The 57,671-nt window shown below is 58.3% G+C and carries 43 protein-coding genes (1 of these 43 cut by a window edge); 30 read left to right on the top strand and 13 right to left on the bottom strand.

What is annotated here, in order from left to right; all coding sequences use genetic code 11:
* The 4 genes from M0D68_RS20050 to M0D68_RS20035 all read right to left on the bottom strand — a co-directional run bounded on the left by M0D68_RS20050 (nucleotide 1) and on the right by M0D68_RS20035 (nucleotide 5,800).
* A complete protein-coding gene (locus tag M0D68_RS20050) occupies nucleotides 1–288 on the bottom strand; it encodes a PAAR domain-containing protein (RefSeq protein ID WP_128576483.1) in 288 nt (95 codons plus the stop codon).
* A gap of 67 nt (nucleotides 289–355) precedes the next feature.
* A complete protein-coding gene (locus M0D68_RS20045; protein ID WP_266225112.1) occupies nucleotides 356–1,453 on the bottom strand; it encodes an Imm72 family immunity protein in 1,098 nt (365 codons plus the stop codon).
* 17 nt (nucleotides 1,454–1,470) lie between these two features.
* The gene (locus M0D68_RS20040; protein WP_266225111.1) at nucleotides 1,471–3,018 is read right to left on the bottom strand and encodes a hypothetical protein; all 1,548 of its coding nucleotides are present in this window, start codon (nucleotides 3,016–3,018) and stop codon (nucleotides 1,471–1,473) included.
* Between the two features lies 1 nt (nucleotide 3,019).
* A complete protein-coding gene (locus M0D68_RS20035; protein ID WP_266225109.1) occupies nucleotides 3,020–5,800 on the bottom strand; it encodes a type VI secretion system Vgr family protein in 2,781 nt (926 codons plus the stop codon).
* Nucleotides 5,801–6,158: 358 nt separating this feature from the next.
* On the opposite strand from M0D68_RS20035, the gene M0D68_RS20030 reads away from it, so the two are divergent.
* From M0D68_RS20030 to M0D68_RS19985, 10 genes are all read left to right on the top strand, one after another.
* Entirely contained in the window at nucleotides 6,159–9,110 is a 2,952-nt protein-coding gene (locus M0D68_RS20030) for a type VI secretion system Vgr family protein (RefSeq protein WP_266225107.1), read from the top strand.
* A complete protein-coding gene (locus M0D68_RS20025; protein WP_266225105.1) occupies nucleotides 9,110–11,575 on the top strand; it encodes a phospholipase D-like domain-containing protein in 2,466 nt (821 codons plus the stop codon). The genes M0D68_RS20030 and M0D68_RS20025 overlap by 1 nt, the downstream gene beginning before the upstream one ends.
* On the top strand, nucleotides 11,572–12,615 hold the full coding sequence (locus M0D68_RS20020; protein WP_266225103.1) for a T6SS immunity protein Tli4 family protein: 1,044 nt from the start codon (nucleotides 11,572–11,574) through the stop codon (nucleotides 12,613–12,615). Before M0D68_RS20025 ends, M0D68_RS20020 begins: the two co-directional genes overlap by 4 nt.
* Nucleotides 12,616–12,761: 146 nt before the next feature.
* Nucleotides 12,762–13,796, top strand: a complete 1,035-nt coding sequence (locus M0D68_RS20015; RefSeq protein WP_266225102.1) for a T6SS immunity protein Tli4 family protein — start codon at nucleotides 12,762–12,764, stop codon at nucleotides 13,794–13,796.
* 342 nt (nucleotides 13,797–14,138) lie between these two features.
* Entirely contained in the window at nucleotides 14,139–14,732 is a 594-nt protein-coding gene (locus M0D68_RS20010; protein ID WP_266225101.1) for a T6SS immunity protein Tli4 family protein, read from the top strand.
* Between the two features lie 39 nt (nucleotides 14,733–14,771).
* Nucleotides 14,772–16,217 (top strand): IS1182 family transposase, encoded by a 1,446-nt coding sequence (locus M0D68_RS20005; protein WP_266225100.1) that lies wholly within the window; start codon nucleotides 14,772–14,774, stop codon nucleotides 16,215–16,217.
* 710 nt (nucleotides 16,218–16,927) lie between these two features.
* Nucleotides 16,928–17,284 carry a nucleotide pyrophosphohydrolase gene (locus M0D68_RS20000; RefSeq protein ID WP_266225164.1) on the top strand — a complete coding sequence of 119 codons (357 nt, stop codon included), beginning with the start codon at nucleotides 16,928–16,930 and terminating at the stop codon, nucleotides 17,282–17,284.
* Nucleotides 17,285–17,362: 78 nt separating this feature from the next.
* Nucleotides 17,363–18,820 (top strand): DUF2075 domain-containing protein, encoded by a 1,458-nt coding sequence (locus M0D68_RS19995; RefSeq protein WP_266225098.1) that lies wholly within the window; start codon nucleotides 17,363–17,365, stop codon nucleotides 18,818–18,820.
* A gap of 469 nt (nucleotides 18,821–19,289) precedes the next feature.
* Entirely contained in the window at nucleotides 19,290–19,532 is a 243-nt protein-coding gene (locus M0D68_RS19990; protein WP_266225097.1) for a SymE family type I addiction module toxin, read from the top strand.
* A gap of 445 nt (nucleotides 19,533–19,977) precedes the next feature.
* A complete protein-coding gene (locus M0D68_RS19985; RefSeq protein ID WP_266225095.1) occupies nucleotides 19,978–21,432 on the top strand; it encodes a hypothetical protein in 1,455 nt (484 codons plus the stop codon).
* A 220-nt stretch (nucleotides 21,433–21,652) separates the two neighbouring features.
* Here M0D68_RS19985 and M0D68_RS19980 read toward each other — a convergent pair whose 3' ends face one another.
* Nucleotides 21,653–22,765: a restriction endonuclease, SacI family gene (locus tag M0D68_RS19980; RefSeq protein WP_266225163.1), complete on the bottom strand. Its 1,113-nt coding sequence runs from the start codon at nucleotides 22,763–22,765 to the stop codon at nucleotides 21,653–21,655.
* Complete coding sequence (locus M0D68_RS36630) at nucleotides 22,725–22,949, bottom strand: helix-turn-helix domain-containing protein (RefSeq protein ID WP_367619319.1); 225 nt, start codon at nucleotides 22,947–22,949, stop codon at nucleotides 22,725–22,727. Before M0D68_RS36630 ends, M0D68_RS19980 begins: the two co-directional genes overlap by 41 nt.
* A 131-nt stretch (nucleotides 22,950–23,080) precedes the next feature.
* On the opposite strand from M0D68_RS36630, the gene M0D68_RS19975 reads away from it, so the two are divergent.
* From M0D68_RS19975 to M0D68_RS19960, 4 genes are all read left to right on the top strand, one after another.
* On the top strand, nucleotides 23,081–24,328 hold the full coding sequence (locus M0D68_RS19975) for a DNA cytosine methyltransferase (protein WP_266225093.1): 1,248 nt from the start codon (nucleotides 23,081–23,083) through the stop codon (nucleotides 24,326–24,328).
* 1,054 nt (nucleotides 24,329–25,382) lie between these two features.
* The gene (locus M0D68_RS19970; protein ID WP_266225091.1) at nucleotides 25,383–26,168 is read left to right on the top strand and encodes a hypothetical protein; all 786 of its coding nucleotides are present in this window, start codon (nucleotides 25,383–25,385) and stop codon (nucleotides 26,166–26,168) included.
* Nucleotides 26,169–26,178: 10 nt separating this feature from the next.
* Complete coding sequence (locus M0D68_RS19965; RefSeq protein WP_266225090.1) at nucleotides 26,179–27,267, top strand: AAA family ATPase; 1,089 nt, start codon at nucleotides 26,179–26,181, stop codon at nucleotides 27,265–27,267.
* Nucleotides 27,268–27,287: 20 nt separating this feature from the next.
* Nucleotides 27,288–29,525, top strand: coding sequence for an alpha-ketoglutarate-dependent dioxygenase AlkB (locus M0D68_RS19960; protein ID WP_266225089.1), 2,238 nt, complete (start codon nucleotides 27,288–27,290; stop codon nucleotides 29,523–29,525).
* A 677-nt stretch (nucleotides 29,526–30,202) separates the two neighbouring features.
* Here the strand turns inward: M0D68_RS19960 and gyrB are convergent.
* The 3 genes from gyrB to dnaA all read right to left on the bottom strand — a co-directional run bounded on the left by gyrB (nucleotide 30,203) and on the right by dnaA (nucleotide 35,749).
* Nucleotides 30,203–32,674, bottom strand: a complete 2,472-nt coding sequence (gyrB, locus tag M0D68_RS19955) for a DNA topoisomerase (ATP-hydrolyzing) subunit B (protein ID WP_266225087.1) — start codon at nucleotides 32,672–32,674, stop codon at nucleotides 30,203–30,205.
* Between the two features lie 114 nt (nucleotides 32,675–32,788).
* Nucleotides 32,789–33,892, bottom strand: coding sequence for a DNA polymerase III subunit beta (dnaN, locus tag M0D68_RS19950; RefSeq protein WP_054037057.1), 1,104 nt, complete (start codon nucleotides 33,890–33,892; stop codon nucleotides 32,789–32,791).
* A 219-nt stretch (nucleotides 33,893–34,111) separates the two neighbouring features.
* Nucleotides 34,112–35,749, bottom strand: a complete 1,638-nt coding sequence (dnaA, locus tag M0D68_RS19945; RefSeq protein WP_266225086.1) for a chromosomal replication initiator protein DnaA — start codon at nucleotides 35,747–35,749, stop codon at nucleotides 34,112–34,114.
* Nucleotides 35,750–36,151: 402 nt separating this feature from the next.
* On the opposite strand from dnaA, the gene rpmH reads away from it, so the two are divergent.
* The 4 genes from rpmH to yidC all read left to right on the top strand — a co-directional run bounded on the left by rpmH (nucleotide 36,152) and on the right by yidC (nucleotide 38,839).
* The gene (rpmH, locus tag M0D68_RS19940; RefSeq protein WP_004198824.1) at nucleotides 36,152–36,286 is read left to right on the top strand and encodes a 50S ribosomal protein L34; all 135 of its coding nucleotides are present in this window, start codon (nucleotides 36,152–36,154) and stop codon (nucleotides 36,284–36,286) included.
* 14 nt (nucleotides 36,287–36,300) lie between these two features.
* Nucleotides 36,301–36,801: a ribonuclease P protein component gene (gene rnpA / locus M0D68_RS19935; protein ID WP_154558787.1), complete on the top strand. Its 501-nt coding sequence runs from the start codon at nucleotides 36,301–36,303 to the stop codon at nucleotides 36,799–36,801.
* 115 nt (nucleotides 36,802–36,916) lie between these two features.
* Complete coding sequence (gene yidD, locus M0D68_RS19930) at nucleotides 36,917–37,147, top strand: membrane protein insertion efficiency factor YidD (RefSeq protein ID WP_007180115.1); 231 nt, start codon at nucleotides 36,917–36,919, stop codon at nucleotides 37,145–37,147.
* Nucleotides 37,148–37,177: 30 nt separating this feature from the next.
* Entirely contained in the window at nucleotides 37,178–38,839 is a 1,662-nt protein-coding gene (gene yidC, locus M0D68_RS19925) for a membrane protein insertase YidC (RefSeq protein ID WP_093634554.1), read from the top strand.
* Nucleotides 38,840–38,940: 101 nt separating this feature from the next.
* Here yidC and M0D68_RS19920 read toward each other — a convergent pair whose 3' ends face one another.
* Entirely contained in the window at nucleotides 38,941–39,423 is a 483-nt protein-coding gene (locus tag M0D68_RS19920; protein WP_266225084.1) for an XRE family transcriptional regulator, read from the bottom strand.
* A 349-nt stretch (nucleotides 39,424–39,772) separates the two neighbouring features.
* Between M0D68_RS19920 and mnmE the strand changes: the two genes are divergently transcribed.
* The 3 genes from mnmE (at nucleotide 39,773) to M0D68_RS19905 (ending at nucleotide 42,997) form a co-directional block, all read left to right on the top strand.
* Complete coding sequence (gene mnmE, locus M0D68_RS19915; RefSeq protein WP_266225083.1) at nucleotides 39,773–41,167, top strand: tRNA uridine-5-carboxymethylaminomethyl(34) synthesis GTPase MnmE; 1,395 nt, start codon at nucleotides 39,773–39,775, stop codon at nucleotides 41,165–41,167.
* A 165-nt stretch (nucleotides 41,168–41,332) separates the two neighbouring features.
* Nucleotides 41,333–42,544 (top strand): tyrosine-type recombinase/integrase, encoded by a 1,212-nt coding sequence (locus M0D68_RS19910; protein ID WP_266225081.1) that lies wholly within the window; start codon nucleotides 41,333–41,335, stop codon nucleotides 42,542–42,544.
* Nucleotides 42,545–42,835: 291 nt separating this feature from the next.
* Nucleotides 42,836–42,997 carry a hypothetical protein gene (locus M0D68_RS19905; protein ID WP_167378375.1) on the top strand — a complete coding sequence of 54 codons (162 nt, stop codon included), beginning with the start codon at nucleotides 42,836–42,838 and terminating at the stop codon, nucleotides 42,995–42,997.
* A 99-nt stretch (nucleotides 42,998–43,096) separates the two neighbouring features.
* Here the strand turns inward: M0D68_RS19905 and M0D68_RS19900 are convergent, their stop codons facing one another.
* A complete protein-coding gene (locus M0D68_RS19900) occupies nucleotides 43,097–43,438 on the bottom strand; it encodes a hypothetical protein (RefSeq protein ID WP_054037047.1) in 342 nt (113 codons plus the stop codon).
* A 269-nt stretch (nucleotides 43,439–43,707) separates the two neighbouring features.
* Between M0D68_RS19900 and M0D68_RS19895 the strand changes: the two genes are divergently transcribed.
* The 7 genes from M0D68_RS19895 to M0D68_RS19865 all read left to right on the top strand — a co-directional run bounded on the left by M0D68_RS19895 (nucleotide 43,708) and on the right by M0D68_RS19865 (nucleotide 52,754).
* A complete protein-coding gene (locus M0D68_RS19895) occupies nucleotides 43,708–45,333 on the top strand; it encodes a methyl-accepting chemotaxis protein (protein WP_054037179.1) in 1,626 nt (541 codons plus the stop codon).
* A gap of 77 nt (nucleotides 45,334–45,410) precedes the next feature.
* On the top strand, nucleotides 45,411–45,875 hold the full coding sequence (locus tag M0D68_RS19890; RefSeq protein WP_200575693.1) for a chemotaxis protein CheW: 465 nt from the start codon (nucleotides 45,411–45,413) through the stop codon (nucleotides 45,873–45,875).
* Nucleotides 45,872–47,398 (top strand): protein-glutamate O-methyltransferase CheR, encoded by a 1,527-nt coding sequence (locus tag M0D68_RS19885; RefSeq protein WP_266225080.1) that lies wholly within the window; start codon nucleotides 45,872–45,874, stop codon nucleotides 47,396–47,398. The genes M0D68_RS19890 and M0D68_RS19885 overlap by 4 nt, the downstream gene beginning before the upstream one ends.
* Nucleotides 47,391–48,074, top strand: a complete 684-nt coding sequence (locus M0D68_RS19880) for a chemotaxis protein CheW (protein WP_211706317.1) — start codon at nucleotides 47,391–47,393, stop codon at nucleotides 48,072–48,074. Before M0D68_RS19885 ends, M0D68_RS19880 begins: the two co-directional genes overlap by 8 nt.
* Complete coding sequence (locus M0D68_RS19875; RefSeq protein ID WP_266225078.1) at nucleotides 48,071–50,539, top strand: hybrid sensor histidine kinase/response regulator; 2,469 nt, start codon at nucleotides 48,071–48,073, stop codon at nucleotides 50,537–50,539. Before M0D68_RS19880 ends, M0D68_RS19875 begins: the two co-directional genes overlap by 4 nt.
* A gap of 17 nt (nucleotides 50,540–50,556) precedes the next feature.
* Nucleotides 50,557–51,573 carry a chemotaxis response regulator protein-glutamate methylesterase gene (locus tag M0D68_RS19870; protein ID WP_266225077.1) on the top strand — a complete coding sequence of 339 codons (1,017 nt, stop codon included), beginning with the start codon at nucleotides 50,557–50,559 and terminating at the stop codon, nucleotides 51,571–51,573.
* 71 nt (nucleotides 51,574–51,644) lie between these two features.
* Nucleotides 51,645–52,754, top strand: coding sequence for a diguanylate cyclase (locus M0D68_RS19865; RefSeq protein WP_280531454.1), 1,110 nt, complete (start codon nucleotides 51,645–51,647; stop codon nucleotides 52,752–52,754).
* Here M0D68_RS19865 and mdeB read toward each other — a convergent pair whose 3' ends face one another.
* Nucleotides 52,755–55,505, bottom strand: a complete 2,751-nt coding sequence (mdeB, locus tag M0D68_RS19860; RefSeq protein ID WP_266225075.1) for an alpha-ketoglutarate dehydrogenase — start codon at nucleotides 55,503–55,505, stop codon at nucleotides 52,755–52,757.
* A 152-nt stretch (nucleotides 55,506–55,657) separates the two neighbouring features.
* Between mdeB and M0D68_RS19855 the strand changes: the two genes are divergently transcribed.
* On the top strand, nucleotides 55,658–56,185 hold the full coding sequence (locus M0D68_RS19855; RefSeq protein WP_054037036.1) for an Lrp/AsnC family transcriptional regulator: 528 nt from the start codon (nucleotides 55,658–55,660) through the stop codon (nucleotides 56,183–56,185).
* 30 nt (nucleotides 56,186–56,215) lie between these two features.
* On the opposite strand, the gene M0D68_RS19850 is transcribed toward M0D68_RS19855, so the two are convergent.
* Complete coding sequence (locus M0D68_RS19850; protein ID WP_266225073.1) at nucleotides 56,216–57,016, bottom strand: SDR family oxidoreductase; 801 nt, start codon at nucleotides 57,014–57,016, stop codon at nucleotides 56,216–56,218.
* Nucleotides 57,017–57,191: 175 nt separating this feature from the next.
* Here M0D68_RS19850 and M0D68_RS19845 point away from each other — a divergent pair, with 175 nt between their 5' ends.
* On the top strand, nucleotides 57,192–57,671 hold the 5' portion of the coding sequence (locus tag M0D68_RS19845; RefSeq protein WP_266225072.1) for a GlxA family transcriptional regulator. The gene runs 456 nt beyond the window's last position; only the first 480 of its 936 coding nucleotides appear in the window; its start codon is at nucleotides 57,192–57,194; its stop codon lies beyond the right edge, outside the window.

Below are 57,671 nucleotides of genomic sequence, written 5' to 3'. Positions count from 1 at the left end.
TTACGCTTCCGTGGACATCATCTGTTGTGAAGCCACCAACCGGGGCGGCGGATGACAACCGCAGATACATAAATCTTCACTCAACGCCGCATGCCTTCCGTCTGGCGCAGTCATGATCTGGCGCGGTCCGTCACACTGGATTTTTCCGGTTGTATTGCAAGCTGGGCACGCGACCGGATCTCCTTCGTGGGCGACATCTCTGTCACTCAATTGAATGGAGGTCGGCACGGCCTGAACGACGCCATTGGCTGTCGTCTTGTCGCCGTTCAAAATTAGAAATCGTTTCATAGTGTCTCTGAAGCTTAAGGTTTCTCACGCATTCAATCCTGTTGACGGGGGCACGACACCCTCCATTTCAGCGCCCCTCTTCGGCTCGGCGAACAAGAGTCCACTCCACGTAGTGCACCTTGCCCGCGCCTGACCAGTCCTTTATTACCAGGTCTGGCATGACTTCACCTTTGACGATATGCACCTGCTGTTCGGGATGCCCCGTCGCCTGCCAATGCCCAGAGGCCGGGCAGACGTCGCCTGTTCTCACCGTAGGGAGAGTCGGCTTTGGTTCGATGTAGGGCTTCGTCCCCGGCACAGTCAGGAAGTATTCGGACTCGTCAGGGATCAAACCATCCGCGTAGCGCTCATCCTTCCATAGGAGGCGCCAGCTCACATCGATGTCGTCGGCGTAGCCACGACTCTCGTTGAAAGGTCCTGTCATGCGAGGCGCGCGCGTGCTTTGAACAAGGTAGTTAAAGCAGCCCGCATTCTCGCTGCTGGTGGCGCCTACCGGGATAAGACCAAGCACTTTCCCGCGGGTGATCGTGACCGGTTCCCATATGCCATCGACGGGTACGGTGTCGCCCGTGCGGATCACGACGCCGGTCGGCTGCGGCACGGACGGCAATACCTCGGGGAAAACAGGAAAGCTCAGTTGATAGAAGCGAAAGATGTACGCATCAGGATTGAGCAGCGCACCGGCAGCTGTGAATTGGGCGGTCGCATCATCACCCGCAGGCACCTCGCAGGCAGCGTGCTCACCCACATATTCGCTTACGCGCATGAGCACATTCAACGCTTCAACCTTGGGCGGATAGGCCGCCTCCTGGACGCCTCGCTCCCAATAGTCCCCATCGGGATACAGGTAGGTTGCGGCCACCTGATAGTCCGTCAGCGCCTGGTCGAATGCCTCCCCATGGCGCCAGACGAAACGGTAGCCTCGCCGCAGTTCGTCCAGGCCTTTGTTGTACGCGCTGAGGATGCTGTAGATGCGCGGCAGGTTATCCGCCGACATCTGTTCGTGCTGACTCGCAGGCCAAGTCTTGACCGCATTTTCATACGCCCGCGTGAAAATTTCCCAGTCGTCGCGCTTCTTTGCCCATAGGCTGTAGCTTGTCAATCTCTTCAGGAGCCAGAAAACCTGACGGCGCGTCGTTTCATCGCGCATGCTGAACAACTTCATTGTGGTCCCGTCGTCCGTTACCGGTTGTCTGAATTGGCGGCACGCGCCACCGCAGTTGCACTGCTATTGCTCACCTTGGTCTGGATTTCTTCCGTCCCAAGGCGACGCGTCTGTGCAGCGCCGCGCACGTTTTCGTCGAACTTGCTGTAGCCATAGACGTCTTCGATGTTCGTCCAGTTCGTCGCCCGAAGCTCGACGGTCACGCCATTCTTCGAAATTTTGGGTGGCAGCTCGCCTCGCTTGAGCATCTCGCCCGCCGCGGTAATTTCGTCGGCAAGTTCCCCGAGATCGACGACGAGCTGCTGGGCGCCACCTTCGAGATATTGCGTGGGAACCTTCTCACCGTACTGCTCGGCAATCTGCCCAGACCAGGCTTTCAGATCCATATGGGCGGGCAGGTCCGCAGGCAGATGCACGATCGCGAGAAAGCCGTTGCCGTTCCACTCGTCGAGCACGGCCGAGCGTGTCCGCCATTCCTCCGCACTTTTGGGCACCTCACCCACACCCCAGAACGCGGGCTGCCGTCCTCCCGCCTTGCTACCACCAGGGTAAGGCGCATGCTTGGAGGGGTTGCCAAAGGCTCGATACAGCTTCTTGCCAGCCAGTTCCTCGGAACCTATCGCAGAAATCTCCCCAGAGAATGTTGCGACCTTCGTGAAAACCGGTTTCTTCCCGTAGCTGGCAATCTCGCCGCGGTCTTTCAGGATATCAGGCCAGCCTGCTTTGATCTTGGGTTCGTACTTGCTGGTCAGCATCGCTTCAACTTCGCCTTTGTCAGCACGGCACTCCGAAGAAGGGAATTTGCCACGCCGGATTTCCCGCGCGAGCCGTCGTTCTTCAAGATACGCCTCTGCTTCTCTGCGCACCTTCGGCATGCCGCCCGTAGCAATTTCGTGAATTTCTCCGCGATAGACCATGTTCTGCAGCGTTTTGAGCTTCGCCTCGAATTCCCGTAACGCCTTGGGGACCATGCGATCCGCCATTTCCTGCAGCGCGGCGAACCCCGCGCTCACCTGGTCGATTTTGCTGCGCCAGACTTCGGGCAACAGTTTTCCAACACGCGCCTCAAGAGACTTGCGAATGGCGAGCTGGACGGTCGCGCAAAAGTCCTTCAGCTTGGTGAGGACCTGAGATTCGTACTGCGCGATGTTCAGCGCTTTCAACCACTTCGGCGCGTCACCGTGGCCCATGCGGTTCAGGAATTGAATGACTTCGGCAAGGAGCGCATGGTCTTTGGCGACGATACCTTCAACGCGCAATGCCAACCGGCCTACGCCCTTGATTACGCCACCAACCACCGGTATCAACGCGAACACGAGGATGACGAGCAGCACCCACTCCATGATCTCCTCGCGCTTCTTCGGGTCCGTGCTCAAGTGAATCGTGACGGAGAGAAGGTCGCGGGCGGCCGTCACATCGCCCACCAGCGGAATCATTCCGATGGCGGCATCTGTGATGACCTGACTGATGGTCTGCTTTTCATTGAATGCGCCTTGCAGTGTTCCCCAGCACCACTGCCCCACGTCCAGAGACGTCTTTTTGAAATCTTCCAGGCTCCAACTCACCTTACGCTCCCCCGTGCTTGGCCAGAAGCGAATCGATGTCGCTTTCAGAAAGCTGTTCACCCTTGAAGTCAGGATTCTTCGTCAGGTCCTTGCGAGCAAATTGACGTGAGTCTGGCCCAAGCTGAACTTGAACTGGGCCGACCGGCACATTTTCCAGATGCATTTTGCCCTGCGCGTCTAATACGCCTTCTCGCGTGCTGTTATCTGATAGCGTTGCGATGTACTTGGCGCCCTGAACCGGCTCATTGTCGTGATACAGATACTGCATGGCGGCGTCATATTTGGACGTGGGAAGCGGCGGCAGTGGATAGTCCGTCTGGGCAGGGCCATTGAATGAGTGCTGACTGCCCTTGACGTCGACCTTACCGGGTGCGTGAATTTCGATATTGCCGTCCTTGAGGCGGATATACGCACCGCCCGACGTCAAGAGAATTTCCTGGCCGGCCGCAGCTTCGATTGTTTCCGTCGCAGACAGGATTTTCACGGTCTTCTGCGCTGTGAATTCGACGCCGTCGGAGTGAGCCTGAATCTCAACCTTGCCCTTTGCGGCAAAGAGCTTCATCCCGGCGTTCTGCACAAACAGACTGATCTTCTCCGACACACTCGCAGCCAGCGATTTGCCGGTCGCGATATGCGTGTTCTGGCCGCTCACCAGATTGACGGTCTGATCCGCCGCTATGTGCGCGGACTTCTGCGTTGATATCGCGATGCCCGCCGGCGTCGCGAACAGCATGATCGGCTCCTTGAAAGCGTTCGCGCTGCCGGTGCCACCGCCTGCTGTGTTGCCGCCGCTGCTCGCAGCGCCCGAGATACTGTTTTGCGTAGCGTCGGTGAAAGACTTCAACGAGTCATAGCCGTCTTTCAGGCTTTCCGCCTGGTGCGTTTCGCTTGACTGCGAAAGCGCTTCGATCACGCTTTCCGAGTTCACCAGCTGGCTATTGGCCTCACGAACCTCAAGCGGCTGGCTCGATGAGCCTGTTGTCGGATGCGTCGACACGTACATGCCTTGTGCGGCCCTGACTGCGCCATATGCATCCGACTTCAGATCGAAGCCACTCCCAAGATATGCGCCTCGCGAGTTACTCGTCTGTGAAATCAGATAACCAAGATGCAGTTGCGCATTCGTGCTCGTGCTGTATAGCTGCACGCGGTTCTGGCCGGTCGCATCGTCCATCACCATCTGGTTATAACCACCGCCCTGATACTCCTTCGACTTGTATCCCGACAGGATTCCATTCGAATGCCAGTCGGGCGTCTTCGCGCCGTTGTAGGCGCGTCCGGTGACGATCGGTTTGTCGCAGTCGCCATCAAGGAACGAGACGATCACCTCTTCACCGATACGGGGCACATGCACCGCGCCATAGCTACCACCCGTATCTGAGTGGGCGACACGCATCCAACACGACGCGTTCTCATTTCCGTCATTGAGACGATCCCAATGCATATGGACCTTGACGCGATTCAGCTCGTCCGTAAAGACTTCTGCATTCGCTGGGCCAACCACAATGGCCGTCTGCATATGCATCTTCGGCTTGCAGTGCTCGAAAGGGGTGCGGAACGGGACCGTTTTGCGCTGCGCTTCGACAGTGGCCACGAAGAAGCCTTCACTGCCATCGCTAGCCTTGACCACCAGCGACGGGTTTGTGCCATGTGCGGCGCGAGCGGCAGCAATGGCTCCGTTCAGGCTGTGCGGGAAGTCTGTCGTGCCGCTCGATACCGGCAGGTTATTCTCGATCGCCCACTCGACGGCGATGATGGCAAACTGCCGCTCCTGCTGCTTACCCGCACTATGGTCGGGATGGTCGGCCAGCTCAAACCAACGCCCCGTGTCGATGCGCCGTACCGCGCCCACACCGTGGAAACGCTTCGCGCGCGATTCCCACTCTTCCATACGCACCTTCGACAACTGATCGCCACGGTCCTGCTGTCCATAAGTGTAAGCACCCGTGTACTCGTACACTTCCGCCTGTTGCGGCAGATTGCCTTGTGTGGTCAACGTGGGGACCGTCGTGCCTTTCGGATTCGCACCCGTTGACGGCGATTTGTAGTCGAACGTCCGCGTAGTGAGTGTCGTGCTCTGCAGCGTGCGCGTGCCGCTCCACTGTACCAGGGCATCGGTTTCGCTGTTGGTGCCGGAGCGGTAAAAATTCACCGTTTGGGGTGATAGCGGCTGCAGGCTGCCGATATCGTCGGTGACGATTAGCGTGTGCGATTTACCGTCCGGTGCTTGCTCGAAATAGCCGAACAATCCTTCCGTTTCCATCAACCGCTGACAGAAATTCCAGTCGTCTTCGAATTGCACGCAGAACGAGCGCTGTTGCAGGGGCTTTCGCAATGCAAAGCGGAAAGCCCCCTGTGCCTGCGGATGCATATTGAAGACATCAGTCAGTATTTCGTCGACGGGTTTATCCTGCCAAATACGTGCATCTTTTCTGAAGCGCAGAAAATGCATCCATGAGACGAACCCGAGTTGATAGCTCGTAATCGCGCTGTCCGAACCCAAGCGCCGGGCGGTGTGGACATAACCGTGATGCGGGGCGTAGGACCGGTCAGTTTGCTGGATCCACAACGTAACGGGCTGGGCGATCAGCGTTTTCAGATCGATATTGTCGTTAGTTGAAACGGCGTCCAGAGTGAATTCATAGTCGCGACCGAGGCGTGAATGCCCCAGCAGTCTTTGCGGTAAAAGAACATTCGCGCCCACTGGCGTATCCAGTTTCAGCAGGCGATCGCTTTGCGCAAGGCCCCCTTTTATCGCCGCAATAATGTCCTGCGCGCCCATACCGCCTCTCTTTTATGCAAATTGCGCCCCCGCGCTATCGCGCGATAGTACAAAACATTACAGGCCTATCGCAATCGCATATTCAAAAACAAATGTTAAATCGGAACAAATTTCTGAATCTTGAGCGGATGACTCAACATCGGTATGAATGACGTATATCGGCCAAGAATTATGCGCGTGCGGCTGCGCGAGGCGCCCACAACGGCGCTGCACTACTGCTATGCCAAACGCATATTCAGAATGTAGGAGTGAAATCGTTTTTATCCTTGCTTGATATAAGTTAGCTGGTTGATTTTTCTGAATTTTTGTAGAATCCCGCAGAGCGCGGCGGCGCAATTGACAACAAAGACGAGGCGGTATGGGAGCTCAGGACATAATTGGGGCAATGACTGGCGGGCTCGTTCAGAGCGACCGCCTGCTGAAGCTGGATAGTCCGCTAGGCAACAACGTCCTGCTTCCGCAACGCGTTGTCGGTTATTCACGGATTGGCCGCCATTACGAATTTACGGCCGACGTTGTTTCCACTTCGGATACGATCGAGCTCAAAATCCTGATTGCCCAGCCCGTTACGTTATGGATCCAACAAAGCGATAAGTCTTATCTGCCTCACCAAGGCTACGTGCACACGGTACGACGTCTAGGATCAGATAGCGGACTCACGAGTTATCAGATTGTTTTTGCGTCATGGATGCATTTCCTGCGCTTTCGGAAAGATGCGCGAATCTGGCAGGATAAGTCCGCCGACGAAATACTGACCGACGTCTTCAATATGCACCCGCAGGCACAAGGGGCATTTCGCTTTGCATTGAGCAAACCCCTCCCCTCGCGATCGTTCTGCGTTCAATACGAAGATGACTGGAATTTTGCCCATCGGCTGATGGAAAACGAAGGGCTCTTCGGCTACTTCGAGCAAGCCAGCGACGGCAAGTCGCATACGCTTGTTGTGACAGACACTCTCGATACACTCCAGCCACTTTCACCGCAGACTGTCGACTTCTATCGAGCGGGCACCAACAGTGAAACCAATGCGCTGCTGCAGTGGTCAGGCACGCGCACATTGCAAAGTACGACGCTCACCACCCGCACCTTCGATTACAAAGCCCCGGCTTCATCGGCCAATCCGAAGGGTACGAACATACCGACGTTGACTACGCAGGGGAATTTGCCGCAGCAAACAGAAGTATATGAATACACCGGCGCCTACACCTACGGCGACCAGGATCGGGGCGATCAACTGTCGAAGATCCGCATGGAAGAATGGGAGTCGCGAGCAAAGCGCTTCTCCGGTTCCGGCGGTGTGAGACAAGCGGACGCCGGTCGCTGGTTCGAGCTAGACAATCACCCTGCCCATGCTACGGATAGCACCCAGAACCGGCAATTTGCCATTATTGAGGCTGCATGGTTCATTGAAAACAATCTGCCGGTGTCCAGCCAGTCTGCCGATTTCCCGCACAGCCTGAAAAGTGAATTGGCTCAAGTCCGCGCAAATCATGCGCCTCCGACCAACGCGCTGACGATCACTCACCCCGACGGCAGCGAAGGCTTCTTCCTCGTTGAAATCGAAGCGCAACGCAAGATCGTGCCGTTTCGCAGCCCGCTTGAACATCACAAACCAACGATGTATCTGCAGTCGGCCATTGTCGTTGGTCCGGCCAACGAAGAGGTGTACACCGACCAGCTCAACCGTATCAAGGTGCACTTTCACTGGGATCGTCTTAACGATGGCGACGAAAAAGCGTCGTGCTGGGTGCGGGTCGCCATGTCTGATACGGGTGGTGGATATGGCGGTGTCCATGTGCCAAGAATCGGTGAAGAGGTTCTGATCGATTGGGCGGGTGGCGATTGCGACAAGCCGCTGGTAACAGGTCGCATATATAACGGCGCGACGCAACCGAATTGGCATTCCAACGGCATCCTGTCAGGATACAAGTCGAAGGAATATCAAGGCAGCGGCTACAACCAGATGGTGATGGATGATGCGACGGGCCAGAACCGTATGCAGTTGTACAGCAGCAGCACGAATGCGCATCTGCACCTGGGCTACCTCATCGCACAGACTGACAACACGCGCGGGGCATATCTGGGCAGCGGCTTCGACCTGAAGTCCGATGCGTACGGCGCAGTGCGTGCCGGCCAGGGCCTGTATGTCACGACCCACCCGGCAAGCAACCAGCCACTGGATGCGCGTGAAGCGAGTGGACAACTTGTCAATTCGGAAAGCGTGATGGAAGCGCTTTCCGATGCCAGCACCACGCACCAAGCAGAAGGCCTCAAGGACGGTTACGACTCACTGAAGTCATACACCGACGCGACGAAGAACAGCGTTGCAGGTTCCGCGTCGGGTGGCAACACTGCGGGCGGCGGCACGGGTAATGCGAACGCGTTCAAGGAGCCCGTCATGTTGTTTGCGAGTCCTTCCGGCGTTGCCCTGTCCACACAAAAATCCATTCACATCGCTAGCGATGCACAGACAAACTTCGTGAGTGGCCAGAACACGCATATTGCAACGGGTAAATCACTGATCGCCGGTATTACGGAAAAACTTAGCCTGTTCGTTCAGAACGCAGGAATGAAGCTCTTTGCGGCCAAGGGCAAGGTCGAGATGCAAGCGCACGCTGACAATATTGAGCTGACGGCGCAGAAGACGATAAAGCTGCTGTCTGCAACGGAAAAAATTGAAGCGGCTGCGAAGCAGGAAATCCTGCTGACTTCCGGCGGAGCATACATCCGCATGAAAGGCGGCGACATTGAGATTCACGCGCCGGGAATGGTCGATATCAAAGGCAGTCAGCATTCGTTTAACGGGCCCGTCCGCAAAAACTATCCGTTGCCGAATTGGCCGCAACCAGAAACACAAGGGCCAGTGAAATTCAACATGCTTCTGGCAGACACGCCAGGCCCGGATGGCTACCCCCATATCAACACAGCATGGCGCATGGTCTCGGCACCGACGGCGGACGACGCGCTCATGTCCTCCGACATGATTCTGACCGGTCAGAGCGATGCTAGCGGCAAACTTACCCTTTCGGACGCCGACGAGAAAACGTTGCACGAGGCATATAACAAATCGCCGGGGCAAATGTGGCTCGTCTACGCGGGACAAGTACGCTCATTGTCACTGAACCGAGAATCGGATAGCTGGACTGAGAGCGACAAGTTTTACGAAGCAATCGACGCCATGGGCTATAGCGACCAAACGTTTTCCGCTCAACAAACTGACGTTGACCAGTCCTTTGCTCAATGGGCGCGGCAAGAGTTACAGGCACATAGTGGAGACGCTGTGCTGGGCAAATTGAAAGGAGATGCTTGATGGCCGACGTTGTCGCTCGCGAAAACCCCACAGGCAAGCTCTTTGATGACGATATCCTGTCGCTCAAACAGATTGTTGATCATGCGGGAACTCCGTACAAAGCATTTGCGACAGAAAACGTGTGGGTGGGCGTGGGACAGCCGTTTTCCCAGCCGCGAACAGGGAATGCGCTAAAAGCATTTACCACGGGAAAGGCCTACTTCAGCGACCTTGCCGCCGCCATTCAGGCCGCCGCTAACGTGATCTACATTGCCGGCTGGCAGGTGAATTGGGACGCTGAACTGGAACAAGGCGTGCGTCTTTTCGATGTTCTGCTGAAGGCCGTAAAGGCCAATGCGCAGCTCAAGGTTTATGTCATGCCGTGGATGCATTCGCCGCCCATGCAAACCTATGACAATCAAACAAAATCTGTCCTTGAAGCTATCAATGAGATTGCTGGGCGCACGTGTGTGTGGGTCACGCTTGCAGCGTCTCTGGCGGACGACGACCGTAGTTTCTTCAGCCACCATCAGAAACTCATCGTGATCGATGAAAAGACGGCCTACATTGGCGGCATGGACCTAGCTTATGGACGTTTTGATGGCGCGACCTATGATCTGAAGGCGGACGCTGAAAACCGGCAGGCGATGAATCGCTACAACGGCTGCATTCCTCATCTGGGACATGTCCCGAAGGACAATCTCGTCGATCCTGACCTGCTGACCGGTATGGTGGATAACCGTCCGACACTGTGGGGGCTTGTGCCGTCCAATCATAGCGACACGCTGAAGAAGATTGAAGGGGGCTGTTATCAGATTGCATACGGGGATGAAACACCCTATGTATCCGCTACGATCCACCCAACCGGCCTACCCTCCAACGACGGGACGCTCGACGCCAGCAGGCAACCCCGCATGCCTTGGCAGGACGTGCATTTTCGTATTGACGGACCGTCGGCGAACGATGTGGCGCGTAACTTTGTTGTGCGCTGGAATAGCGAAGGCGGAGGTAAACGGGCGCATTTGAATCTGCCGCCTGAGCCAGCCCCGTTGACCGGTGGGTGCAAGGTTCAGGTGCTGAGGAGCGCGCCTGCCGCGATGCGCCAGGCTGAATTCAATGGTTCGAGCAGTGCCGACGAGAAATCTCAACCCGCACCTGATGGCAAACAATGCGAAATCGCATTGGCGATGCGTAATCTCATTACCAAGGCCACCTCTTTCATCTATATCGAGAATCAGTTTTTTGTTTCTGGCTTTGGCACTGAGCATACAGACCCCAATACGACTGCGCCTGACGTAACGTCTCAACAGCCGCTATCCGGTCCGGCAGTTCAGGTCAAGAAGCGAGGGTTTGATCAGTGGGCAACCAGGCAAAATTCACATCATCCGGAGGAGGCGCCTAAGAATTTCATCTGTGAACTGCTGGGTCATCGGATCGGACGAACGATCATGTCCGGTGTGAAAGAACATTTCCACGTCATCATCACCTTGCCGGTGCACCCGGAGGGCATGTTGAACAACGCAAGCGTCATGACGCAGGTCCACTGGACGATGCAGTCACTCGTGTTCGGCTCCTTTAGCCTGCTGAATCGCGTCCGGCGCTTCCTTAAAGCCAAAGAATTGCGTGATGGGAAGGTTCAGGACTGGAGCAAGGTGCTGAGCGACCCGCACGACACACGGTATGAGGACGTCGACATCGAAAAATGCCGCGAATACGTTACGCTCCTGAACCTGCGGAATTGGACCAAGCTGGGTGAGCGTTATGTGACGGAGCAGATTTACGTGCACACCAAGATGATGATTGTGGACGATCTGTTTGCTCTGGTCGGAAGCGCAAATATCAACGACCGAAGTCTGCTGGGCTCGCGAGACTCTGAAATCGCCGTTCTGGTAGCGGATAGTGCAATGGAAAAACACAATATCGATGGAAGTGGTCACGTCAAGGTGACCCGGAAATTTGCACGAAACCTACGGCAGGAAGTGTGGAAGAAGCTGTTCGGCATCACAGGTAACGTGCGGCCGGCGCACCAATTGATGGGGGCGATTGATCAGCCCGCTAATCCGGCGAACTGGAAGGCGATACAGAAGGCGGCTGATGCGAATCAGAAATTATATGAAGCAGCGTTCAGGTATATACCCAGGAATACGTTTGCTTATGATAAGGATGCAGACTCCGCACGCCCTGCTTCGATCTGGCCTGTCTGGGACTCCGCGCAATCGAGGCAGATGGCGTTGATGCCATTTGAAGATGGCTTCTGGAAAGCTGCACAGCATGAACCTGAGGCGGAGAACGCGTTGTCGGCCACCAAGGGATTTATCGTATCGCTCCCTATCGAATGGACGAAGGGCGAAAACAACAACTTAGGCTTCGCAACGTCATTGGTCGCGGACAACACGCCGGCCGCCGGTGCTATCGACGATAGTGAGAAAGCTCAACTATCCAAGAATTCCTCAAACAATGGTCAAGACACTACGAGTACTTCATGACCTTAAACCGCCACATTTGGCACATTCCTCTCTGTGTATTACTTATTCTTTTACATCGATCTGGCGAAGCCGAGACTGTGCGTTTAGACACGTACGGAGAATGCGTTGGTCGCTACGAACTGTCACTTCCAGGAAGTGTCGACTTCGCAGTAACTACCCCTGAAGCCCTCTTCAAGGAAACTCCGCATTCGATTCGATTCGAAGACGGAGAGGAAGCACCTCATTCTGTATTTTCTTACAACGGTGTTTTCCGCGTCACTTGGCAGGTCCCAGAGACGGATTTTAATAGGCGTGTAGAGGCGTTGCGAAAGAAGATGGCGCCGCCCAGCGCCAAAGCAAACGAGACCAATGACCGCTTCGAACCTTATGATCTGAAACGCACCGACCTTGTAGGATGGAAGGTGCAAGAAGCTGCTGGATTCGAAACTTACCAAGGTGGTCGAATTTTCAGCTTTAAGGATTTTGAGAACCATGACACGCCAACTGCTCTGCGAAAAGTTGCCCGAGTTGCGTCTGGGTTCAAGAGTCGACAGCCCTATCAAATTCCGTCTGGAGCCGGCGTTTGCCTACCTTATATTTTCATTGCCGACGACGGCATGGATGATTTCAGGAAAATTGGCGTAACGATGCGATTGAAGGATCACCCAGACGTCACAATTTTCTTCTTGGATACAAAAGCTTTACCATCGGATCCCAAGCTGACATCCAAACAGAATAACGAGTTCGTTTGGGGCTATGAATACGGAATCGGCAAGCGCATCAAGCTTAACGGCTTGACGCCTTATCGGGCCGTCAAGCTGGATGGCCGCGAGGGCGTCGCGACATCCGCGACCATCACACGCGACGATGACTCTACGGACTATGGGTATCTGGCCACAGTGCAAGGCGACCCAAACGCACCAGTTGATACACCCGACCTGCTTCTTCTGGTCGAGAGAAACGCGAAATATGCGAAGGGGAATCCTCCTGTATCGGCCGAAGAGCTTGATCAGATAGCGGAGGGCATCGCAGCGTCAATCAAGCGACGGCCGACTCGATAGCGATAACGTGAGTTTGATCACAAAGAGACTGCGTGAACAGCTGCGATAGGAGGTTATGTTGAATCGAATCAGGTTCCAACATTCACTGACGCCTATGAACAAAGTGCATACGTTTCCGAAGTAAGCAAGAGCCGGAAAATTAGCTGATGAGACAGTTCAAAAGCCGATGGAAATCGATTGGGTTAGTGTCGACGATGTGCGCCATGCAATTTATGTCGTCTCACGCTATGACCAACGCACACCAGGAATGCGTCGGTCGTTATGAACTGACCATTCCTGGTGACGTTGACGTCGCTCTGACCATCCCCACAGCGTTCTCAAAGCCGCAGGAAAATCCAATCCGGTTTTCAGATGACCAGCCAGCAACGCACTCTGTTTTTATCTATGACGGCACCTTCCGGATAACCGGAACGATGTCGCGTGCTGACTTCGGTTCAATCTTGGGCGGGATTAAGACGCGAGTTTCCTCAAGCACAGCGTCGACGGACGAGAACACCCGGTTTGAAGCGATACCCGCGGGACGCCCGGATTCATTTGCTTGGGTTGGACATCGTGCCGCCGGATTCTATATCTACGAGAATGGCCGAGCGATTAGCTTTCGTGAGTCGTCCTCAGACCCTTCTGCTGCAAGACAACGTACCGAAGATGTCCTGAAGGGTCTGGCAATCCGCCACGCCAACGAAATCCCCAAAGGCGATGGCGTATGCCTACCGGACATGTTCATTGCCGATAGCGGGAACGACTCCGCGCGCCAGATTGGCGTAACTTTTCGCTTGAAGAACCACCCCGACGTCACGAATTTCTTCCTCGACGAGAAGGCATTGGCTGCAGATCCCAAGCTAACGTCCAAACAAAAGAGCGAGTTCGTATGGGGCTATGAATACGGGATCGGCAAGCGCATCAAGCTTGATGGTCCGATGCCTTATCGGTCTGTCAAGCTCGATGGCCGCGAGGGTGTCGCGACTTCAGCAACCATTACGCGCGACGACGACTCGACGGACTACGGGTACCTCGCCACGGTACAGGGCGACTCCAGCGCGCCGGTCGACACACCCAATTTGCTTCTTCTGGTTGAAAGAAACGCCAAGTACGCGAAAGGGAATCCCCCCGTATCTGCGGACGAACTCGACCAGATAGCGAAAGGGATCGCGGCATCGATCAGGCGTCGGCCAATTCAATAGCGATGCACGTACAACGCCTGATGAGTATCGCTAAACTAAAACTCGGAAAGCGATCCTTCGCGCTCGGTCTTCATTTTTTTTTCCCTTTCTGCTTTCTCTGAGGGCACCACGCCCCCGGCCAAGGAAGAATGTTTAGGAAGATATGAGATCACGCTACCCGCGGATGTAGAGGTCGCCCTGTCTACCCCTGACAGCTTGCGCGATGACGTAAAGGATCCGATACGGTTCAGCGATGGCCAAACTGCTCCGCATTCAAAATTCATCTATAACGGTGGGTTTACTATCACCGGCAGCGTGCCGCGGAGATTATTTGACGAGAGGGTTGCGCCAATGAGAAAGTCGATGCAACCGAAGACAGGATCTCAAAATGCGAGCAAGTTCCGTCCCTATCCTATCGCGCACTCCGATGCATCAGGTTGGATAGGAAAATCATCAATTGGATTTGATCTCTACGCCGGCGGCCGCATTTTCTCCTACATCGAAACCAGCTACACCGGCATGAATGCAGCTCAGCAACACGTTGATAGCATCACAAACAATTTTTCAACACGCTCGTTTTTTGAGGTACCCACAGGTGAAGGGGTGTGCCTCCCCTATGGCTTCATAAAGGACGATGGAAGCGATGTAAATAGACAAATCGGGGTTACATACAGGCTCGTGTCCCATCCTGATGTCACTATTTTCTTTCTCGACGAAAAGGCATTGACTGGCGACCCCAAGCTAACGTCTAAGCAAGAGAACGAATTCGTGTGGGGCTATGAATATGGAATCGGCAAGCGCATTAAGCTACATGGCCCGATGCCTTACCGATCGGTCAAGCTGGACGGACGTGAAGGTATTGCAACTTCCGCAACCATCACGCGCGATGACGACTCGACGGACTATGGGTACCTCGCCACGGTAGAAGGCGACCCAGAGTGTGTGAAAACGCGTTGATCGCCTAAACTGAATCAACGCACTGAGACCGGGTGACTCATGAAGCGATTCGTTGAAGGCGATGACCGCAAGCAGGTCGCACTACTTCCCGAATGTGTCGATGACTACATCGGGCAGGACAACCCGGTCAGGGTGATAGACGCCTTCGTCGACGAGTTGGACCTTGCGGAACTTGGTTTCAACGGTACCACGCCAGCGATCACCGGCCGCCCGTCCTATCATCCAGGCGTGATGCTCAAGATCTATATCTACGGCTACCTGAACCGGATTCCTTCGAGCCGGCGTCTCGAGCGTGAATGTCAGCGCAACGTCGAGCTGATGTGGCTAACGGGACGTCTGGCTCCGGACTTCAAGACGATCGCAGACTTTCGCCGTGACAGCGGCGTAGCCATTCGCAACGTATGCCGGCGTTTCGTCGAACTGTGTCGCGGGCTGAAGCTGCTATCCAGCGACATGGTGGCCATCGACGGTAGCAAGTTCAAGGCGTCAAACAGCCGCGACAGGAACTACACGGCAAGCAAGATCGACAAGCGTCAGCAGCAGATCGAGGAAAGCGTGCAGCGGTATCTCGACCTGATTGAATCCGCAGACCGAACCAGTCCAACAGGTTTCGACGTGAAGACCGTTCGCCTGTACGAGAAGATCGCCCGCCTGCGCCAGCAGATGCGTGAACTCGCACAGATCAGGAAGCAGTTAGGAAAGCAACCGGACAAACAGCTGTCGATGACGGATCCGGACGCACGATCCATGGCAACAAGTGGAAGAGGTTCCGGCATAGTGGGCTACAACGTTCAGGTAGCCGTAGACACGAAACATCACCTGATCGTGGAGCATGAGGTAACTAACGTTGGAAACGATCACGGACAACTCAGCAAGATGGCGGTGTCTGCGAAGGACGCGATGGGCAAGCCGAAGCTGAAGGTTGTTGCTGATCGGGGTTACTTCAGCGGCCCGGAGATACGGGCATGCGATCTGAACGACATCAGCGCGTACGTTCCCAAGCCGCTCACCTCTGCATCGAGGAAGAAAGGTCTGTTCACCAAGGCCGACTTTATCTACGTGGCAAGAAGCGATGTGTATCGATGCCCTGCTGGCGAGCGAGCCATCCTTCGATTCACGACCGTCGAGCATGACATGAACCTGCGGGTTTATTGGCCCAGCGCCTGCCCGCGTTGCCATCTCAAGGAACGATGTTCACCGAGCGACTATCGTCGCATCCGACGGTGGGAGCACGAGAACACACTGGAAGCCATGCAGCGCCGGCTCGACCGGAAGCCCGATTCAATGACTATCCGCCGAAGTACTGTCGAGCATGTATTCGGTACGCTCAAGCACTGGATGGGTCCTGCACACTTCCTGACCAGGACGCTCAGGCGAGTGAGTACGGAGATGAGCCTTCAGGTGTTGGCCTATAACATGAAGCGGGTGATGAACATACTTGGCGTTGCGGGGACGTTGAAGGCCATGAAGATGGCCGGAAGCTAAAGCCCCGGGGGGCTTTGTTGCGCTCGCGATGTTGGACTAGTGAAAACTCGCCGTATCAAACTCGATCGACCTGACCGGCAATCGCCCGCTTGGCGGCAAAAATGGAGTTTCCACACACTCTGGACCCTAACGCGCCGGTGGACACACCCAATTTGCTTCTTCTGGTTGAAAGAAACGCGAAGTATGCAAAGGGGAATCCTCCTGTATCGGCGGAAGAGCTTGATCAGATGGCAAAAGACATTGCGGCATCGATCAAGCGACGGCCAACTCAATAACGTTGGGGCGAGTTTGATGGCTTTCGTGGACCACTGGATTCCCAGAAGCCAAGCCTTGATAACGAGAACCCACAACGCCTCAGCACAGGCTGTTGCCCAAGGCTCGACCGGGTGACCTCCGCTCGGGAGATGGACGAGTTCGGCTTGCGTCAGCGAAGGAACGCAAAGGCGGTCATCAGTCCGCTGTCTCGAACAGGACGCGACGGGGCCAAATTTGTCGCCTCTACTTCATCACCTCAAGACACGCACCCACGCGTCCAATTAAATAACGTACGCATCAACCCATCCGCTCTTATATCATCACCGCTTATTGAGATACGGACGACGCGACCCACTCGAGAGGGGACGTCTCTAGTGTCCTATTTCACCTCGCAAGACCGGCCCGATTATTTGTCCCCAGCCGCCTGGGAAGTCATCACCCGAAGAGATTTTGATATGCAAAGTGACCTCGCTAGCTTGCGCGACCTTGTTCGTCAGTTTGCGGATGAACGTGACTGGGACAAGTTCCACACACCGAAGAATCTGGCGACAGCTCTGAGCGTCGAGGCAAGTGAGCTACTAGAGCCGTTTCAGTGGCTCACCACCGGACACAAGAGCGAACTGGATGAGGGTAAGCAAACCGCCATTCGTCACGAAATGGCGGACGTATTGCTCTACCTCGTCCGCCTTGCAGACAAGCTCGATGTCGACCTCTATCAAGCCTGCTTGGAAAAAATGGATATCAATGGGGTGAAGTATCCCGCCGAAAAAGTCCGTGGCGATTCGCGTAAGTACTCCCATTACCAAGACTAAGAATCAAACTTTCGCGTGTAGGGTTGACCAATCAGGGCGTCATGCTCGAATCCCAACTACGGATGAACTCGAAGCGTATTGACCGCTTGCTACGCGGACGAGACTCCGATTAAAGTCGCTGCTTGCGCCTATTTACACAACTACCATTCGCATCCAGCTGATCCGCTCCGGGCGCCAAAATTCTCGACGCTGCTTGAGACAGCACCGACGTTCAGCGCCGACGACATAGACGAGTTCGTCAAGTTTCTGGTGGATCGGGTTGGAGGTGGCGACGGTCTGGAAGTGCTGCGTCGCATGGAAGAAAATCGCTATCGCCCTAGCAAGAAGCTGATGGACTATGTGGCGTCCGTGATCAAGAACAACCCGGAGTACACGCTGCTTGACGAGCAGCAGGTGGCATTCGACGCCGTGATGACCGCTGCGCGTCGCGGGGTGCATGACCGTCAGAAGCAGATCATCATCATCAAGGGTGGCCCAGGCACCGGCAAGTCTGTGCTGGCGATCAACCTAGTCGCGAGTTTGTTATCAAGTCACTACTTGACGCACTACGTGACCGGCTCCAAAGCGTTCACTGAAACGCTGCGGAAGATCATTGGTCCACGAGGTCAGGAGCTGTTTACGTACACGAACGGCTACGTAGACGCGCAGCCTGATTCGGTGGACGTGCTGGTCACTGACGAAGCACATCGTATCCGGGACGTGAGCAGCAATCGCTTCACGCCGGCGAACAAGAAATCCGGCCTGAAGCAACTGGAGGAATTGATCGCGGCCGCACGTGTTTCGGTATTTTTCATTGACGATCATCAGGTCGTACGCCCGAGGGAAATCGGCTCCGTCGCCTACATTCGGGAGTACGCGGAGAAGCACAAGTGTGCGGTGTACGAATCTGAACTCGAGACACAGTTCCGCTGCAACGGCTCAGATGCGTTTGTTCGCTGGATAAACACGATGTTGAGCATCGATGACCGTCCGCGCTTCGAATGGAACGATCACGACGCTTTCGATTTCCGGATTTTTCAGTCTCCGGAAGCGTTGGAAAACGCGATCAAGGATAAGGTGCAAGCGGGCGCGACTGGCCGGTTGGCGGCCGGCTTCTGTTGGCCTTGGTCCGATCCTAACAAGGACGGTACGCTTCAGGCCGACGTCGTGCTCGGAAACTTCAGCCGTCCGTGGAACGCAAGACCCGATTCGGGGCGGCTTGCTGCAGGCATTCCGAAATCGTCGCTTTGGGCGTATCACCCGAACGGGATTAACCAAGTCGGGTGCGTGTATACCGCCCAAGGTTTTGAGTTCGACTACGCCGGGATCATCTTCGGACAGGACCTGCGCTTCGATCCATCTCAAGACGCGTGGGTGGGGGATAAGACAAAGTCGCACGACTCGACTGTGAAGAAGTCGAAGGACGACTTTACACGACTGGTTAAGAACACATATCGTGTTCTGCTCTCTCGCGGCATGAAAGGCTGTTACGTCTGCTTCGCGGATGCTGAAACCGAGGCGCACTTCAGAAGTCACGTTGCTGAGGCATTGCAGTAAGTAGCATCTTGGGGGGCACACTGGATCAGTTCGTCTCCCCGGCGCCGATAACGCATCACGCACTCTTAACTGGTACTTCGCAGGCGCCCCTTCCGACTGGCGCGCGCGAGCGTCGCTCGGGCTTCGACTTGCTCAATCTGAAGCGGCGTCTGTCAGGGCGAGTCTGTCTCAAACCTAGCGATGGAGTGTGAGTCCTGTTTTGTTGTTCATCGAGCGTTCAAGGCTGTTGCACAACCTCCGACAATGCGTGAAAATACATCGGATGCCTAATAACATAATTGATGATCGCAACGCGTTACGTTCATAAAGCATCACAGAACGATTGGCTCGTTGGATGGTAGACGAGGACGCGAAGGCGCCGAACCGAGCATCAAGGAGAACGAGGAAGGAGATGAAGCGCGGGACGCATGGGCTGCCACCCACACGACCCGCTGACCACAAACAACCCTACGTGTAATAGGAGTTGATCATGGCTGACGCCAATCATAAAGCAGTTGCACCTTTAACCCAACGCATCTTGACCATTTCGGCACAAAGACGCCCGCGACCGATGAAAACGTTCGCGCCGGATCACGTCAAGTTTTTCGAAGACTTGCCGCCGGCGCCGTGGATTCGGTTATCCGGACGTTGGTTGGAGGAGGCTGGGTTTGAGATTAGCGGGCGGATTCGCGTGGAGGTGGAGAAGGGGCGACTTGTTATCACCCCGGCATAGTTGCTCTATCAACGACAAACCGGGATACGCCGGTTTGTCGTGCCCCAATCAATTACCGTGCAAGTCATATGCTCTTCGTGCATTTGCACAGCCTGGGTGTGCCCGATGACCCTAGCCTGGGCAATGCAGCTAAAAGATGTGTGGATAGGTAGCTTCTACTGATGGTAAGAGCGCATCCATTGCTCAACGCCCCGTTTCGATTTTCCAGTAGAGCTGGATTCAACCGCCGGTGTGCCGAGGCTCGGCAGTAGGAACTGCCGTTGGTTTAAATATTCGGCCAACCCTGCACGATTCAAAATTCGCGTATATGCTGTCGTCCGACAGCTAGGAAATTATTGTGAGGAGGTCGACCAATTGTTCAGGTTGGATCAACTGAACATCGCGCCGGGCTATCACTTCGCATTTTTGATTCCTCGCTAGCAAAACAAGAACTAGCGAGGGGCAAATGAGAATTAGCGAAATTTTCGGTCTCGGTGTCGGTCAACGTGAACTGGATTTCATAGACATTGATCCCGCCCAAGATCTCCCTGTTTTCCTTGATCCGCATTTTCTGTCATTGCGTTCGGAGAGGTTTTCGATCGAAGCGACCTCAAGCATTCGGAGCTTCTTCGGTCGACTGCTTGATTCTATACGTGCCGACGACGATGTAACGGCGTTGGAGCTGTTGCAATATTTGCATGAACCAAACGAGACTTGCCTCGGATTATCGCGTGGGGTACCGGATGGCAGGGGCTTGGGAGCCATCGACGCGACGAAACTATTGCATAGCCTCAAGAATAGTCGAGCTGTGCAAACTGGACTCGTTGAACATATCGAAGATGTTCGGATCTTTGTGCAGGGCGTGGACAAAGACAAAATCTCAGATATGGTTACCAATATAATTCGGGGGCAGTTAATAAAATATACAATAAATCAATGCGATATCTGGGGAATTCCTCTGCTAGACAATATCGATTCCGGTCCATACTGGGACCGCGTGCTTGGCGAATGGACAAGTTCCTACGAAAAAATGCTTGTCGTTGACAATAAAAAGCTGCTGTTGGTTCCAAAGGGTATTGTCTCTTATTCAAAGAAATATTCTTCCTCGCGTTTTCATCGCTACGGAATTTTACCGTTCTTGCAACACGAACATCTTCGACTTAATACTGCACTAGTTAATCGACATATTTCAAAAAGCGGCAAAGAGAGGGTGTGGGTAAACAAGTATGATGTAGCTAAAGAAGTGACGCCAGATAAAGACGATATCAGTCAGTTTACTGAGCGACATCGGGAAATATTCCATCGTTTCAAAGCTGAGGAATCAAAACTGGGGCGCGGGTCTCTCTCCGACGACGCCTTTAATCCACCGCTAACCCTTGAGGAGACTGTGGACGGTCTTCGTGACGCGTTGCGATCAGTCTCCCGCGGAACTGCGGAGGCAGATCGTTTTCACAAGTTAATAGTAGCGATCTTGGATTTTATATTTTATCCAGATTTAATTGCACCGTCTGCTGAGGTGCGGATAAATGAGGGAAGAAAGAGAATCGACATCGTCTTCGAGAACGCTGCTGCAAGCGGATTTTTTAATCGACTACACCAGGTTGCGCAGATTCCCTCTACGTATATTATTATCGAATGTAAAAATTATATGAAGGACCCCGCAAACCCGGAGCTTGATCAACTTGAAGGGCGATTCAGTATTAATCGAGGGAAATTCGGCCTACTAGTGTTTCGCGATGTAAGCGATGAAAATTTGATTATTCAACGATGCAAGGACTCTTGGCGAGAAAGGCAAAATCTCATTTTGCCTATCACAGATGCGTGTCTTGAAAGAATGCTGTTAAGAAAAGTGGAGAACCCAAGCGACTCCCCGTACGAAGACGAATTGCGGACGTTAGCGGATAAGATACGACTGGGCTAGCTTCTCATGCGCGATTAACGAGTCATGTAACCGGCATATGCTGAAGCAGTAGCCGGCCCGCCAATGCGGAGCGACCGGAATTGGCAGCGTCCAGCGGCCCTGCAAAGGGAGAAGACACCCCATTGAGAGGTGCTTCGAAGCCGTTTTCAGGATGCGCCACCTTGGGAAACTGGAGAGTTATCCAAAGGCCCGATGCTGGACCATCGGGCCTCACAATCGGTCACTGCGTTAGCTCGTGCCATCGCTCAAGGGATTGCTGTGATGCTTGCACTGCAACTAGGCGGGCATCGATGTACTCGATCGCATGGCTAGCGGCATCCGGTTTCGGGCTGTTTGCCCAAAACAGAACTTGCTCTACGAGCGCTGGCCAACCACGGAATACCGTCATGCCCATTCCTAGTTTGGCAGCCCAAGCGGAAATAGCGTGCTGATCAACATGTGGTTGATGCGCCGATACCATCACCACCGCCCCTTCCCGAACACCCATCTGGGCGCATTTTTGCCCGAAGATAAAAACATCCGCGGTCGAAACTGGTTTGTCGCGTACTTCGATCGCTTTTTCCCAGTGGTCACCACCGCCTGCAGGGCGAATGCAAACGTCGCCAGGATTGTTTCGACTGGGATCGTGAATTCCACCACTCGTGACGCGGTCAGGTCCGACGCATGCATCGAACAGTCCAGCGACGATAGCTTGTGCACGCTTGCCTCGCTCAGAATCTTCTCTAACAAATTCTTCGATCACCGCTGGGAGGCGATCCACCGTGATTGTGGCGCGAGTCCCACGGACAGCGTAGTGGGGCACGTAACGGGACCGTACGGCTATGTAAGCACAGAGCGCTCGCCAAGCAGTCGCTTGGTCGCAAGCGGTCAAGTCCGCAACCAGAGCTGCGGTGCAATCGTATGCCGGTCGTCCTCCCGCGGACACTGGAGTACCGTCGCCAAACGATGTCATTCGAAAGTAAGGTTGATTATTTAGCGGCTCCCGTCCGTTGACGCCAATGTTAAACGCCAGCTCCGCTGCGAGCGGCACGAGGACGCTATGACAAAGGGTTCTCGCCGAGAAGCTGTGCTCGTTGTCCTTTTCTGCGTGTTTGGGCTTGATGGCATACAGGTCCGCAGCGGGGTCGACCGCTTTGGCCAAGATGACGGCGCCGAGAAACGCGATGTGAGTTCTCGCACCGCCTTTCGCTTCGCATAGTTCGGAAAGGGTCTCTACTTTCCTCACCCACTCGTTGTCCAGCACTCCGCTTTTTGCCTCAACGCATGCTTGGCGGAGTAAATCCCTTGCTTGATTATGGTTCATCGCTATTAAAATTCCCCGCGTCTGGGTCACGCAGCTCAAGAAGATCACCGGGACTACACTCCAATACTCGACAGAGCTTTTCCACCGTGCTGAGCCGAGTGTTGTACTCCGGACGAGCGGCCAACGACTGGAGTGTTGCGACAGAAATACCAGTACGCTCCGCGATGGCCTCATAGGTCAATCGCTGCCCACTTCGTTTTCGGTACGCCTCCATGGCCTCTCTGAGCTTTACGCAAATCATTAAATTTGTATTGACAATACAGTTTATTTGGGTATGCTACGGTTAGCGGTAATTTCTGTCGCCGCTAACCGTACAGTATCTAACAGATAGGAAAGACGCGAACAATGTTGAAGACGATCAGCCTCTTTTCGGGTATCGGTGGCCTTGATTTTGGGTTTGAAGCGGCAGGCTTCCACACCCGCGCAGCTCTGGAATTTGATCGTTTCTGTTGTCGTACTATGCGGTTGAATCGACCGTCGTGGTCGGTCATCGAAGACGACATTAACAATGTCACGTCGGAAGAGTTGCTTAGATTGGCAGGGCTAAAGCCAGGCGAGCCCGACATGCTCATCGGCGGGCCTCCATGTCAGCCTTTCTCAAAGTCCAGTTACTGGGTCCGTGGGGATGCACTGCGTTTGGACGACCCGCGGTCCAATACGTTGGCTGCATATCTGCGCGTCCTGAAAGACACTCGTCCTAAAGCTTTCCTCCTTGAGAATGTATTCGGCCTAGCGTACCAAGGGAAAGATGAAGGCTTGCAACACTTGTTGCGCGGCATCGAACGGATCAATCGAGAAGTTGGCACGAACTACGAGGTTTCTTGGCGAGTTGTGAATTGTGCCGAGTACGGAGTTCCGCAGATTCGCGAGCGCGTCTTCATGGTTGGTTCTCGCGAGGGCCGCAAATTCCAATTTCCGGCCCCTACTCACGCAAAACCTGGGAACAACGATGGAGATCTCTTTAGCTCCTTGGAGCCCTTTAGGACCGCATGGGATGCGCTAGGTGATCTACCGGAGCCACTGTCTCGGGAGGGGCTCGAGATTGGGGGGAAATGGGGAGATCTTTTGCCGAGTATTCCGGAGGGCGAAAACTATCTTTGGCATACGGAGCGAGGCGGTGGAAAACCCTTGTTTGGTTGGCGCACTCGCTATTGGAGTTTCCTGCTTAAATTGTCGAAGCAATTGCCTTCATGGACAATACAGGCCCAACCCGGGTCCGCAATCGGACCTTTTCATTGGAAAAATCGACGTCTCACGTTCGCTGAATTGTGTCGCCTTCAAACGTTTCCGGATGGTTTAGTGGTTGACTGCGGGCGAACTGAGATGCAGCGCATGCTCGGGAACGCGGTACCGTCTCTCATCGCCGAAGTTCTTGCGCGCGAAATCCGGCGTCAGTTTTTTGATCAGCGCCCGAGATTGGCACTCCGGCTTATACCTCCTGCTCGAGATTCAATACCATTGCCTGAAAAAGTAACGGGAATCGGGTCGCAGTACCGTGTTTTGATCGGAAAGCACGCGGCTCATCCTGGCACAGGGAAAGGGCGATCTGCCGCTCGAGTCGTGGCGCCGGACGTTGAGGTCGAGGTGGGTTGATGTGTTTTTTCTCTTGCCGTTTATGCTGAGCCTTCCTTGATCGCTCGGTAGTGTATGCATTTTGGGCGGTCAAATAGTTATGGACAAACAGTAAAGCCAGCCGAACTCGGCTGGCTTTTTTGTGCGTGCGAGGATGAATGCGCACAGCAGGAAATCGCAATCTGTACTGCGGCATCAAGTGTGTAGGCAGAGCAATACCCCGAGAAACCGGGTCTTACAGGATAAGGGTTTGCGACCGAGGCTGAACGCATAATGCAAGAATAGTTGACGCATAAGCTGAGAACGACCGCCTAAGGTAATCCCAGACGCTCTTGGGGGCATGCGCCAAGAGTGGTCCTATCCCATCAGCAGCCGTCACTCAGGTTCCTGTCTGCGCCAACAGCGCTGCCCACATGATTGCAAAAAGATGACTTGATTCACAACGGGGTCATGCCTGCATCCGTTGCCTAGAGCTTCTTTGCCTTGCAGTGCTTGGCATCCATTCTGAATCGGTCGAGGCGGGCGACTCGTTCGCCTTTTGTCGCCGGGCCATTGTCAAAAATTGCCTGCGCGGCTGCCCATAGCTAATCCTGTCAAATAACAATTTTCTCGACCTCAGGCTAATACTGATGCTCTTGCTGCGTATTTGGATACAGACATAGAGCCAAACTCCGCATGGCGTTCCTTTTGATGGCCGAGCGATTGCTGACGCAAGCGCCCTGTACGTTACGCTCGGCGGGAGACGTCGTTTCTCGCCGCCCGCAGCTGCCGTCAGTCTTTATATTTTCGAACTCGCCCGCCGGGAGAATGTATGCAATGCGCATCGTGAGATGCAAGCGCCCGCCCAAGAAATGGTCGATTTGGAAAGAATTTGATGCCATCAGCATAATATTTGGTTGTGCGCCTAAAGTTATATAGAAGTCTGCCGTTGAAATGCTGCGCATTGGCGTTAGAACCGTATCGCCGCACGATGCTATACGGATAATTCAAGTTATCACATCGAGCGCCGGCCTGAAAAGAAAATCGACTAAGAAAAAGTGAATGGTGATTTGTGAATAATTGGCTACGAGATGCGATGTCTGAGGTTATTGACAAGCGAATACATGACGACGCACGAACCACGAGCGCGACGTACTTAGGGTGGCCGCGCAATCGAATTTTTCGTGATGTCATCGGTGGTGGTCAGGCCGATTTCGATTCTGGTGTTGGACATTTGACTCCGGATGACCGCGCGCTCTTATACGCAAAGTACAACCAGATACGACATCTCGATGAGCTGTCCCACGCCTTCAGGCGTTTGCTGGGAGATAGCGAAAAAATTCATCGACCGACTTTGATTGATGTCGGCTGCGGTCCATTTACCGCTGGACTCTCCTTTGCGGAGTGCTTTGGCGTGCATGGACCTTTCCGCTATTACGGCGTAGACCGAGCTCGCAGCATGTTACGGCTTGGCTGCTCGCTCGCTCAAGAGGCGAAGGACCGCGACGCGATGCATCCTCAGACATCGCTACTTTTTGAGCAAAATCTTGGGGGCCTCGATTTCGGTCCCGCACGGGGTGAGTGGACGATTGTCGTCGCTTCATATTTGCTTGCCAGCCCGACCGTTGACGCACGGGCGCTCGTGAGTGACATCGTTGTGGCGCTTCAACGAGTCGGCCCAGGGCCAGTTGCTGTCCTGTACACCAACAGTGCAAACGAGTTCGCGGACGCCAAGTATCCCGAGTTCCGCGATGCCTTTGTCGAAGCTGGATTTCAAGTGGAGGCCGATGCGACGGAGCTCTTTACCGACACCTCCAAAGAGCCCAAACCCATCCATTACGCTCTGTTGTGTAGACCAGAACGGACCACGATACTTGTGTAGGGGTTTTTGAATGAAGTTGCCAAAGTTAGACGAACTGTTTCCAGAGCAGAAAAAAATTCAGTTCCACGAAGAAGACGAGAATCTTTTTGTAGCTGGCCCCCCCGGTTCGGGGAAAACAAGTCTCGCCGTTTTCCGAGCCAAGTACCTGAAGGAACTCGGCAAGAGCGTAGTCGTCGTGACGCGCAATAAAATGTTAGCCGCATTGACGTCGCAGCTTGACGGCAATGGCTTGAAGACGTACACGATGAATCAGTTCGTGGGGACTGTCTTCTACGCACGAACCAAGCAGACGTTGCCGCAAATCGTACCATTCGTCTACCACTGGGATGCCATTCAAGCTGCATCGGCTGCTGTCCAAGGCGCCCCTGACCTGGACCACCTCATTATTGACGAGGGCCAGAATCTACCTGCGGCTTTTTTCAGATGGGCAGTCCCATATGGGGCAAAAAACCTAACGGTGTTCGCGGATGAGGACCAGACAACTGATGCCGAGCGTTCATCCTTTGCCGACATATGCAATGCAGGGATGCCCGCTCCGATACGGTTGACCGCGAATCATCGAAACACGGCTGAGATTGCTGCGGTCGCCGAACATTTCCATCGTTCGAATTTACTTCCGCCGGCAATCGTCCAGCGGCGCAGAGGAGGCGAGACTCCGCGCCTTGAGCGATATCAAAGTTGGGATGACCTTGTCGGACAGGTATCGCGCCGTTTCACAAACCGCGCTCAAGTGATGGGGGTAATCGTGTATCGTCGTGAGGAGGTGCTTCTGGTACGTGACAAGCTGAAGGCTGCGCTCCCGGCTGACGCTCGCGTCGAAGCGTACGTAAGTAACGGGACCGACCTGCCCAACAACTTTCGCTTGCTGGAGCCTGGTGTAACCATTATGAGCAGCGAGTCTGCAATTGGGCTGGAGTTCGATGTTGTATATTTGCAGGATTTGCACAGGTCGTTGCCGTGCGGCTCCACCGAGGACTTTCGTCGCATGTACATGCTGTGTGCGCGAGCACGTGATAGCCTCATTTTGGTAGATGGGCCAGATGCTTTGAGCCTAAATCAGATATCGCAACTTCCGGGCCCTGCTTTACTTTCCAGATGACAAGACAAACTGACGCTCAATTGGACCTGCTTCCTGTTGAGGGCGATGCTCACGCTCCCCTCCGTTTGGGAGGAGATGCTCCAACGCGCTTGGCGTTTGCGCTCGACAGTATGGATTGGTTGCGCTTTTTGGCCGATGAGTGGTGGGTGCCTAGTGATGGCGAGAGCGGTATCCGCTTGGGCGTTGAGGCTGTCTGCGGTGATTCGGCGCAGAGGGGCTCGCCTGTCGTTGTCTGGGTAGACTCGCGCCTTCTTCCCGCGCTGAGCGTTGCTATACATGGAAAGAACGGTTGGCGTGAAGGGACGACGAAGGAAATCGTTGCTGGAGACACTGAGATTCATTTGTCAGGCCCGATTCCCCTCGCGGCAGTGACGGCCTTCTCCGTTTCCAGTGAAAAAGGCCGAGCCCGGCTGATGGCAATGAGCCAGAGTTACAGCAATGTCGGACTGTCTTTGCAGCCTATCGAAGTGCGGGCGGCCAACCTGTGTGCCCCAGCACCGGGTGAGCCACCGATTCAAGGCCGGTATTGCCCCCCTCGCAAATGGGACGCCATTCGAGGTGCTGCTGCGATGGCGCTGTATGCGGTTCCACTCATCGACCCGTGGCTTGATGTATTTTGCGAGTCGCTTTCGACTGATAGCCCACACGAAAGTGCTGCCACAGCTCTCGGGGCCCCGTGGCTTGCTGCGCCAATGTGGGAAAGATCGCCGCGTAACGTGGCGACTATGCCGCTCTGGGCATCGATATGTGAGATTCTTGGCGCCGTTAGTTACAGGGACGAGTGGCGGCCCTCCGAGCTAGTCGACACAATTGTCGAAACGGCCATCGACCTAGGAGCGAATGCGGGGAAGCTCGACGAATTGCGCGAGCACACCCACGCACTTTTGCTCGACAGAGTCTCCATCGATGCACGGCGAGCGCAACATGACCCGCTGGGTCTGGCGCTGCAGCTCGTATTGCTTCGCCCGACGGTAGACCAATATGTGACTTGGTTGGAGGACCAACGGTCGATGCCACCGGCAGTATGGTGGACTGGGGCGATGCTCTCTGGTCTGATAACTGGCCTTCGTGACCTTGACCCGCAGTATCGCGGCCCGAGAACTGCTCGGGAATTTTTGGCGGTCCGTACATGGCGGCTGTTCGGTGGCGACGGAGCGACTGCCAGTTGGCCGGACCTGTACGGTGCGAACTTGTCGTGGGCACTGTCGGGTGAAAAGATTCAGTTCGCAGATGACACACATGCATGGGCAGAGCGTAAGCCCAGCCGTCGTGGGGAATGGTTCCGTGCGAACTTTGATGACTTGCGTACGTATCAGGCCGCACTTGAACTCTCGAAGCGGATGCAGCCGTCGACATTGCGCCGTTGTATTCGAATTGCCGACGCTGAGCTTCCTTTCTCAGGTGGCGGAAAAATCAGTGTCGATAAAGCTGGCACCAAGCTGAAGGTAAAGGGCTCCGTGAATATTGCCCTGAGCAACAAGTTTTCGTTTGAAGACGAACTGGATGTAGACCAGTTTAGAGACTGGATTGTCGTTGGAAGTGTTGCCGAGTCTCTGCCGCCTGTGCCCGAGTCTGGCCTGCCCGCTGTGAGCGATACGATTGCTGCTGGCCACGTCGACGACTCGTCATCACAGGACGTGGCGCATAAACAAGCGCTCAGCAATCCCGACGACCCGCCGGGGCTGTCATTAGTTCCGGATTTTATCTCGCAAGGCGAGGAGCAGTTTCTGCTCGACCAGATTGACCAAAGCGTGTGGCTTACCGACCTTTCTCGCCGTGTGCAGCACTATGGTTGGAAGTACGACTATCGAGCAAGGAGCGTGGAATCAACTTCCTATCTCGGGCCCCTTCCAAAATGGGCAGCTGAACTCGCAAACAGATTGGTAAAAATTGGGCTCGTCAGCGAAAAACCTGACCAGGTAATCGTAAACGAGTATGTCGGGAATCAGGGAATAGGAAAGCACGTCGACTGTCCAGAATGTTTTAACGGCCCAATCGTGACTGTAAGCCTCGGAGAGTCGTGGACTATGCAGTTCGTCGAGCGCAACGGCAGCAGGAAGGTCGGCAAACTCCTGCCGCGTTACAGCGCAGCGGTTCTCGATGGCGAGGTTCGAAGTAACTGGACGCACGAGATTCCGAAGTTGAAGAAAGAAGGTTCAGTGGTCCGTGGCCGTCGAGTTTCGATTACGTTTCGCAAGGTCATCCCCAAGAACACGAAGCCGAAGCGCCAAGCCCGACAAAAAGTCATTAAGTCGTAGGTGCATCAGCCTTATGTCTTCTGCGAGACGCACGGCGTCGGACGCGACCGAAACTTGTGCTCCCGCCTGTTCAATTTTCGGCAGCCGTGAGATGGCCATCCGGAGCCGTGCCGAATATTCTGAAGTAGGATAGGTCGGCGCCAGACACGAGCTTGATAAGTGACCTTTTCCAGCAAACGCTTATTATTCCGGCAAACTTCACACCGTGCAACGACCCGGCGATTCAGGCGGCACCGCCGCGTGTATTACGGCCATGAAGTTGATGGGCGCGCCATTCTGACCATGACAGTTGGGGCGGCATTATCTACCGTTGCAGTGCATGCGCGACGACCCCATACGCGTCCACGAGTATTCCCCGCGATCTCTGTCAGAATGTTGTCGATGCCATCAATCGGGTCTAGCAAGCCGCCAAAAGCTATCTTCTGATTCTGTCAAATTGGACCGTCTCCACCTGCAGATACGACGTCGTGCCAACTCAACCGTCACCGATGTCGCCAAATTTCACGTTTTGTCGACATCGGATTGGAGGGCAACAGCCCATCCTCTCCTCGAAATGTTTCCGAGGTGGTGTCCGACGAAGAGTTCTCTGTAAATCAGAGCAATCAATGAAAAAGACCCATAAATTTCTCAACTTATGGGTCCATTTTTCTCAGGCTTTGAGGCTATCCACATAGACCTTAAACATCAATATTCCCCGCCCGCAACGCATTCGACTCAATGAAAGCCCGACGCGGCTCCACATCATCCCCCATGAGCGTCGTAAAGATGCCATCAGCCGCAATAGCATCCTCAATCTGCACACGAAGCAAGCGACGCACGGTCGGATCCATCGTAGTCTCCCAAAGCTGCCCAGGGTTCATCTCACCGAGACCCTTATAGCGCTGCTTGGAAATATTGCGTTCAGCATCAGCCAGCAGCCACTTCATAGCGCTCTTGAAGTCGGTAACAGCCATACTCCGCTCGCCACGTTTAATGACGGCCCCAGTCCCAATCAACCCCTTAAACGTATTAGCGGTATTGATCAGCTGCTGGTAATCAGCGGTCAGCTGAAAATCCTGATCCAGCACAGAAATCTTCTGATTACCGTGATGAGTCCGCGCAACGCGCAGCGAGCGCAACTCCCTCACCGGGTCATACATCGTCGTAACCTTAACTTCAGGCTTCAACGCATCATCACGCAACTTAGCCTCAAGAGCCGCCGCCGACACCGCAGCCGCTTCCTCACTGGAAAGGTCGATAACAACCCCATCCATCACAGCCTCAAGCGCCCCAGCGTCATACAACCGGCTCAGACGATTCACCACAGCCTGAGCCAACAAATAAGCCCGAGCCAACTCACCCAACGCATCGCCAGTGATAGGCGTAGCCCCTTCCGAAGCCAACAACTCCGACCCCTGCAACGCCAGCTTCAGGATGTGAGCATTAACCTCAGCCTCATCCTTCAAATACCGTTCATCCTTACCCGCCTTGATCTTGAACAGCGGCGGTTGCGCGATATAGATATACCCACGCTCGATCATGTCCGGCATCTGACGATAGAAGAACGTCAGCAGCAGCGTGCGGATGTGCGCGCCGTCCACGTCAGCATCGGTCATGATGATGATGCGGTGATAACGCAGCTTGTCGAGGTTGTAGTCTTCCTTGCCGATCCCGCAACCCAGCGCCGTAATCAGCGTCACAATCTGCTCCGAAGAAAGCAGCTTGTCATAGCGCGCCTTCTCCACGTTGAGCACCTTGCCGCGCAGCGGCAAGATCGCCTGAAACTTCCGGTCACGCCCCTGCTTCGCCGAGCCGCCTGCCGAGTCGCCCTCGACGATATAAATTTCCGACTTCGCCGGGTCCTTCTCCTGGCAATCCGCCAGCTTCCCAGGCAAACCAACGCCGTCCAGAACGCCCTTACGACGCGTCATTTCACGCGCCTTGCGAGCCGCATCGCGCGCCCGCGCCGCATCAACAATCTTGCCGCAAATGATCTTTGCGTCGTTCGGCGTTTCCAGCAGGAATTCTTCGAGCGCCTTCGCGACCACATCCTCCACCGGCGCGCGCACTTCCGACGACACCAGCTTGTCCTTGGTCTGCGCGCTGAACTTCGGCTCCGGCACCTTCACCGACAGCACACACGAGAGCCCTTCGCGCATGTCGTCGCCGGCCGTCTCGACCTTCGCTTTCTTCGCGACTTCGTGATCGGTGATGTACTTGTTCAACACGCGCGTCATCGCCGCACGCAACCCGGTCAGGTGGGTGCCGCCGTCGCGCTGCGGAATGTTGTTCGTGAAGCACAGCACGTTTTCGTTGTAGCTGTCGTTCCACTGCATCGCCACTTCCACGCCCACGCCGTCTTTCTCGCCGCTGATGTGGAAAATGTTCGGGTGCAGCACGGCCTTGTTCTTGTTGATGTACTCAACAAAACCCTTCACGCCGCCCACGAACGCGAAATCTTCTTCCTTGCCCGTGCGCTGGTCGGTCAGCTTGATGCGCACGCCGTTATTCAGGAACGACAGTTCGCGAATCCGCTTGGCCAGAATGTCGTAGTGATATTCGACATTGCCGAAGATCGTCTCGTCAGCCAGGAAGTGCACTTCGGTGCCGCGGTTTTCGGTGTCGCCGATCAACTGAATCGGCGAGACAGCCACGCCGTCTCTCTCTTCGATGATGCGGTTCTGCGGCACGCCACGGTGGAATTCCATGAAGTGCTTCTTGCCGTCGCGGCGAATGGTCAGGCGCAGCCACGCCGAGAGCGCGTTCACGCACGAGACGCCCACGCCGTGCAGGCCGCCGGACACCTTGTAGCTGTTCTGGTCGAACTTGCCGCCGGCGTGCAGTTCGGTCATCACGATTTCAGCGGCGCTGCGCTTCGGATCGTGCTTGTCGTCCATCTTCAGGCCGGTCGGCACACCGCGGCCGTTGTCGGTGATCGAGATCGAGTTGTCCGCGTGAATGATCACCTGGATATCGTTGCAATGCCCCGCCAACGCTTCGTCGATGGAGTTGTCCAGCACTTCGAATACGAGGTGATGCAAACCGGTCCCGTCTGACGTATCCCCGATGTACATCCCCGGCCGCTTGCGTACCGCCTCCAGACCTTCGAGGATCTGAATCGAGGAGGCGCCGTAGCTGTTATCGGGTTGCGAATTGTTCGTTTCAGTCATGGATTTTTTCCGGTTCTGCGTTACTGCAAGGTTGCTGCTCGGGACTTTTCAAAACACCATAAAAACGCCAAAGGGGCGCTGCGCCCCTTGGTGTGTTCTTGGTTTTTGGACGCGTTAGATGCGCATCGGCATCACGACGTATTTGAATTCGTCGTTCTCGGGAATCGTGATCAACGCGCTGGAGCTGGCGTCGCCAAGGCTCACTTGCAACATGTCGACCTTCAGGTTCGCGAGCACGTCGAGCAGATACGTGACGTTGAACCCGATATCGACGCTGTCGCCGTCGTACGCGATTTCCAGTTCTTCCTGCGCCTCTTCCTGATCGGCGTTGGTCGACATGATCTTCAACTGGCCCGGCTCGATAATGCAGCGCACGCCCTTGAATTTGTCCGACGTCAGAATCGCGGCGCGTTGCAGCGAGCGCTGCAGTTCTTCACGGCCGATCACGAACTGATTCTTGTGCGACTTCGGAATCACGCGCTGGAAGTCGGGGAATTTGCCTTCCACCAGCTTCGACACCAGTTCGACCTGGCCGAACGTGAACTTCACCTGCGTCGGCGCGATGTCGATCTTCAGCGTGTCGTCGATGTCTTCCAGCAGACGCTGCAGTTCGAGAATCGTCTTGCGCGGAATGATCACTTCCTGACGCGCGAACGAGCCTTCGATCTTCATCGACGAGAACGCCAGACGGTGGCCATCAGTTGCAACCGCCATCAGCTGGTCGCCGTCCACCACCAGCAGCATGCCGTTCAGGTAGTAGCGGATGTCCTGCTGGGCCATCGAAAAATGGACCATGCCGAGCAACTGGCGGAACGTTTTCTGGGGAACCACCAGGTTCGCGCCGTAGTCTTTAGCCTGAGCGACGGTCGGGAACTCGTCGGCCGCCAGGGTTTGCAGCGCAAAGCGGCTCTTGCCGGATTGCACGGTCAAACGCTTGTCGTTCAGCGTGAGCGTGACCTGCCCGTCGGGCATGGCGCGCAGAATGTCGAGGAGCTTTCTTGCTGCCACCGTGGTCGCGACCGAATCGCCGCCCACGCCAAAATCGGCACGCGTGGTGATCTGCAACTCGAGGTCGGTCGACAGGAACGACACTTCAGGGCCGTTCTTGGTAATCAGCAAATTGGCGAGGATCGGCAACGTATGGCGGCGTTCGACGATGCCGCTCACGGTTTGCAGCGGCCTGAGGAGGTTATCGCGTTCGGTCTTGACCAGTTGCATAGAGTTCCTTCGTTGATATAACGGCCTGCGCGCCTGACTTGCCAGCCTTACAGCGCGCAACCGCGGCTCCCCGCCGGCGCCACGCAGCGCCTGTCACGGCGTGAATTCCGCCCGCGGCCGCCGGGCGGTTAAACCTGTATTGTGCCTGAAAACGGAACCGCTCCACTAAAATGGGGGCGAGTTTGGAAATAAACAGGTCGAATTTCCCATCCAACCTGCTTAACCTTTCAGCGTTTGCTCCAGCACGTGCAGTTCGTGGTTCAGCTGCGCGTCCGTGCCGCGCTCGGCGGCAATCTTGCGCACCGCGTGCAGCACCGTGGTGTGGTCGCGCCCGCCAAACAGTTCGCCGATTTCCGGCAAACTCTTCTGGGTCAGCTCCTTCGCCAGATACATCGCGATCTGCCGCGGCCGCGCAATGTTCGCCGGACGCTTCTTCGAATACATGTCCGCGACCTTGATGCTGTAGAAGTCAGCCGTGGTCTTCTGGATGTTTTCCACCGAAATCTGCCGGTTTTGCACCGTCAGCAGGTCTTTCAGCGCTTCTTTCGTCACTTCAATCGTGATTTCGCGGCCGTGGAACTTCGAATACGCGAGGATCTTGCGCAGCGCGCCTTCCAGTTCACGCACGTTCGAGCGCAGATGCTTGGCGACGAAGAACGCCACGTCTTCATTCAGGCTCACGAACTCCGATTGCGCCTTGCGCATCAGAATCGCGACGCGCATTTCCAGCTCCGGCGGCTCGATCGCCACCGTCAGGCCGGAGTCGAAACGCGAGATCAGGCGGTCGTCGATGCCGGAGATTTCCTTCGGATACGTGTCGCTGGTGATGATCACCTGCGCCTTGTTCGCGACCAGCGCCTCGAACGCGTAGAAGAATTCCTCTTGTGTGCGCGACTTGCCTGAGAAAAATTGAATATCGTCGATCAGCAGCAGGTCGAGCGAGTGGTAGTAGCGCTTGAAGTCGTCGAACGCCTTGCGCTGGTAGGCCTTCACCACGTCGGACACATATTGTTCCGCGTGGATGTAGCGAATCCGCGCGCCGGCCTTGTCCATTAGAAGCTGGTTGCCGATCGCGTGGATCAGGTGGGTCTTGCCGAGACCCACGCCGCCGTACAGAAACAGCGGGTTGTACGAGATGCCGGGGTTGTCCGCGACCTGAATCGCCGCGGCGCGCGCCAACTGGTTGGCCTTACCGGTCACGAAGTTGTCGAAGGTCAGCACGGGGTTGAGCTTCGAACGCTCGTACATCGAGTCGTTGTCGCCATTGCCGTTCGAGCTCGCGCTTTGGCCCGGGCGCCATGTGCGGCGGGCAGCCGCGGCTTCGTTCGCGTCGAGGCTGGGGAGATCGAGATCGGCGGCATCTTCAGCGACCGCTCGTGCGTTCGCGCTGTGGTCCGCCGCAGCGCGTGCATTCGCGTTGAGGGTCGCCATCGCGCTGTTCGCGCCGTTGGCGCGCGCGGCCTGCGACGCTTGTACGGCGCCGACGGCTGCGTCCACGGCGGCCCCACCGCCGTTTGCACCAGCCGAATGGCCGCCGCCCATTGCGCCAGGCGCGGAAGACGGACGCGACGGAGCCGGCGACGACGTCGCCGCTGGGGCGCGCATGCCTGCTTTCGGGTCCAGCACAAACTGCACGTCGACCGGAGCGTGCCAGAAATCGCGGGCCATATCCGCGATGCGGCCGGAGAACTGGCTCTTGACCCAGTCGAGCTTGAAGCGGTTCGGCGCAGCGATGCTAAGCGTGTTCGCAGCGGCGTCGAAGGCGACCGGGGCCAACGGTTTGATCCACGTCACGTACTGCTGGGGCGTTAGCTCGCGCTCCAGCAATGCGGAACAGTGTTGCCAGAAATCGTTCATCGAGTTGCTGTCGTTATGATGTGCACGGCGGTTCGCCGCTGCCCCTGTCGCGCGTACGCAACAAGGCCCTGAGCAGTCAGGCCGAACCAGGCGTAATGGCTCCAGGCGCTTGTGCCACAAGGGTTTGCGGGGCAAGCGAGCCGGAGCGGCGTGCAGAATTTTTGGGAAGTAAGGCGAGATTCTAACGCCAAATCGTCGGCGAAAGGGAGTTATCCACAGGGACGGATCATCTGGCGAACTCCTCTTGGGGTCAGGCCGAAGCAGGCTAAACTATTGACGGCCAAAAGAAAACCGGTTTAAATAGCGGGTTCCGCGAAAACCAATTCTGTAAACCTCCGGCCATTGCCGCTTCAGCGATGATCGTGCGGTTAATTTTCGATCAGTCGATCAAGTGAGAGCAACATGAAACGTACTTACCAACCTTCCGTTACCCGTCGCAAGCGCACCCACGGCTTCCGCGTTCGCATGAAGACCGCAGGTGGCCGCAAGGTCATCAACGCACGTCGCGCGAAGGGCCGCAAGCGCCTCGCCATCTAAGGTTGGCGAGCGGATTGCGCGCTCTGTCTGTGCCTACAGGCGAAGCCCGCGGTGAAGCGGGAGCGGCTGGGGCGCCGCAACTGGGCTCGATTCCGTTGCGAGCGCAAGCCGCCTTCCCCAAAGCCGCAAGGCTACTGAAAACGGATGAATTTTCATCCGTTTTTCGTTTGCGCCCGTGGCGCCGCACCGCGCACTTCGTGGTGTACGGCCGGCCCACCGGTAACGACGCTCGCTTAGGTCTCGTGATCGGCAAGAAGTATGCGCCGCGCGCGGCCACGCGTAATCTGGTACGTCGACTCGCGCGTGAAGCCTTCCGGCTGCGTCGCGCGGAATTCGGCGGTTGGGATGTGCTGTTGCGTCTGCACACGCGCTTCGACAAGAAAGCTTTGCCGAGCGCCTCGTCGTCGCCGTTGAGGGCGCTGTGCCGCAGCGAAATAGAGACGCTGCTCGATAAAGCAGCGCGCGAAATTGTCCGTCGCGAGGCGCCGCCCGCGGAAGCGCCCAAGACGGAATGACGCTCAAGTGACTGCCCGCTTTGCAGTACAGGCCGCCAAAGTAAGTCGGGCAGCCAGGCTGCGCGGGCGTCGCCCGGTACTCCACGTTGCGCGGCGCCGTTAGGCCGCACCAGTCATGCAAACGGTACTCATCGCTTTATTGCGTTTCTACAAGGTTGCCGTCAGCCCCATGCTCGGCAACCGGTGCCGTTTTTACCCTTCCTGCTCTGATTACGCGCGCGAAGCAATCCAGTATCATGGCGCCGCGCGCGGGACTTATCTCGCCGCCAGGCGTATTTGCCGCTGCCACCCGTTTTCCGCGGGCGGCATCGATCTCGTCCCGCCTCCCACTTCTGAAAAGCGCTGACGCGCCGTTCCATCGACACTGAGACAACGCATGGATATCAAACGCACCGTCCTATGGGTCATCTTTTTCATGTCAGCGGTCATGCTGTTCGACAACTGGCAACGCGACCACGGACGCCCGTCGATGTTCTTCCCGAGCGCCAACCCGACCAAGACCGTCGGTAGCGCCGCACCGGGAACCACGACGCCGGGAACCCAATCCGCCGATCTGCCGGCCACCACTGCTGCTGCGCCGGGCACTGCGCCGGCTGCCGCGGCTCAGGGCCAGCTGATCAGCTTCAGCACCGACGTCTATAACGGCGAGATCGACACCCGCGGCGGCACGCTGTCGAAGCTGTCGCTCGTCAAGCAAGGCGACGGCAAGCAGCCCGATCTGGTCATCACGCTGTTCGACCGTACCGCGAACCATACGTATCTGGCGCGCACCGGTCTGCTCGGCGGCGATTTCCCGAACCACACCGACGTCTTCACGCCGGTGCCGAACCAGCCGCACGATCTGACGGGCGACGCCAAGTCGTTCCAGCTCAGCCTCGAGTCGCCGGTCAAGGGTGGCGTGAAGGTCATTAAGACCTACACGTTCACGCGCGGCAGCTATGTGATCGGCGTTGACACGAAGATCGAGAACGTCGGGACCGCGCCGGTCACGCCGTCGGTCTATATGGAACTGGTGCGCGACGATACGCCGGTGGAAACGCCGCGCTTCTCGCACACGTTCATCGGACCGGCTGTCTACACCGACCAGCACCACTTCCAGAAGATGACGTTCAGCGACATCGACAAGAACAAGGAAGACTTCGTCAATTCGGCCGACAACGGCTGGATCGCGATGGTGCAGCATTACTTCGCGTCGGCGTGGATTCCGCAGCAAGGTGCGAAGCGCGACATCTACGTCGAAAAGATCGATCCGACGCTGTATCGCGTTGGCGTGAAGCAACCGGTGGCGACCATCGCCCCGGGCCAATCGGTTGATGTGTCCGCGCGCCTGTTCGCCGGTCCGGAAGAAGAGCGCATGCTCGAAGGCATCGCGCCGGGTCTGGAACTGGTGAAGGACTACGGCTGGGTCACGATCATCGCCAAGCCGCTGTTCTGGCTGCTCGAGAAGATCCATAGCTATGTCGGCAACTGGGGCTGGTCGATCGTGCTGCTCACGCTGCTGATCAAGGCCGTGTTCTTCCCGCTGTCGGCCGCGAGCTACAAGTCGATGGCGCGCATGAAGGCGATCACGCCGCGCATGCAAGCCCTGCGCGAACGCTTCAAGGGCGATCCGCAGAAGATGAACTCGGCGCTGATGGAGCTGTACAAGACCGAGAAGGTCAATCCGTTCGGCGGCTGTCTGCCGGTCGTGATTCAGATTCCGGTGTTCATCTCGCTGTACTGGGTGCTGCTGTCGTCGGTTGAAATGCGCGGCGCGCCGTGGATTCTCTGGATTCACGATCTGTCGCAGCAGGATCCGTTCTTCATCCTGCCGGTGCTGATGGCCGTCTCGATGTTCCTGCAGACCAAGCTGAACCCGACGCCGCCGGACCCGGTTCAAGCCAAGATGATGATGTTCATGCCGATCGCGTTCTCGGTCATGTTCTTCTTCTTCCCGGCCGGTCTGGTGCTGTATTACGTGGTGAATAACGTGCTGTCGATCGCCCAGCAGTACTACATCACGCGGATGATGGGGCAGGCGAAGACGAAAGCGGCTTGATTGATGTCTTGCTTGAGGCGGGTGGTGGTAGCGCCCGCTGACTGATAGGCAGAAGTTAGCTGTAAAAAAGCCGCCCGGTTTGCGCCGGGCGGCTTTTTTTATCACTCGGCCGATTGGCCCTTATCTTTCGATGTCGTTGTCGATGTCGATGCGTCTTCAGGCGTGGCGTCGGCGTCCTGTTGCGTGCCGCCGTCAAACTCCGTCATCAGTTCTTCCACCAGATTGCGCTGCCTCGGCGACAAACCCACGAAGCGGTTAGCCATCTTCGTGACAAGCTCGATCGTTTCCGGCGTTATCGGATACTTCTCGCCACGGGCAAGCGGCTTAGCCTTGCCGGAGGGCGTCGGCCCGTAGTGCAGCCAGTGAACGTCCTTCTGCAGCCACGTCGCTAGAACCTGCAACTTGTCGCGCTTTGGGATCGTCGTACCCGCGAGCCATTTGTGCGCGGTTTGTGGTGAGACAGCAGGGCCACTGCTATAAAGCAGATTGAATTCCCTGGCTAAATCGGTCCCACCCTTAATATCTTTGGGGAGTGAGTCTTTCAGCCGTTTGGCGAAAGCTGCTTTTTCTTTGGAGGTCGGCATGGGCCCGATTGTGCAATTCGGCGCATTATCAGTGGACAACCAAACACGCAATTTTATTGCTTAAATAAGCTATTTTTAGCCTGAAATCGGCAGCTAATAACGCGTTTCACGATTTTATAGAATTCCGTCTTTTCCTTGTGTGGCGTGCGTTTTAGGCACTTTGACGCGTCAGCGAGTCGCAAATGCGTCTTAAGCTATCTTAGCTTGTGTGAGATAAATCCTTATTTGTCTTATGCGGCTCATGCCGCCTTAGGAATCGGGCCCGAGTCCAGAGCCGGTGGATGCCCCCGCGTTACAATGCCCGGCGCTTACTCGTGCGCATTCAATCCCTTCTGACAGCCTCGCTCCCATGCTCGCCACCGATTCCGATCCGATCGTCGCCATTGCCACCGCTCCCGGCCGAGGCGGAATCGGAGTCGTGCGGATTTCGTTCGGCCGTGCCGGTGAAGCCGCTGCGCAGCCGTTGATGCAAGCGCTCACCGGCCAGGCACTCGCGCCGCGCCATGCGAGCTATGTGCCGTTCCTCGATGACACCGGCAGCGCGCTCGATCGCGGCATCGCCCTGTACTTTCCCGCGCCGCACTCCTACACCGGCGAACACGTGCTCGAGTTGCAGGGTCATGGCGGTCCGGTCGTGCTGCAACTGGTGCTGCAGCGGTGCATCGACGCCGGTCGTGGGTTCGGTCTGCGTCTGGCTGAGCCGGGCGAATTCACGCGACGCGCGTTTCTCAACGACAAGCTGGATCTGGCGCAAGCGGAAGCCGTCGCCGATCTGATCGAGGCCAGCACCGAAGCCGCCGCGCGCTCGGCGGGCCGCTCGCTCGACGGTGCGTTTTCGCGCGACATCCACGCGTTGGTCGAAGAGGTCATCACGCTGCGGATGCTGGTCGAAGCGACGCTCGATTTCCCGGAAGAAGAAATCGACTTTCTCGAAGCCGCCGACGCCCGCGGCAAGCTCGCGCGGATTCGCGAGCGCCTCGTGCACGTGCTGAGCGAAGCGCGCCAAGGCGCGTTGCTGCGCGAGGGTTTGTCAGTGGTGCTGGCGGGGCAGCCGAACGTCGGCAAGTCGTCGCTGCTGAACGCGCTGGCCGGCGCGGAGTTGGCCATCGTCACGCCGATCGCCGGCACGACGCGCGACAAGGTCGCGCAGACCATCCAGATCGAAGGTATTCCGCTGCATGTGATAGATACAGCCGGTCTGCGCGATACCGAAGACGAAGTGGAAAAGATCGGCATCGCGCGCACGTGGAGCGAGATCGAACGCGCGGACGTCGTGCTGCATCTGCTCGATGCACGCACCGGCATGACCGCCGAAGACGAAACGATCGCTGCGCGGTTCCCGAGCGGTGTACCGGTGGTGCGCGTGCTGAACAAGACGGACCTGACGGGGCTCGCGCCGTCGGTGACACCGCTCGACGCGGATCTCGAGCTCAGCGAAGTGGGGCTGTCGGCGAAACGGGGCGATGGCGTTGCGCTGCTGCGTGAGGAATTGCTGCGCATCGCCGGCTGGCAGGCGGGCGCGGAGAGCGTCTACCTCGCGCGTGAGCGGCATCTGATTGCGCTGCGCGCGGCCCAGGAGCATCTGGCGACCGCTGCGGCGCACGCCGATCAGAATTCCCAAGCGCTCGATCTGTTCGCCGAAGAACTGCGTCTCGCGCAGGATCAACTGAACTCGATCACCGGTGAATTTAGCTCGGATGACCTGCTCGGAGTGATTTTCAGCCGGTTTTGTATCGGCAAGTAAGACGGGTCGGCAGATTTCGGACAAAAGGCTTACCTGTCATGCTTTCCGAGTAGCCATCAGGACAGGCGTCAAATACCTTGTGTTGACCCAAACCCCCACATTTCTTTGGTACACAAAAGACAACCGGTTTAAAATCCCGGCTGTCCGTGCATCAAACGATCCGCCATGCCAAAACTAGCCGCCCCCCTCACCGAAACGCAGATCCGCGCGCTCGAACCGCGCGCCACCCGATATTGCGTCGCAGACGGCAACGGCCTCGTCATCGAAATCATGACGACGGGCACCAAGGTCTGGCGCTTCCGCTATTCACTGAACGGCAAGCGCCAGCCGCTCGTCACGATCGGCGATTACCGGATGATTTCGCTGCGGGTCGCGCGCGCCAAGGCGCAGAAGTACGCGGAGATGGTCGCGAGCGGCGTCTCGCCAGTGGCGACGGCACGTCGCGACCGCGGTGCGGAAAGCAAGGCAGAGGTACTGCGCGAAGGCGCCGAGCTCTATCTCGCGACGGAGATGGCCGGCAAGTCGGCGGAATATCAGCGCACCACGCGGCGCGCGCTCGAAAAGGACGTCCTGCCCGCCATCGGCGCCAAACCGATCAAAGCCGTGACGGACGACGACATCCGCGCGATCTGCGACCAGATCAAAAGCCGCGGCTCGCCCAAAATGGCATTGCACACGCGCAACGCCGTCAAGCGGCTCTACGAATACCTGATCGCCCGGCAACTCGCTACGACCAATCCGGCAGAACTCATCCCGGCACGCTTCATCGCAACGCCGGACAGCCGTACCCGCGTACTCGATCCGGACGAAATCGGCGCCACGCTCCGGGCGATCTACGCATCGAACATTCGACGTCCGCTGAAACTGGCTTTGCACCTGCTGGTGCTGACGATGGTGCGGAAATCGGACCTCGTCGAAGCGGCCTGGTCCGAATTCAACCTCGACGCAGCACGATGGACGATCCCCGCTGAGCGGATGAATAAGGACCGCAAGCACGTGGTGCATCTCTCGCACCAGGCGGTGGCTCTGCTTCGCGAGCTTCAGGACACGAAAACCAGCCGGAATTTCGTATTCCCGAGCGTCAGGGGCGACGACCGGCCGATCGCGAAGAGCACGCTCAATCAAGCCGTCAAATCGCTCGGGCTCGACGTCGAGCATTTCGTCCTACATGACTTTCGACGCACCGCCGCGACCCACTTGCGCGAGATGGGACAGTCTGCGGACGTGATTGAGAATGCGCTGGCGCATGCCGTCAAAGACGCCCCGGACGGAGGCCATCCCGCTGAACACGCCGCAGAACGGCGTCGGACGTTGCAACTATGGGCAGATTTTGTCGACGCCCAGATCGAGAGCAACCGGCAAGGCGTGACAAGCTAAATGCGTCCGGCGCTGTAAACGCCGCGGGCGTCAGCCACCCGCCGCAACCCTCCTCGCCCGTGGCCAACAGCACACTTTTGGTACACAGAGAAAGAAGGGCAAGACGCAAATGCCCACCCAGAAAAAGAAAACCACCTCCCTCACTAGGTTCTCAATCCCCCCAACACCACACCCCACAAGCCCGTTCACGTCAATCCCGCCGCGCCGACAGCCAACCGTTTAAAGCGACCTTTTTTCTCGCCGTTCATCGACTAAACTAAAACATCGATGCACATCGGGACGGAGGCTCCCATGTCTGAACCGTTAATGGCTTATTTGCTGGGACCCCTGGTGATGCTGGTGGTCGGAGTGGCGATCTGGGCCGCGTCCCACTATCACGAAAAGACGAAGCCGGAGCGCCTCGAACGCTGGCTCGACACGCATTATGCGGAGTGGTTGCATCACAAGCACTGAGCAGAGATACCCAACAAGAAAAGGCCGTCGCACCCTGCGACGGCCTTTTTCTCTCTCTAACGCGCGAGCATCAAAGCTGCGCGTGTCTGCTCACGTCCTTTACCAGCCCTGTTGAGGCTGTTGCGGATACCCATACTGTGCGGGCGGCGGCGCACCGCACGCGACATACGCACGCTGGTACTGGTCATAGCAGTATCCCGGCGGCGGCCCCGCGTACACAGGCGCCGGCTGATACACCGGCTGCGCATACACCGGTTGCGCATAGACCGGCTGCTGGTAAGCGACCACGGGCGCCGGATTCAACACGGACGTCACCACCGCGCCCAGCACGGCGCCGCCGATCAGCGCACCGACCACATCGCCGCCATTGCCATGCGCCGACGCTTGACCCGCCACGCTCAGGCTCCCCACCATCAACAACGCCACCGCAATCTTTTTCATGTTTCTCTCCCGCCGTTCAGGCATGGAACAGATTGTGTATGGCGCGCGCAGAAATAGATGCTGCAGTTGGTAACCGGCCATTACGGGTGTAACGCGTGGCTGGGCAACCGCCTCATCGACCGCCATCCATTCCCACGATCAATGTAAAATTCGCCGCATGACCCGTCGGACAAATCCGACGTCCGCAAAGCTTTCCGATCCTTCGAACCCGAGACCCACAAGTCGACATCGGGCGTCGAGCCCAAGCAAAAAAGTTAAGGGGCGTGCGCGTGAAACAATGGACCATCCGGCAACGGATTCTGTGCAGCTTCGGGATCGTGCTGATCGTGATGCTGGCAATGGCAATCGTCACTTTCGAGCAACTCAGCGGAATCGATCGCGACGCGAAGAGTCAGCAGGAAGACTCGATGCCCGGCCTCTACTACGCGACTGCGATGCGCGCGGCCTGGTTCGAGAACTACACCGTCACGCAGCGTCTCATTTACGTTGATACGGACCCCGAGTCCGTCAAGCGCGACACCGCAGCTTTGCAGGACACCGAGCAAACGCTTCAGAAGCTCCTCGGCGACTACGGCGCGACCATCTTCCGCGACAACGATCGCGAGTTCTTCAACGACTTTCGCCAGCAACACGCACAGTACCTGCCGATCCAGGCATCCCTGTTGAACGTCTTGCCGAGTTCGAAAGAGAACGCCGCGCACCTCTTCAACACGCAACTCACGCCGATCTGGGAAGCGGGCCGAGTCTCGGCGCGCAAGCTGGTCGAGAACAACAAGGCCGACGCCGACAAAGCCGCCGAAAACATCCGCAGCTCGGTTGAGGCGACCCGTGTCGTGCTGCTAGTCATGCTGCTGGTTGCCGCCATCGCCGCCGTGCTGGCCGGCTACTGGCTGCTGCGCGCGGTCACCACGCCGATGGCGAAGGTGCTGCAAGTCGTCGACGTCATGCGCACGGGCGACCTCACGCAACGTCTGCAGCTGAATCGCGCGGATGAAATCGGCGCGCTGGAAGCGGGCTTTAACCGCATGACCGACGAGCTCACCGCGCTGGTCGGCCAGGCGCAGAAATCGGCGGTTCAGGTCACCACGTCGGTGACGGAGATCGCGGCAACATCGCGCGAACAGCAGGCCACCGCGAACGAAACTGCGGCAACTACCACTGAGATCGGCGCCACGTCGCGCGAAATCTTCGCGACCTCGCGTGACCTGCTGCGCACGATGAACGAAGTCTCCGAAGTAGCAGGCCAATCGGCCGCACTCGCCGGCACCGGCCACGCCGGTCTCGCGCGCATGGAAGACACCATGCGCCTCGTGATGGAAGCGGCCGGCTCAGTCAACGCGAAGCTCGCGATCCTCAACGAGAAGGCCAGCAATATCAACCAGGTCGTCGCCACCATCACCAAGGTCGCGGATCAGACGAATCTGCTCTCGCTCAACGCGGCGATCGAAGCAGAGAAGGCCGGCGAGTACGGCCGCGGCTTCGCGGTCGTGGCAACCGAGATTCGCCGCCTCGCCGATCAAACCGCCGTCGCGACCTACGACATCGAACAGATGGTTAAGGAGATTCAGTCGGCAGTGGCCGCGGGCGTGATGGGCATGGACAAGTTCTCCGAAGAAGTCCGGCGCGGCATGCTCGATGTGCAGAACGTCGGCGGCCATCTCACGCAGATCATCCAGCAAGTGCAGCAACTCGCGCCGCGCTTCTCGATGGTCAACGAAGGCATGCAGACGCAAGCCACTGGCGCCGAGCAGATTACCCAGGCGCTGACGCAGCTCTCAGAGGCCGCACAGCAGACGGCGGAATCGCTGCGGCAGTCGACCCAGGCCATCGACGATCTGACGCACGTCGCCAATAGTCTGCGCACCGGCGTATCGCGCTTCAAGGTGGTGGCCTGACGCGTCGCGGCGGGCTCACTGAAGCACGCCGACGCCGATCCACCCATACGCCTCTTCTACAGCCCCAGCCCACGCCGATGCTCTTCATCCTCTTCACGCTCGATAACGAACGCTACGTGATCGACGCGACGCAGGTGGAGCGTCTGATGCCGCTCACGCCGCAGTCGCCGCCGAAGACGATCCCCGGCGCGCCGTCGTGGGTCGCGGGCGTACTCGAGCACGAGGGCGCGCCGCTGCCGGTGATCGATCTGCCGGCGCTCGCGCTGGGCCGCCCCGCCGCGCAGTTGATGTCGACACGCGTCGTGCTGGTGCGTTATCCGCATGCGGGCACGGTGCGCCTGCTCGCGCTCCTGCTCGAAGGCGCCACGCGCACCATCCGTCTGGACGCCGACGCGTTTCATGACGCCGGCATCGACATGCCGAACGCGCGCTATCTGGGGCCGGTGGCGAGCGAAGCAGGCGGTCTGGTGCAATGGATTCGCGTGGAGCATCTGCTGCCCGACGACGTCAAAGCCCTGCTGTTTCCCGAGGCGCACGCATGAACGCGCATCACGACAACGCGCCGCTCTATCGACGCTTCGCCGACTTGCTGCATCGAACCATCGGGCTCGATGCGGCGTCGCTCGGTCATCAGTCGATCGAGCGCGCGGTCGATCAGCGCGCCGCGGCCTGGTGCGCGGACGGTCACGCCGACGCCACGCTCGCCGATTACTGGGAAGCCACGTACGCGTCGCCTTCGATGGTGCAGGCGCTGGTCGAAACGGTGGTGGTGCCGGAAACGTGGTTCTATCGCGACGCCGACGCGTTCAGAGCGCTCGCGCGTCTCGCGCACGAACGCCTCGATGAGCGCGGCACCGCACTGCCGCTGCGAATTCTGAGTCTGCCCTGCTCCACCGGCGAAGAGCCGTACACGATCGCCATGACGCTGCTCGACGCCGGCATCGATGCGACGCACATGCGCATCGATGCAATGGATATCAGTGAGCGCTCGCTGGCTCTCGCGCAGCGCGCCGTGTACAGCCGCAACTCGTTTCGCGGCAATGCGTTCCCGTTCCGCGACGCCCACTTCGCGCGCACCGAAGACGGCTGGCGTCTCGCGCCGCGCATCGTCGATGCGGTCCGGTTTTCGCGCGCGAACCTGATGCAACTCGATGCCGCGGCGCTCGGCGTCTACGACTTCGTGTTCTGCCGCAACGTGCTGATTTACTTCGACCGCGACGCACAGCAGAAGGCCCTGCATGCGCTCAACAGCGTGCTGGCTGAAAACGGCACGCTGTTCGTCGGCCCTGCGGAAACCGGGCTGTTGATGCGTTATGGCATGCAGTCGGCGAAGATTCCTCTGGCGTTCGCATTCCACCGCGCGATGCCTGCTGAAGCGCAGATGAACAGCTGGCATACCGCGCCGCTCGCCACCGCCGCTGCACTCGCAATGACGCATTCGCCAGTGCCCGCGCTCGCGCCGTTGCAAGTGTTTTCTGCCGAGCCTTTTGCGTGGCCCGATCCGGTTGCGCGCACGCCGTTCAATGGTGGTTTGTCGCAGACGCCGTTAAATGCAAAGTCGCCGCTCACGCCGTCCGATGGAATCTCTCAACGCGCGTCATTGACGGGTATTTCTCAAAACGTGCTGTCGAATGACACTTCACAGCGCACGTCTTTAAGCGGTATTTCGCAACACACGCCTACGACGTCCAAAGCCCCGTCGCCGTCGCACGAGTTTGCGTCATCGCCCGTCACCTCGCCGACCAACGCCGCACGCGACACGCTGCAAGCGGCGCACGCGCTAGCCGACGCAGGTCGTCTGACGGAAGCCGCGAACGCGATCAACGTCTATCTGGAACAGCACGCGCCGCACGCCGACGCGTTCTACCTGCTCGGTGTGCTCGCCGACGCCAGCGGCGATACGAACCTCGCTCGCGGCCAGTATCGCAAGGCGCTCTACCTCGACCCGCAGCACGCCGAGGCGCTCGCGCATCTGGCGACGCTGCTCGAGCTTGAAGGCGATCGCAACGGCGCGCGTCTGTTGATGGACCGCGCGTCGCGCGCACAGGGAGCGCAACGTGGTTGAAGAACGCACGGTGACCTTCGACGATTGCTGGAACCGCATCGGCGTGCGCGGCGATTCGTCGTGCGAGCGGCTGGTCGAATACGTGCGCTGTCTGAATTGCCCCGTGTTCGAAGCGGCCGCGGCCAAATTGCTGGAGCGTCCGATTCCGCTTGTGGATCTCTCGCTGAATGACGCTGACACGCCGGCGCGATTGCAGCGACATGATCAGCAAGACGCGAGTGAATCGTTCCTCATCTTCCGTATCGGTGGTGAATGGCTCGCGCTGCCCACGCCAATCTTCAAGCGCATCGTGCAGACGCGGCCGATTCATACGTTGCCGCATCGGCAGCATCGTGCGGTGCTGGGCGTCGTGAACGTGCAAGGTGACTTGCTGGTGTGCGTGTCGCTCGCGCATCTGCTGGGTTTCGAAACCGACACCACTGCAGGCGACGATAAAGCCCGTCACGATCTGCCGCGTTTGCTGGTGGTCTCGCGCGCAGAAGAGCACGCGGTGTTTCCCGTCGATCAGGTCGACGGCGTGCATCGGATCGCGATCTCCACCTTTTGCCCACCGCCCGCGACGCTCTCGCACGCCGCCGCTGCCCATACGCGCGCCGTGGCTCCGTGGCGCGGCATGACGGTCGGCCTGCTCGACGCCGACGCATTGTTCGACACTTTGAACCGGAGTCTCGGATGACGGACGACCCGCGCCGCCCGTCGCTGATCGATCTCTTCCGCGAAGAAGCGCGGACCCAGGCACGCGTTCTCAACGACGGCCTGCTCACGCTCGATCGCGCGCCGAGCGATGCCGCCGCGCTCGAGGCCTGCATGCGTGCGGCTCATTCGTTGAAGGGTGCGGCGCGTATCGTTGGTGTGCAGGTTGGGGTCGAACTCGCGCACGCGATGGAGGATTGCTTCGTCGCGGCGCAGGAAGGACGCGCGTTGCTCGATGCCGCCTGGATTGATGAGTTGTTGCGCGGGGTCGATATCGTTGCGCGCATCGGTAATGACGAGGATGAATCGGCGCGTGATGCGGTCAGCGCGTGCGTCGCGTCGTTGCAAGCGCGGATGGTGGATGTGGTGCCCCACGGCGCGGCAATGCGAAGGGACGCTGCGCCACCGGCTGCTCCTGCTAGCGTCGATGGTTCTGCATCTGCTCGCAGCGTAGCCACCAAACCGCAAAACGCATCGGCCGACGCCGACCATGACGCTGACCCCGACGCCGCATTCAATCTGCTAGCCAGCGCCCTGCGCGCGGAAGCGACGCCTGCGCCAACCGCATCAGCCAGCACGACTGCAAATGGGTCCACCCTCGCCTCTACAATCCAGTCCGCGCCTGCAAGCGCCTCACCGGCCGTTCCTGCAAGCGCCATTACATCCATCTCGCACGAATCAAGCGCCACAACAACAGACCCCGGCCGCATGCTCCGCGTACGCGCCGACAATCTCGACCGCCTGCTCTCCCTATCCGGCGAATCACTAGTCGAATCGCGCTGGCTCAAACCCTTCGCGCAATCGATGCTGCGCGTCAAACGCGTCCAACGTGACGGCACGCGCGCGCTGGATCAGTTGCATGAAACACTCGCCGACCTGGAGCTCGACCCGCGCGCGCACGCCGCGCTCGAAGAACTGCGCCGCCTCACAGCAGAATCGCAGCATCTGCTCGCCGAGCGCCTGGCCGATCTGGAAAGCTTCGACCGTCGCTCGACCCATCTATCGCAGCAACTGTACGACGCCGCACTGCAATGCCGCATGCGCCCCTTCGGCGATGGCACCAGCGGCCTCGCGCGCATGGTGCGCGACGTCGCGCGTTCGCTCGGCAAGAAGGTGCGCTGGCAACTGATCGGCGAATCGACTCAGGTCGACCGCGACATTCTCGATCTGCTCGAAGCGCCGCTCGGCCACATGCTGCGCAACGCGATCGACCACGGCATCGAAGCGCCTGCGGTCCGTCTCGCGCGCGGCAAGCCCGAAGAAGGCACGCTCACGCTCGACGCACGTCACACGGCCGGCGCCCTGCTCATCAGCGTCTCCGACGACGGCGCGGGCATCGATCTCGACGCACTGCGCACGTCGATCGTTCGCAAGAAACTGGCGAGTGCGGAAACGGCCGCACGTCTGTCTGAAACCGAACTGCTCGAATTCCTCTTGCTGCCCGGCTTCTCGCTGCGCGATCAGGTCACCGAGGTGTCGGGCCGTGGCGTCGGACTCGACGCGGTGCACGACGTCGTCAAGCGCGTGCGCGGCACGGTGCGCATCACGCACGAACCCGGCGTCGGCACGCGCGTGCAGTTGCAGTTGCCGCTCACGCTCTCGGTGATTCGCAGCCTGCTCGTCGAAGTCGCGGGCGAGCCGTACGCCGTACCGCTCGCACATGTGAACCGCACGCTACACGTGAGCCGCGCGGATATCGAATTGCTTGAAGGCCATCAGCACATCGCCTTCGACGGCCGCCGCATCGGCGTCGTCACCGCGCATCAGATTCTCGACACCGCGCCACCCACCAACGAAGGCGATACCGTCAGCCTGATCGTGATCGGCGACGGTGAAGAAACCTACGGCGTGGTGGTCGATCGCTTTCTCGGCGAGCGGATGCTGGTCGTGCAGCCGCTCGACCCGCGCCTCGGCAAGATCAGGAACATCACCGCCGGCGCGTTGATGGAAAACGGCGACCCGGTGCTGATCGCGGATGTCGACGACTGGCTGCGCTCGGTCGAAAGGCTCGTCGCAGGCGGCGATCTGAAACATATGCAGCACGGCGCGGCCCTCACCGCCCGGCGCGTCACGCGACGCGTGCTGGTGGTCGACGATTCGCTCACCGTGCGCGAGCTCGAACGGAAACTGCTGGCGACACGCGGCTACGACGTGACGATCGCCGTCGACGGCATGGACGGCTGGAACGCGGTGCGCGGCGAACACTTCGACCTCGTGATTACCGACATCGACATGCCGCGCATGGACGGCATCGAACTCGTCACGCTCATCAAGCGCGATCCGCAACTGCAGTCGCTGCCGGTGATGATCGTCTCGTACAAGGATCGCGAAGAGGACCGCCGCGCCGGCCTGAACGCGGGCGCGGATTACTATCTGGCGAAAGGCAGTTTCCACGACGAAGCACTGCTCGATGCAGTGCGTGATCTGATCGGCGAAGCTTACGGTTAAACCCACGGGTAAAACGGATGAAAATCGGAATCGTCAATGACCTGCCGCTCGCTGTCGAGGCACTGCGCCGCGCGCTTGCTGCGCGCCACGACTACGAGGTGCTATGGGTCGCGCAGGACGGCCAGCAGGCGGTCGATTTCTGCACCGCGCAGCGACCCGACATCGTGCTGATGGACCTCGTGATGCCGAACGTCGACGGCATCGAAGCCACGCGCCGCATCATGGCGAAGGCGCCGTGCGCGATCCTGATCGTCACCGTCGACGTGGGCGCGAATGCGTGGCGCGTCTACGAAGCGATGGGCGCGGGCGCGCTCGATGCGGTAGATACGCCCTCGCTGAGCGGTCCCGACGCGAACAAAAGCATCGCCACCCTGATCGCCAAGATCGACAGCATCGCCGCGCTGGTCACCGAACGCAATGCGCCTGGCGCAGCAGCTGCGGCGGCGCCAAGAACCGCGACGAACCGCGACACGCCGCTGGTTGCAATCGGCGCCTCGGCAGGCGGCCCGGCGGCGCTCGCCACCCTGCTCGCCGCCTTGCCGAAGGACTTCCCGGCGGCAATCGTCATCGTCCAGCACGTCGACGCGGCCTTCGCCGCCGGCATGGCCGATTGGCTGAACCAGCAGTCGGCGCTGCCGGTGCGGATCGCCAACGAAGGCGACCGGCCGCAAGCGGGCATCGTGCTGCTCGCCGCCACCGACGATCATTTACACCTGAAACTGCCCAACGTACTCGGTTACACGAACGTGCCGGCGGAAACGCCCTACCGGCCTTCCGTCGACGTGTTTTTCCATAGTGTCGTGGCACGCTGGCCGGCGCGGGCGATCGGTGTGCTGCTGACCGGCATGGGCCGCGACGGCGCGATCGGGCTCAAGGCGATGCGCACCAAGGGCTATCACACGATCGCGCAGGACGAAGCGACCTGCGCCGTGTACGGCATGCCGAAGGCGGCCGCTGCGCTCGACGCCGCCGCTGCGATCCTGCCTTTGCCCCGTATTGCCGCTGCGCTCGTTGCGGCCGTCGGCACACGTTAAGGCCCGATAGGCGCACACTAGCCGCACATTAGCCCGCTACGACTCACTGACATTCATTCTGGCTGACCAATATGGACACTCCTAAACCGCATCAGACCGCCACCGCGCCGAAGCTCGCAGAACAGGACGCGAACGCGCAGGCATACGCGGAGGACGAACCCAATAGCGCCATCGATGACGCGTTAGCGCGCATCCTCGGCAATCCGCCCGCAGCCGAGTGCCCGATCATGGTGTTGCTGGTCGACGATCAGGCGATCATCGCCGAGGCGGTCCGCCAGGCGCTGGCCGACGAAACGAGCGTCGACTTCCACTACTGCGCGTCGCCCGAAGAGGCGGTGCGCTGCGCCGAGGAAACCCGCGCAACGGTGATCCTGCAGGACCTCGTGATGCCCGGCACCGACGGCCTCACCCTCGTGCGCCAATACCGGCAGAAACCGGCAACGCGCGATATTCCGATCATCGTGCTGTCGACCAAGGAAGAGCCGCTCGTGAAAAGCGCGGCCTTCGCCGCCGGCGCCAATGACTACCTGGTGAAGCTGCCGGATCGCATCGAGTTGATCGCGCGGATTCGCTATCACTCGCGCTCGTATCTGAACCTGTTGCAGCGCGACGAGGCGTATCAGGCCCTGCGCCAATCGCAACAGCAGTTGCTCGCGACCAATCTGGAATTGCAGCGGCTCACGCATTCGGATGGATTGACGGGTTTGTCGAATCGACGCTACCTCGATCAGTACCTGGCCGCCGAATGGCGTCGCGGCACGCGCGACAAGACGGCCCTAGGTTTTCTGATGATCGATGTGGATAACTTCAAGGCCTACAACGACACCTACGGGCACGTTGCCGGTGACGAAGTGCTCAAGCGCGTCGCGCATACCGTCGAGTCGTGTCTGGGACGCTCGCCCGATCTCGCGGCCCGGTTTGGCGGCGAAGAGTTCGCGGTGGTGCTGCCGGGAACATCATCGGGCGGCCTGCACTTGCTTGCCGAGAAAATCCGCCTCGCAATTGAAGGGCTCGCGATTCCGCATGCGGGATCGGCGGCGGGCGTCGTGACGATCAGTATCGGCGCGGCGAACCTCGTGCCGTCCGCTACCGAACCCGTGACGACGTTGATCGAAGCCGCGGACGTCGGACTGTATCGGGCGAAACGCGACGGGAAGAATCAGGTGTCGGTGAGCGGCTGATCAGCATTGCCACGAAGCGGCGCCCACGGGCGCATCGCTTCGATACTTGCTGCGTGCTTCGGCGAGCACGCTTGCATCGATTGCGCCTTCGTCCACCAGCGCCTTCAACGACGCGATCACGATCGACTTGCGGTCCACTTCGAAGAACTCGCGCAACGCCTGGCGCGTGTCGCTGCGGCCGAAGCCGTCCGTGCCGAGCGTCACATAGCGGCGCGGCACGTAGGCCCGGATCAGTTCGGGCACCGCGCGAACATAGTCGGTCGCGGCGATAATCGGGCCGTGCGATGCTTCGAGCGCTTTCGTGACGTACGGCGCCTCTGTCGGTTCGCCAAGGCGCGCATTTCTCTCCGACGTCATCCCGTCACGCTGCAACTCGGTGAAGCTGGTCACGCTCCACACCGCGGCTTCAATGTGCCAGTCGTCCTTGAGCAGCTGCTGCGCCGCGATGACCTCACCGAGAATCGCGCCCGCGCCGAGCAACTGCACCTGCGCTGAAATTGCCGACGTTACCGCCTGCGCCTCCCCGCCAAGCGGATAGATGCCCTTAAGAATGCCCTCACGCAGCGTCGTCAAATCACCACCCGGCACCGAAGGCTGCGCGTAGTTCTCGTTCATCACTGTCACGTAATAGAACACGTCGCGCTGCTCTTCGACCATCTCGCGCATGCCCTCGTCGACGATCGCGGCAACCTCGTACGCGAACGCCGGATCGTACGCGCGGCAATTCGGAATCGTCGATGCCGCCAGATGGCTCGTGCCGTCCTGATGCTGCAAGCCCTCTCCACCGAGCGTCGTCTTACCCGACGTCGCGCCGATCAGAAAACCTCGCGCACGCTGATCCGCCGCCGCCCAGATCAGATCGCCGATCCGCTGAAAGCCGAACATCGAGTAGTAGATGTAGAACGGCAGCATCGGCAGGTTATGCACGCTGTACGAGGTCGCCGCCGCAATCCACGACGATACCGCGCCCGCTTCCGAAATCCCCTCTTCGAGAATCTGCCCTTTGGTGTCCTCGCGGTAGTACAGCATCGAGCCGAGGTCTTCCGGCTCGTACAACTGCCCGAGCGGCGAATAGATGCCGACCTGGCGGAACATGTTCGCCATGCCGAAGGTGCGTGCTTCATCCGCGACGATCGGCACCACACGTGGACCCACTTCGTTGTCCTTGAGCAGCGCGGTCAGCATGCGGACCAACGCCATCGTCGTGGACATTTCGCGGCCATTCGAATCCAGCGCGAATTGCCCCCAGGAGGACATCGGCGGGACGATCAGCCCCGTCGATGCCACTTTCCGCCTTCTGGGCAGATAGCCTCCCAGGGCAGCCCGGCGAGCGTGCAGGTATTGCATCTCCGGGCTGTCGTCCGCTGGCTTGTAAAACTTCACCTGTTCGACGTCCTCATCGGTGAGCGGCAGGCGAAAACGATCGCGAAACGCCTTGAGGTCGTCGAAGCCGAGTTTCTTCTGTTGATGCGTGGTCATGCGGCCTTGGCCCGAGGTGCCCATGCCGAAGCCCTTCATCGTCTTCGCGAGAATCACCGTCGGCTGGCCGCGATGCGCAAGCGCCTTCGCATACGCCGCATGCAGCTTGCGCACGTCGTGGCCGCCGCGGCGCAAGCGGTCGATGTCGTCGTCGCTCAGTTGCGCGGCGAGCGCGGCAAGCTCCGGGTTCTGGCCGAAGAAACGCTCGCGGTTGTACGCGCCGTCATTAGCCGAGAAGGTCTGAAACTGGCCGTCGACGGTGTGTGCGAACGCGCGCAGCAACGCGCCGGTGCGGTCGCGTGAGAACAGCGCGTCCCAGTCCGAGCCCCACACCACCTTGATCACGTTCCAGCCGGCGCCGATGAAATGCGCTTCGAGCTCGTCGATGATGCGGCCGTTGCTGCGCACCGGCCCGTCCAGGCGCTGCAGATTGCAGTTGATGACGAATACGAGGTTATCGAGCCCTTCGCGCGCCGCAATCGAGAGCGCGCCGGTCGATTCCGGCTCGTCCATCTCACCGTCGCCGAAGAAACCCCACACTTTGCGGCCTTCCGTTTGCACGAGGCCGCGATTGGCGAGATAGCGCATGAAGCGCGCTTGGTAAATCGCGTTGATCGGACCGATGCCCATCGAGCCGGTGGGGAACTGCCAGAAGTCCGGCATCAGCCACGGATGCGGATACGAGCACAACCCCGGCCCGCCGATCTCGCGACGGTAATGCTGCAGATGCTGTTCGGAGAGAAAGCCCTCGAGATAAGCCCGCGCATACACGCCCGGCGACGAATGCGGCTGGAAGTAAACGAGGTCGCCCGTGCCCTCCTCTCCGCCCGGCGCCGCGGCGCGAAAGAAATGGTTGAAGCCGACCTCGAACAGATCCGCCGCCGACGCGTAGCTCGCGATATGGCCGCCGAGTTCGCCGTACGCCTGGTTTGCGCGCACCACCATCGCCAGCGCATTCCAGCGCAGCGCGCCGGCCAGACGTTCTTCGAGGTCGAGATTGCCCGGATAGCGCGGCTGCTGATCGAACGGGATCGTGTTCTGGTACGGCGTGACATTGGTCCGCGCCGATTCCACACCCAGTGACAGCGCATGCCCCGCGAGCTTGTCGAACAAAAACTGCGCGCGATCACGGCCGACATGCTCGACCACGGCATCGAGCGCTTCCAACCATTCGGCGGTTTCCTGCGGATCGGCATCTTCCGGCTCCGCACGCTCCGCGCGCTGGAGATCCAAAGACTGCAACTGCTTGCTACCGCTGGACAAATCCGTCATGGCACCACTCCCGCATTAACGCGTTCGGCTCAAGATCAAGTGAGTCAATGGTAACCACGTGCTCACAAAATGAGCATCTCATTTGCTTGTGATCCCGCACTGGGATAGGCTATTTATTCCGGATTTGGCCAACACGACAGAATATTTACTCTATGACCACGCCACCCAGACGACTCGACCGCATCGACATCGGCATCCTGAGCCAGTTGCAGCAGAACGCGCGCATCACCAATGCGGATCTGGCCCGCTCGGTGAATCTGTCGCCCACGCCCTGCTTCAACCGCGTGCGCGCGCTCGAAAAGCTCGGCCTGTTCAAGCAGCAGGTCACGCTGCTGAATCCGGAGCCGCTCGGGCTACGCATCAACGTGTTTATTCAGGTGAGTCTGGAAAAGCAGGTGGAAGACGCGCTGACTCGCTTCGAGCAGGCGATTTCGGAGCGCCCCGAGGTGATGGAGTGCTATCTGATGACAGGCGACGCCGACTATCTGCTGCGTGTGGTGATGCCGGATATGCAGACGCTGGAGCGCTTCATCGTTGATCATCTGACGAAGATTCCGGGCATCTCCAACATTCGTTCGAGCTTTGCGCTCAAGCAGGTGCGCTACAAGACGGCGTTGCCGCTGCCGTCGTCGGGACTGACGCTGGTCGATCCCGACGACGTTTCAACCGACTGGCGCTAGGCGCTCGCGAGGCGCACACCAAGCCAGCGATTACCCGCGTGTGTAACGCGCAGCCGGCAGGCTGTGCGACAGGTTCGGCCCGAGATGCTGGCGAGCGGTGTTGAAGCGCTCCCAGTCGGCCGCGTCCGGCAAGGACGGAATCGTCACGAGTTCATGCTGGTCGAGGCCCACGAGCGCGGCGTCCACCATGTCCTCGGCGGTCATCACGATCTGCGACGGCAGATGTTCGACCGCGAGACCGGCGCGGTCCCAGAACGCGGTGCTGGTTGCGCCCGGCAGCACGGCCTGCAATTGCACGCCCTTGCCGCCCACTTCGTGATGCAGCGACTGCGTCAGGTTCAACACGTAGGCCTTGGTGCCGCTGTAGGTGCCGTTCAGCGTTTCCGGCGACAGCGCGACGATCGACGAGATATTGATCACGATACCGTTGCCGCGCTCCACGAAACCCGGCACGGCTGCCGCCGTCAGCCGCGTCAGTGCTGTCACGTTCAGCTCGATCATGCCGTCGAGGTCATCGATATTCGAGTCGATCAACGAAGCCGTCGCGCCGACGCCTGCGTTGTTGACCAGCATGGTGATGCCACGGTCGGCGCGCAGACGTTCCTCAATACGCCGCTGGTCGGCCTTGACGGTCAGATCGGCGGCAATGGTCTCGATATGGCTGCCGGTTTCCGCGGTCAGACGCTCGGCGACGCCCGTCAGACGTTTGACGTCGCGCGCCACCAGAATCAGGTCGTAACCGCGCCGTGCGAGGCGGTCCGCATAAACTGCACCGATGCCCGACGATGCGCCCGTAATCAATGCCGTACCCTTGTTTCCTTGCGTTGCCATGGTGAATCTCCTTTCGGGCTTGGCGCGTCACGCCTGAGCCCTGATCGATGAATGGGGAAGACTGAAACCTCCACCGCTGTGCCTTTTTTGTGGGCATCGCGGTGTTGACGAGTGAAGTCTAGGCGCGTAGCCTCTTGTCTCAAATGTCATATTTACCTCGTTTTAGGACATCGCAATGAAACGCGTCGGCGTGGTGGTTTTTCCTGGCTTCCAGATCCTCGATATGGTGGCGATCTCCGTGTTCGAGCTGGCCAACCTCGAGGTCGGGCAGCCGGAATATCAGGTGGAAGTCATCTCCGAACAGGGCGGTATGGTGCGCAGCTCGGCGGGCGTCGAGATTGCGACACAGGCGTTCGGCGACCCGGCGTATGACACGGTGGTCGTGACGGGCGCGATGCAGATCGAGCCGTCATCGGCGGGATTGCTGGGGTTTCTGAATGACGCCCTCGCCGCCTCGCGCCGCACCACCAGCATCTGCACCGGCGCTTTCGTGCTGGCCGAAGCGGGCATCCTCGACGGCCGGCATGCCACGACCCACTGGTACCACGCCCGCAACTTGCAGCAGCGCTTTCCCGATACGCGTATCGACGAAGACCGCATCTTTGTCGCCGACGGCTCGGTGTGGACCTCGGCCGGCATGACGGCCTGCATCGAT

Origin of the sequence: Paraburkholderia sp. SEWSISQ10-3 4, from assembly GCF_030464785.1 — a bacterium.
GTDB lineage: Bacteria > Pseudomonadota > Gammaproteobacteria > Burkholderiales > Burkholderiaceae > Paraburkholderia > Paraburkholderia aspalathi.
Note: the sequence above shows the minus strand (reverse complement) of the source record. Positions and strands in the feature narration are given on the sequence as shown.

Excerpts from the sequence above, each read along its gene's own strand:
- M0D68_RS20050 (WP_128576483.1), bottom strand. The coding sequence starts at position 288 with ATGAAACGATTTCTAATTTTGAACGGCGACAAGACGACAGCCAATGGC.
- M0D68_RS20045 (WP_266225112.1), bottom strand. The coding sequence starts at position 1,453 with ATGAAGTTGTTCAGCATGCGCGATGAAACGACGCGCCGTCAGGTTTTC.
- M0D68_RS20035 (WP_266225109.1), bottom strand. The coding sequence starts at position 5,800 with ATGGGCGCGCAGGACATTATTGCGGCGATAAAAGGGGGCCTTGCGCAA.
- M0D68_RS20030 (WP_266225107.1), top strand. The coding sequence starts at position 6,159 with ATGGGAGCTCAGGACATAATTGGGGCAATGACTGGCGGGCTCGTTCAG.
- M0D68_RS20025 (WP_266225105.1), top strand. The coding sequence starts at position 9,110 with ATGGCCGACGTTGTCGCTCGCGAAAACCCCACAGGCAAGCTCTTTGAT.
- M0D68_RS20020 (WP_266225103.1), top strand. The coding sequence starts at position 11,572 with ATGACCTTAAACCGCCACATTTGGCACATTCCTCTCTGTGTATTACTT.
- M0D68_RS20015 (WP_266225102.1), top strand. The coding sequence starts at position 12,762 with ATGAGACAGTTCAAAAGCCGATGGAAATCGATTGGGTTAGTGTCGACG.
- M0D68_RS20010 (WP_266225101.1), top strand. The coding sequence starts at position 14,139 with ATGCAACCGAAGACAGGATCTCAAAATGCGAGCAAGTTCCGTCCCTAT.
- M0D68_RS20005 (WP_266225100.1), top strand. The coding sequence starts at position 14,772 with ATGAAGCGATTCGTTGAAGGCGATGACCGCAAGCAGGTCGCACTACTT.
- M0D68_RS20000 (WP_266225164.1), top strand. The coding sequence starts at position 16,928 with ATGCAAAGTGACCTCGCTAGCTTGCGCGACCTTGTTCGTCAGTTTGCG.
- M0D68_RS19990 (WP_266225097.1), top strand. The coding sequence starts at position 19,290 with ATGGCTGACGCCAATCATAAAGCAGTTGCACCTTTAACCCAACGCATC.
- M0D68_RS19985 (WP_266225095.1), top strand. The coding sequence starts at position 19,978 with ATGAGAATTAGCGAAATTTTCGGTCTCGGTGTCGGTCAACGTGAACTG.
- M0D68_RS36630 (WP_367619319.1), bottom strand. The coding sequence starts at position 22,949 with ATGGAGGCGTACCGAAAACGAAGTGGGCAGCGATTGACCTATGAGGCC.
- M0D68_RS19975 (WP_266225093.1), top strand. The coding sequence starts at position 23,081 with ATGTTGAAGACGATCAGCCTCTTTTCGGGTATCGGTGGCCTTGATTTT.
- M0D68_RS19970 (WP_266225091.1), top strand. The coding sequence starts at position 25,383 with ATGTCTGAGGTTATTGACAAGCGAATACATGACGACGCACGAACCACG.
- M0D68_RS19965 (WP_266225090.1), top strand. The coding sequence starts at position 26,179 with ATGAAGTTGCCAAAGTTAGACGAACTGTTTCCAGAGCAGAAAAAAATT.
- gyrB (WP_266225087.1), bottom strand. The coding sequence starts at position 32,674 with ATGACTGAAACGAACAATTCGCAACCCGATAACAGCTACGGCGCCTCC.
- dnaN (WP_054037057.1), bottom strand. The coding sequence starts at position 33,892 with ATGCAACTGGTCAAGACCGAACGCGATAACCTCCTCAGGCCGCTGCAA.
- dnaA (WP_266225086.1), bottom strand. The coding sequence starts at position 35,749 with ATGAACGATTTCTGGCAACACTGTTCCGCATTGCTGGAGCGCGAGCTA.
- rpmH (WP_004198824.1), top strand. The coding sequence starts at position 36,152 with ATGAAACGTACTTACCAACCTTCCGTTACCCGTCGCAAGCGCACCCAC.
- yidD (WP_007180115.1), top strand. The coding sequence starts at position 36,917 with ATGCAAACGGTACTCATCGCTTTATTGCGTTTCTACAAGGTTGCCGTC.
- yidC (WP_093634554.1), top strand. The coding sequence starts at position 37,178 with ATGGATATCAAACGCACCGTCCTATGGGTCATCTTTTTCATGTCAGCG.
- M0D68_RS19920 (WP_266225084.1), bottom strand. The coding sequence starts at position 39,423 with ATGCCGACCTCCAAAGAAAAAGCAGCTTTCGCCAAACGGCTGAAAGAC.
- mnmE (WP_266225083.1), top strand. The coding sequence starts at position 39,773 with ATGCTCGCCACCGATTCCGATCCGATCGTCGCCATTGCCACCGCTCCC.
- M0D68_RS19910 (WP_266225081.1), top strand. The coding sequence starts at position 41,333 with ATGCCAAAACTAGCCGCCCCCCTCACCGAAACGCAGATCCGCGCGCTC.
- M0D68_RS19905 (WP_167378375.1), top strand. The coding sequence starts at position 42,836 with ATGTCTGAACCGTTAATGGCTTATTTGCTGGGACCCCTGGTGATGCTG.
- M0D68_RS19900 (WP_054037047.1), bottom strand. The coding sequence starts at position 43,438 with ATGAAAAAGATTGCGGTGGCGTTGTTGATGGTGGGGAGCCTGAGCGTG.
- M0D68_RS19890 (WP_200575693.1), top strand. The coding sequence starts at position 45,411 with ATGCTCTTCATCCTCTTCACGCTCGATAACGAACGCTACGTGATCGAC.
- M0D68_RS19885 (WP_266225080.1), top strand. The coding sequence starts at position 45,872 with ATGAACGCGCATCACGACAACGCGCCGCTCTATCGACGCTTCGCCGAC.
- M0D68_RS19875 (WP_266225078.1), top strand. The coding sequence starts at position 48,071 with ATGACGGACGACCCGCGCCGCCCGTCGCTGATCGATCTCTTCCGCGAA.
- M0D68_RS19870 (WP_266225077.1), top strand. The coding sequence starts at position 50,557 with ATGAAAATCGGAATCGTCAATGACCTGCCGCTCGCTGTCGAGGCACTG.
- M0D68_RS19865 (WP_280531454.1), top strand. The coding sequence starts at position 51,645 with ATGGACACTCCTAAACCGCATCAGACCGCCACCGCGCCGAAGCTCGCA.
- mdeB (WP_266225075.1), bottom strand. The coding sequence starts at position 55,505 with ATGACGGATTTGTCCAGCGGTAGCAAGCAGTTGCAGTCTTTGGATCTC.
- M0D68_RS19855 (WP_054037036.1), top strand. The coding sequence starts at position 55,658 with ATGACCACGCCACCCAGACGACTCGACCGCATCGACATCGGCATCCTG.
- M0D68_RS19850 (WP_266225073.1), bottom strand. The coding sequence starts at position 57,016 with ATGGCAACGCAAGGAAACAAGGGTACGGCATTGATTACGGGCGCATCG.